Raw genomic sequence first — 56,215 nt, 5'->3', positions numbered from 1 at the left:
TATGCACTGTCCACCTCACTGTCACTAAAGTAAGTCGTGGTTACTTGCGCATAAAATGTCTTGAAAAGTGACCAATGTCGAGTTTTCAACAAACATTAAACTTTTGTGGTCTGTTTAACATAATGTACACATTGTAAAGTTGAGCGAAAAAGACCAAAGGAAAAGTCATGATAAAGCGAGTTGGATCAACTGAAATTAAACCTTTACACAGGTTGACCTGTCATTGTGGATCTGTAGAGCTAGAACTTTCTCTGCCTAATGGCATTGAAAAACCAAGACGGTGTGACTGTTCGATGTGCTGCCGTCGTGGCGCCATTGCAGCTTCAGTCCCTGTGAAGGGAATTCGAATCGTTAGAGGTGAAGAGAAACTCAAGCTTTATCAATTCAATACACATACGGCAAAGCACTACTTCTGTCGTGAGTGTGGTATTTATACCCACCATCAACGTCGCTCAGACCCTACTGAGTTTGGCTATAATGTTGGTTGTCTTGATGGTGTTAATCCCTACGAATTAGGCGAGATTGAAGTGATGGATGGCGTGAACCATCCATCAGATCGATAAACGGGGTCAGTTAAATAGACTGCCGTTCATCCATAAATGCGCGGCAATGCTGGCAGCGTAGCCTAAAGCGATGACTGGCGCCCACTTTAAGTGGCCAAAGAAAGTGTATTGGCCACGAGCCGCCCCCATCAACGCGACGCCTGCCGCTGATCCTATTGAAAGTAAACTACCGCCCACACCTGCGGTGAGCGTAACCAGCAGCCAGTTACCGATAGACATATCAGGTTGCATGGTTAACACCGCAAACATCACTGGGATGTTATCCACGATGGCAGAAAGTACACCGACCATGACGTTAGCCCATATTGGGTTCCATTCGGTATACATCACATGAGAAACCAGCTCTAAATAACCGAGTAAGCTTAACCCTCCCACGCACATCACCACTCCGTAGAAGAAGAGTAAGGTATCCCACTCCGCCCGTGAGACACGGTGGAAAACATCAAATGGCACCACAGAGCCAATTCGTTTCAGGGCTTGTTCATCTCCATTGGCGATGGCGATGGCGGTTTTTTTTGCCAAGGACTGTTTGAGCGTTTTACGCAAGAAGTAACCAAAAAACTGTAAGTAGGCTAAGCCCATCATCATTCCGATCACGGGTGGGAAGTGGAGTACCGCATGGAAGGAGACGGCAGTGGCAATAGTCAGAATGAATAACAGCACAATACGCCGAGCCCCACGCTTGAGTTCCACATGTTCATGTTTGGTATTTGGTCTGGTATTCGGCACAAACAGTGACATCAAAAAGGCAGGAACCAAATAGTTGACCAGAGAGGGGATAAACAGAGGAATAAATTCAGCAAAGCTGACATGGCCTGCCTGCCAGACCATTAAGGTCGTGATATCACCAAAAGGGCTGAATGCACCACCGGCGTTGGCTGCGATGACGATATTGATGCAAGCCAGATTGACGAATTTCGGGTTGTCGCCAGACACTTTCATCACAACAGCACACATTAACAGTGCGGTTGTTAAGTTATCCGCGATAGGTGAAATAACAAACGCAAGGAAACCGGTCAGCCAAAACAATTTTTTAAAGCTAAAACCTTTTCCCACCATCCATGCTTGTAAGGCGTCAAAGAGTCTTCGCTCTTCCATTGCGTTGATATAAGTCATCGCCACTAACAGGAACAGCAGTAACTCTGCGTACTCAAGCAAATTGTGCTCTAACGCAGCCTTAGCCACATCCTGTTGGTTGTGTTGTGTGAAGGTGTATCCAATTAGAATCCAAATTAACCCCGCGGCGAGCAGCACTGGTTTGGACTTTCTCATCTTGAGATACTCTTCGAGCATAACCAGAGCATAAGCAATAGAGAACAGAACCAAAGCGGTATAGCCAACGGTAGAATTGACTAAGTTGAGATCATTGGTGACCGCTGCCAAGCTGTTGCTTGAGAATAACAAACAGCAGAAAGCCACAATTGGGTAAATTGGCATAGACATTTCTCCCTTTCTTGTTGGAGAAATAGTAGCCATAAATGAAGGAGTTAGTTGTGAGAAAGCTCGAATTAACGGTAGGATCAGGCAATTATGCCACTATTTTCTTAGTGACACGATACCCGCTACGCAACATAGAATGGCCGCGGCATACAAGCCGTAAGTTAGCCAATGGCTTATTTCTAAAAAAGGAGTAATTCCTTGAGATGCCCACATACAGCCTCCGTTAAATGAGCAGTGTTTTATTAATTGGGTCAATCTAAAGGAAATGCTCGATGTTTTTTGTGAGTATCGACAAAATTATTGAGGAACATCGAGCCAAATTTTAACCAGTGAGAGATCTCTCTCATTTTTTATTCGCTTGCCCTAACGAAGGTGTCAGAGCAAACTATGGTTCGCATTTTATTGATTTATCTAAGTAATAGTTTTCTTAGCGGTGAAGCATCAATCCCTTTAACTAAGAGTAATGTGGCGACGATGGTGGTTGAGTAAACAAACGCATCTTTAGCCAAGTTTTGTAATTCGAGCATACCCGCCACATTCATCATCACAATTACCACCAATAGGTGACTAACGTAGATTCCTAAGATGCTTGGTGACCATTTTAGCACCCATGGCCTATTACCAAAATTAGGGTTAGCAAGTAGCCACATGAAAATACCAAGTGACCAAATAACGGTCCCAAATAAGAAATCATGGCTATTAAATACAACGTTATACTGCATCAACCAATAGGCTTCTGCAAAGTGAAGCCCCAAACCAATCGCCATCAGGAGCAAGGCATTACTGTTAGACCATTGCCATTGTTTCTCTCTGGCCAGATAACCAAGCACAACCAGTAATGTGCTAAAGAAAGGGCCATTACGTGTGAAAAAGGGAGCTGGCAGTTCAGTTAATGTAGAGTAACTTCCTGCGAAAACTCCATACACGTAAAATAATAAAGCGATAGGAAGTAGGAGGCGTGACTGCCCAGCTTTGACCAGAAAAACGATAAGTGTCACGGCTATCAGGAGTGCCGGCAGGAACCACAAATGAACCAAGCCTCCTTCTAGCAATGAATTAATCGGGGATTGCATCAGATAATCCCAGTAACCTTGTCGCTCTGCTAAGTAACCCACTTCAGAGACAGTCTGCCATCGGAACGGTACGACTAGGCAAATCACACTCCACACCACCCAGATCCTGATTAACGGTTTGGCATAGCTCTTCAGTGTTTCAATTGGATTGGTACTGAGTTTTGGCTGAATCAAATAGCCAGAAATAAGGAAAAACAAAGGAACCGCAAAACGTGACATCTGGTTAATGATGTAACCGACCCAAGGCACCTCGCCCCATTGCCAGTATGTGAGAGCCATCTGACAGTGAAGACCAATTATCGCTAACATGGCGATGATTCGGGCAAATTCTAAACTGGCGATCTTCTTTTTGGTTGTCATAAATTACTTACCTGAACATAAAACTATTCAGCGAAAGTACCAGTTCTCAAATAATGGTGTATGTGAAGAAATCAACCCATGCTCTCTTGGTTATCGGTAATGTTTTAAATTCAGACGTAGTTCAAGCTTCTTATTTATATACCTATCACGGAACTCAATATACCGATCGTTGCATTTGTTCTTGCCGGTAAATGGTTAGACCAGAACACTAAGCCTTGCATAAAAGAACGACCGTGCTAAAAATACTGTTATGAAAAAAGGAAAAGTAACCAAAGAGTTGATTCTGCAGCGCGCTTTCGAGATTGCCAGTGAGCAGGGTTTAGAGAGCCTGACGATTGGTGAGCTAGCAAAACAGTGTGGGATGTCGAAAAGTGGCCTGTTCGCCCATTTTAACTCCAAGCTGAATTTACAGCTTTCTGTATTAGAGTATGCGAATCAAGTATTCACCTCTCGGGTCATATCGCCAGTGCGAGAGCTGGGGGACGACCATATCGAGAGAAAGATCCGTGGGTTATTAGATTCCTGGATGACCTGGAATCATGCTTTTCAGGGTAGTTGTATGTTTCTTGATGCGTGGAACGATACGGCAGAGGAAGATTGTCCTTTGCAAGCCGCATTGAGAAAGTCCATTAATACGTGGTTGGACTACTTAGAAATACAAATTGCCAAGGGTAAAGAAAATCGAGAGTTTTCAGGCGAATTAGACACCAAACAGGCAACCTTTGATTTGTACGGGCAGTATCTGAGCGCGCATGTGTTTTATTCGATTAAAGGCGAGGCAGAGAGTCAGAGACTGTTCTGGCAAGGGATAGATAACTTGTTTGCTCGTTGGAAGGCGTAAGTATCCCGTTTCCAGTCTGTTAAAACACAAACACAATCAAAATTTTAGATAGAGCGACAGAGTTCGCTCTTTCTTCTCAGTACAAAAAGCACGACCGTTCTATTTTGTGCTGCTAGTTAAAGGAAAGATCATGAGCGACAAAATTTACTTTAATACATCGCAGCGCTTTAGCGTTAAACGTAGCTTGGTTAATATCAGTACCCGCCTGCATCACACTCTGGCACCGTCACACGCCAAAAGTACCGCAAGAAAGCTCCTTTTGACGCCGGTGCGTACTAAACCAAAAAATGCCGAGCCTAAAGGTCTGATCAAAGATGAGATCCAAGGCTTTGATGGTGTGATTAAAACCTATTCCTTCGGCTCTGGTCCTATTTGGATTCTGACTCACGGTTGGTCAGGCACAGCGAGCCAGTTTTTTCCTTTAATGGAACATATTGCCGCTCAAGGCTTTACTGCTTTGGCTTATGATCATCCAGCGCACGGTGAGAGTGAAGGTCAGTACGGCCATATCCCTGGCTTTATTCGTGGCCTGGAAGATGTGTTGGATTCTGTTGGCGAGATTGCGGGTTTGATAGGGCACAGTATGGGTACGGCCTCTGCACTTGAATGCCGACACAGCAAACTGGAAAACAAACCCCTATTACTTATCGCGCCAGTTCTTAACTACGTGGAAAACCTGTTTAGCAGTATTGCGCGCTCGGGATATTCCATGAAACTGTTCAATGCAGTGGTATCCGAAGTGGAAGCGCAGTTTGATTACCCGTTACAGTCAATTGACCCACTAAAACGCCTTTCTGAGCGTGAGTCAGTGACGATTATTGTTCACGATGAGCAAGACAAGTTCACTAAACACAGTATCTCAGCAAAAGCGGCGGAGGACATCGCCAATGTTGAGTTGGTCACCACGCAAGGTCAAGGCCATGGCCGAGTCATGAAGTGCGAGCAAGTGTTCCAAAGTTTTGACCGCTTAATCGAATCTAAAGCGTAGCGATTTTATAAAAATAAAGGACAAGGAAGCGAGTGCTGCCCTTGTCCTTTAAACATCATGATTATGCTTTAGCTTTGTAGAAAGTAGCCTGGCTAGTGCGGCTTAGTTGCAGTTCGCTGTGCCTACTTGTTTCCAAACACCCCATTCACCTGTCGTTGTTGGGTCCTCGCCGCGAGTCCACCACTTCGCCTCCCAGGTACTGCCAGCATGAGTCACCTGATCACCCCCTGTGTAAACCGCATCTGAATCCCAAGCGTTATCACATGTGCCCGTATTCGGATCTGTGGTGTATTGTGCAACGACTATGGTTGTACTTGCTGTCGCGGATGCTTCACCGTCACTTACACTCACCGTGAAGTTTAGGCTGGTATCCTCGGAGTACTCAGCAGCAGTAAAGGTCACTTTCGCACCTTCAACGGTCGCGTTTAAACCTTGTGGTAGCGTCCAGCTAAACGTGAGTGTGTCGTTGTCTGCGTCGCTAGATCCCGATGCGTCTATAACCACAACCTCACCTGCATTCGCTGTTGCTGGAGCGGTGATTTGTGCAACTGGCACTGTGTTTTGAGGTGGTTCGATAACGCCTGCTGGCTTCACGGTGACCACAACAAGAGCAGAAGCGGTTGCACCTTCGTTATCTGTTACTGTGAGTTTGAACGTCAGTTGTTCTTCTGCGGTTACTTCAGCCACATCAAAGCTTGCGTTCGCACTATTTGCTCCAGTCAGGGTTACTGCTGTACCAGATACTTGTTCCCAAACGTAGCTGGCGATCGTACCGTCAGAATCGCTGGACTGGCTGCCATATAGCATCACGGTTGCTGGCCCCGTAACGGATTGATCTGCGCCAGCAGTTGCTGTTGGAGCACGGTTTGGTAGTTCAATAACCGCACCGGACATTCCTTCGTGCATGGCATTTAAGATATCGCCGTTATCCGCATCAATCTCCCAGGAGAATAGGCCGGCAAGCCCAAGCGTTTTAGCGTAGTTACCTTTTGCTAATACTGAACGATGATCATCAAAAGTAATCAGCTCGCCCGTTGAGCGGTTCCATACCCACGGCGCTTCTGCGAGATCATCGTAACCGTATTCAAAGCCGTTAATACCAGTGCTACTTTCACCTAGCATGAATGACTTAATGCCTTTGTAATCGATAACGCCAGCTTCCCAAACGCCTTGTGTGGTGCTGCCTTTCAGCTTGCCTGTTGCTGTACCTGTCATTGGGTCATTTGGATCGGTCAAGGTGTCTGGAGTGACGCCTTCCCAGCCACGACCATACATGGCAGTACCCAGTACCAGTTTGTTGGCAGGGACGCCTTGGGCGAGAAGAAGCTGAATACCATTGTCTGCAGTATAGGCTGGCCCTTTGAACGGTTCGCCGTTTTCATCTACACCGCTGCCATCACACTGACCTGGTCGCATGAACGAACCACAGTAAAGCGCAGTTTGATGACCCGGAACGTTGTTCCAACCGCCGTAGAAGTCATAGGTCATGGCGAAAATGTAATCCATGTATTGGGCCGCGTCTGCGTAGTCAACGTCTTCGATCTTGTCGTAACCCACTCCAATGGCTGAAGTGAGTTCGTATGTTCGGCCTGTCTCTGCCTCTAACTCATCCAGCATTGCACGTAGTTCACGCATTAAAGCAACATATGCCGGACCATCGTTGACGGGGTCGCCTCGGTCTGTCGCTGCACCGCCGCCGCCAGGGAATTCCCAGTCAATATCGACGCCATCGTAAAACTTCCATGTGTTGAGGAATTTTTTAACCGACGCCACAAAGGTATCGCGATTGGCTTTATCGACGAAATCAAAGAACGGATCAGACAGAGTCCAGCCACCAATCGATGGGATGATTTTCAGCTCAGGGTTACGTTGTTTCAAGGCCATCAGCATTGCGTAGTTGCCCTTGATCGGAGTGCTGTATTCATGACTGGCTTGTGGGAAGCTCTTTTGGTACGCTGCCCATGGGTCATGAATAACGACTTCATAATCAGGTACGCCGTTACAGGCGGTTTGCAACGCGTTAAAGCTATTCCCGCCAACGGATTTAACGGATTCATTAGGGCCACAAATTGGGATGAAGCCGTAAAGGATGTGGGTTAGGTTGTCTGCCGGAATATTGTCTACGGTGTAGTTACGGCCATAAATGCCCCACTCAACAAAGTAAGTCCCCATCACCACGCTAGGGTCTGTGCTGTAAGATTTGTTGTTTGGATCCACATTCATCGTAAGCGGTTTTAAGTGCGAGCCATCAGTGTCAGCGATGGTAATTTCAGCCGGGGCACTTCTCGCACAACCTGTTTCATCACACGCTTCGATCTCCATTTGATACAAACCGCCTTGACCATATTCGAAGTTGGCGGTGGTTTGGCTACTGGTAATGGCGCCAGTGGCAACTTGGGTACCATCAAAGTAGATGTTGTATGTGTCGCCCGTCGAGCCGCTCCACTGGTTGAATGTCACCGCAATCTTTGCTTGGTCATGGTAGGTCACCATATTGTGGTAACCGGATGTGGTTTCCATGGCCAGTTCAATTTTAGAAAACTGAAGGTTGTTGGAACCGTACAGATCAATACTTGGTGCAGTTGGAGCAGCGACAGTCGCTCCGGATAATGCCAAAGCAACGCCTGCGGCACATAGGTTAAATCGAATCATAACTTCTCTCTATCCTTAGATTCATGTTCTATCACAAACACAATCTGCTCTTACGCCAAAGTCCGGCACCACTTGCAAAAGCATCACGTTTAGCATTTCAGAGAGTTTTTTTTCGTCAAAAAAAATCAAAGCGTTTTTCGAGTCACTTGAGAGAAGTTAAATAAAACTCGTACGCTGTTGCACGTGAAATACAATCTTGAGTCAAGAATCTAAAAATACTCTGCAGAAGCAGTATTTATCGTTTACGCACTTAAAGATATATCAAAATGAAGCATAATTATTTGCCTGAATATCTTGGGAATAATTACATCTAAGGGCGTTAAGAGTGTGAGGACTCAGGTGCCACATTACCAATTTTTCATGCCTAAATAGTCACCAGTTCTGATGTGCTATGCATGGTATGCAGACCTGATTATGAATCTATTTGTCACTAATGTTTAATTAGAAGGCTTTATGGGCTTGAGTCGTGGAGAAAAACAGGGTAAAAAAGGTCAGATTTTTAATGAGGGAACGATAATGAGTATCAAGGAAAACAGCTATTTTGCAGGCGGTGTGAAGTCACTAGGTTTTAGTCAACACGAGCAAGAAGTGAGTGTCGGAGTGATGCTTCCAGGAGAGTACACGTTTGGTACGCAAGCTCCAGAGCGAATGACCGTAGTAAAAGGTGCCCTTATTGTTAAACGTGTAGGTGAAGCTGACTGGACAACATACAGCAGCGGTGAGTCATTCGACGTAGAAGGCAACTCATCGTTTGAGCTACAAGTTAAAGACGCGACAGCTTACTTGTGTGAATATCTATAACACACCGTATTGAGCAGTGAATTGAAGCCACCTTCGGGTGGTTTTTTTGTGTGTATACTTATTATGTACTCATCCACTCAAGGAGGACGTGATGTCAGTACAACGCAAACACACCGATTCTCCTCCGCGTTATGCGGATAGCGACTTTACTACAGAGCAAAGGCATCGCTTTACTGCGGTGGCGAATGCGGCGCAACAGCGGCGAGATGTACCCGAACGAGTACGAGAGAAAGAAGTAATAGAGGCATTGAGCAAACAAGCCTTTAAGCCTATCGATACTCCACAACAAAAAACACCTAGCCGAGCACGCCAGGTTATTATCTTGCTGGTTATTCTACTCGTTGGTTTATGGGCGATGTACAGGTTCGCTTATTAGAATTATTTAAGCACTCTCTTACCGATTTAATAAACCTTTCCGATTTCTGGTTGATGCAGCTGTTGGTTGTTCAATTTTTCTACCCGCGTGCAGTGTTCATAATACGCATACTGATTTTTTCCGGTGTGTTTTGCTACATACATGGCTTTGTCTGCACATCGAAGCAGCTCAGACAATTCGTTCGCATCTTGTTTATAAATCGCTACGCCTACACTCATGGTGATTTCATTAATGAGGTCGTAATCTAGGGAGCGGTTTGAGAATACATTGACGATGCGTTTTAACACCTCATCCAAACTTTCTTCGTTAGGCACGTCGTGCAGTAACAGGACAAATTCATCTCCAGCAAATCGAGCAATGGAATAATCACTTTCAGGGTTGGCATGGTTTGTCATGCGGATACTGTCTTTCAAGCGAGAGGCAAATGTCTTTAGTACGTGATCACCAACATCATGGCCGTAGTTGTCATTGATGTGTTTAAAATTGTCGAGATCAAGAAAGATGAGAGCAGTCAGACTGTTTTCACATGAACTATCAATGTCATGCAGTTTGTGACGCGCCCAAGTTTCAAAGCTCCAACGGTTAGCCAGGCCGGTAAGTTGGTCAAAATAGGCCAGCTCTTCGATGCCTTCTCGATAGAGGGTTTGGATGTAACTCAGTATCTTGGCGTAGTAATAAGAGAACGTGTGGCAAACGAAGGCAATCGCCATCAGGGTCAACATAAATCGGCGCTCTATCATGGCGCTCGCCTCGGGCAGCCTATCCAAAAAAGTAATGCCGAAAAAGATAAAGAGTATGTAGGTGCAGCTAAAGAGAAGGCCGACTTTGAATTCGTTGATAAGAATGAGTGTGGCGACAATGGGGTACAGCCATAAAAGTTTTCCTGAAGGCGCATCATTAAAAAGCAGCAGCAGTAAACCTTCTAACATCAGTACCGAGCTTAAAAGCAGATCGGCATACTGGTGATGCTTTTGTACTTTTATCATGTAGCAAATCGCAAAGCAGGCAAGCGCAGATAAAGAATGAAGCAAACACAGTCCCCACTGCTCTTCCAGTGTTTGAACGAGGGCACCATACACAAGACATGTGGCTGCGATACTGGAGCAAATAAAAACAATTTTCTTTTTTCTTGTTGCGCGGATATCCGCCATTTCTTCTAAACGTGCCCCAGCCAATGTCGACATCTTGTCTCCCTACTTAATTGTTTTTACTTCTATTCTAGTTGTTAAGTGAGCAACAGATAGAATAAAAGTTGAGTTATCTGTGATGTAAATCATTTTAAACTTAACGATGATTCATTGAGTTAATGGAAAATTTTCGAGATGGCAGGATAGGTAGCAGTGGCCATACGCTTTTCAGTGATTGTTTCTTATATGCATGGAGAGCCTTAGTTTCATACCGTCAATCAATGCCCAAGTGATAAGAGAAATATTACGCTACTCGACGAAATTTAGTTGTTGTTGTGTGCTGAATGCGAATAGAATTCACGCAAGAACGCATTTTCTGGGTCAATTCAAGGCCTAATTATTATTTTTATAAACTGCTTCACGGTTTTCTGTGAAGCAGTTTTTCATTGTGTGAAGGTTTACCAACTATGCCTAACCGCCAAAACATCAACCAGCGCATGTCTATCGTGACACTCGCTTGGCCGATACTCGTAGAAATTTTGCTAAGGACGGCTTTAGGAACCAGTGATGTATTCATGCTGAGTGGTTACTCAGACAAAGCAGTATCAGCGGTAGGAGTGATCACTCAATTAACGTTTTTTCTCATTGTGGTCTCAACATTTGTCAGCAGCGGAACCGGGATTTTAATTGCCCAGTACAACGGCGCTGATCGGGATAAAGACTCCATTGATGTCGGTGTCGCAAGTGTTATCCTGTCGGTAATTATAGGGATATTTCTCAGCGTGATAGCTGTGATTGGAGCAATATTCTTCTTACCCTACTATGGCCTTGAAGCTCAGGTTGAGCAGTATGCTCGGGAATATTTGCTTATTAGTGGTGTGATGACGTTCAACGTGACCATTGGCATTGTATTGACCACTATTCTGCGCAGTCATGGCTACTCTCGCTCTCCGATGGTTGTAAACCTCATAAGTGGTGTATTCAATGTATTAGGTAACTACATCGCCCTGTACCAACCATTTGGTTTGCCTGTTTATGGGGTTGAAGGCGTCGCGGTTGCTACTGTGGTGAGTCAAGTGATTGGTACTCTGATGTTGGTGTTTATTTTGAGCCGAACAAACATCGAGCTTCCAATGAAGACCATGAAGCAAGTGCCTGCCGATATTTACAAAAAAATCCTAAAAATTGGTGGGATGAATGCGGGTGAGGTGTTGTCTTACAATATTGCTCAAATCTGTATCGTTTACTTTGTGGTACAGATGGGGACAGCATCGTTGGCGGCGTTTACTTATGCTCAGAATATTGCCCGTTTTTCTTTTGCCTTTGCGTTAGCAATTGGGCAGGCGGCACAGATTCAAACTGGCTATTACATTGGTAAAGGTTGGGTGACCAGCATCCTTAAGCGTATTCAAATTTATTTCTTGGTTGGTTTTGTTGCCTCTACTGTTGCGACGACCGTGATCTACGTATTTCGAGAAGAAATCCTCCGAGTATTCACTGATCAGCCCGAAATCCTTGCTCTGGCTGGCTCATTGATTCTGGGTTCTATCTTGTTGGAAGCTGGGCGTGTCTTTAACTTGATCTTTATTGCTGGTTTAAAAGGTGCGGGCGACATTAAATTCCCGGTACAAATGGGTATCGTAAGTATGTGGGGTTTAGGCGTACTGTTCTCTTACCTTTTTGGCATTCATCTGGGCTATGGCGTAATGGGAGCCTGGATGGCGATCGCTCTGGATGAATGGGTTCGTGGCATTATTATGGCGAGACGTTGGCGTTCACAGGTGTGGACCAAATTTAAAGTCAGTTAAATCAATCATAGCCAGCATGGACGAGGAAACACATGCTTCGTCTCTATTTAAAAAAGGCACTGAGTTCAGTGCCTTTTTAGTATCTTCAGATTAACCGTGCCGGGTTTAAAACTCACAATCGGCATGAAAGCTCATGCGTTCTTTGCTGTATGGATGATCCAGTTCCAGCATTTCTGCATGCAGATGTAAGCGATTTGCCTTCTCGCCATACAGGCCATCACCGACCATTGGCATATTTAAGCCTAAGTGATGAGCACTGTGGACACGCAGTTGGTGAGTACGGCCAGTTTTAGGGTACATATACACCTTGCTACGGCCATTTTTAACTTCAATCAACTGCCAGTGTGTCTCCGCTGGCTTACCGTGCTCAAAGCAAACCAATTGACGTGGACGGTCTTCTGGATCGCCACGCATGGGTAATGATATATCACCCGCGGCATCTCTAAGTTCACCTTCCAGCAGAGCCATGTAGCGTTTTTGTACGCCACGAGCCATGAACTGCTTCTGTAAGCTCTTATTCGCGCGTTTAGTCAGCGCAAATACCAAAATACCCGACGTCGCCATGTCTAAGCGATGGATGACAAAAGGTCCTTCAACGTCAGGGAACATCGTCTGTAGCCTTGTGTACGCCGAGTCTTTGATGGTTTTTCCCGGTACAGAAAGCAAACCTGATGGCTTGTTGACTACCACCATGGCTTCATCCTGATAGAGAATTTCCAGCTCTTTGTCTTCTGCCCAGTTTTCAGCCAGCGGGTTGGGATCGACGTTCATCCCATACAGCATATGGCCAAGAATAGGCTGACATTTACTGTTGCATGACGGGTAGAACTTTTTGTGCTGACGCACTTCGGATTTTGGTGATTCTCCCCACCAGAACTCGGCAAGCGCCAGCGGTTTAAAGCCATGTTTAAACGCGTATTGAAGCAGTTTCGGAGCCGCACATTCACCTGCGCCTGCTGGTGGCACCGGATTCGTGGTGGTTGCGAAAATATCCACTAAATCGCGTTCTTGTCCCAAACCGTTAAGAAATCGGTATTGCCTGTGTAGTTTGTGCTGCAACGCGTTAGACAGTGTTTTTCGATGCTCTTTAAGTTCTGAAAGTTCATGTTTTAAAGTGGCTAAACGCTGCTCTTTCACTGCCAGTTTTTCATCCCACGCCATCTTGAGGTATTTGAGCGCATTTTTATCGGCCACACTTTGCTTACCCAAGTCGTCTAACAACGTCTTTAGTTCATCGGGACCTAGCGTTTGCTCACCCTGTTTACGCTGCAGTTTTCGATTCGCACGGCCTTCAATCATGATTTGGCGTTGCGCCTGTTCTTCTTGCTGGTATGAAGCGCGATCAGCTTCGATCTCTGCTTTGAGCTCAATTAATTCGGGGTTATCTGCACACTGCTTGTATTCGGCATTGATTGCATTGATGGCGTCGGTTTCAGCGCGGAAAAAACCTTCATCAGTCAGCATGTCATACACTGGTGGTACAAATCCAGGCAGCAAGTTTTGATCGGCGATCTTGCCGGAGAAAGCACTGAGATACCCTAGCTCACTTTGTTGATTTTGTACCAAAAGCACGCCGAACATTTTCCCTCGCCCCACCTGCTCATCCTCTAACCCAAAGTCATGCTCAAAGTCATTTTGCGTGAGTAAGTGCTGTTGCAGTTGTTCAGCGGCTAATACGCATAGAGGATGCGGTGTGTAATAGAACGGAAACGTAAACTGCTCTGGTAACTCATAACCAGAAAGATCGGCAGTAATACGAGTAAAACAATGTTCAGGCGAGTGCATGGTGTGTATCCGCGAGCATAAAAATCGAGCGAGGATTGTACCTGTTTGATTCAGGATTGCTATATTAACAACGGTACTTGAGATTCACTCACGATCCTGTACCTTAAACGTAATCGCAGTTTTCCTACCCTAATTAGAGTGTTAGTTCATGTCACAAGCTAGTATTAAATTCATCGCCTCCGATATGGACGGCACGTTACTCGATCAGTACGGTCGTTTGGACCCAGAGTTCTTCGATCTGTTTTTACGGCTAGAAGAAAAAGGCATCTTGTTTTCGGCTGCCTCTGGGCGTCAATATTATAGCTTGCGTGATACTTTCGCTCCGATTCAGGATCGCATCCTGTACGTGGCAGAAAATGGCACTTTGGTGATACACAAAGACAAAGAGCTTTATAGCTGCACGATTCCGAAACCTGAAGTGGCAGAGATAGTCAAAGCCGCGCGTTGTATAGACGGGGCACACATAGTGCTGTGTGGGAAACGTTCGGCTTATATTGAAATTCAAGATCAAAAGACGCTGGAAGAGTTTCAAAAGTACTACCATCGCTGTGAAAACGTGGATGATTTGCTGGAAGTTGACGATGAGTTCATTAAAGTTGCGATTTGCCATTTTGAAGGCTCAGAGGAGCTGGTGTTCCCGACGATGAACAGCCAGTTTGGTGATTCACACAAAGTGGTGGTCAGTGCAAAAATCTGGCTAGATGTGATGAATGCAAAAGCCTCCAAAGGTGCGGCAATTCAGTATCTTCAACAAACCATGAATTTTACGCCCGCCGAGACCATGACATTTGGTGATTACCTGAATGATTTGGAGATGCTGCAAGTGAGTGAACACTCCTATGCGGTGGCCAATGCCCATGAAGAGATTAAGAAAGTTGCTCGTTTTTCTGCGCCAAGCAATCAGGAATCTGGTGTACTCACTGTACTGAAAGAGAAGTTACTGTTCGATTAGGATTGGATTTATACTCTGCAAAATTCAAAAACCCCGCACGTTAAAGAGCGGGGCTTTTATTTATTATGTGACAGGTAGTGTTAGGTCCTATCCCTGGAATTTCATTTTATACATACGTTTATCGGCAATATTCATAAGAAAGTCTATATTGTCGCTATCGATCGGGTACCGCGCGATACCAATACTGGTAGATAGCTGATACGCGTTTTCTGCTTTTAGTACCGGGTCATTAAAAACGGCATTGATATGACGCTTGATTTGGTTTTCGCTGATGGTTTTGTCCTGAACGACGATGGCAAACTCATCCCCCCCCATTCGGTACGTCGTAAAATTATCGATCTCCATCGACTTTAGCCGGTTAGCGATAGCTCGTAAAACTTTGTCGCCAGCTTGGTGCCCGTGAGTATCATTAATTTTTTTAAACCCGTTTAAGTCCAGGATACAAAGATAAAACGTGTTTTTTTGTTGCATGTTTTTTCTAAGCGTCACAAACAGCGCACTTCTGTTGCCAAGCTTTGTCAGCGGATCGCTGAGTGCTAGTTTTCGGTGGAAACTGGATTCGCGGTAAAAGAAATAAATCAGGGACAGCGTCGACAATACAAAAGTCGCAAACAGCATATATTGCGCTTGTACTAGTCGCTGTGTTTCACCTTTTTGTGCTTCATATACTTTGCTAGTGAGTCGGAAGTTTTGATTCACAAAATCCACCAAGTCTAAGTACAGCGTCTGGGTTGAGCGATAAAACTGGGCTGCCGCCTGACGATCGCCGGTTCTCGCCTCGACAAGAAAAGGCTCTAGATCTTTGAATTGTTCGAAGAGTTCTAAAAAATACTGCTGGATATTGTTGCGAGAAAAGAATGTGTACGCATCATCGCTGTTGATGAGTAAGTCAAAGCGGCTCCAGGCGAGCTCATACTGTAGCTCTGCGCCATTTATATCCTGAATGTTTTCATCGAGCCGACGTGCTTCCCCAACCAGTTCCGACAGCTCTTTGGACAGCTGAAACAAAAACCACGTGGCTTGTTTTTGCTCATTAGTAAAGTTTTGCGCTAATGCACGCGTTTGTTGAAGCAGAATGATATTCGCGAGTAATAAAGAGGTAGCAAAGACTAACAGCAGCCCTTTGCTGAGTGTTGTGTATCGCCACTTTTGGGGCTTGAGGGGGTAGGTATCTGATAATTTCATTATTTCTTTATCAATTTAATTTCATTCACCTGCCAGACCATTTGGGCATGATATGCGGAGCGATTTAGTTCTGGGTAGAGGTTTAGTGGATATACAACCCAATATGGGCCTTTGTCCCTGATTTTTATGAAATGTTTATCTTTTTGATAGGCTAAGATCGGCTCATATCTAACGATATCTGGTCGTGTCACGATCGCGTGGTAATTGTTTAAACCACTGATATCGATTTGCGCTGGAATATCGCCATATACGTAAGTGAGTAAGTCACTCAGCTTAACACCAGTAAACTCAGACTCTCCTTTACTCCAAGGTAACTCGGTGGTGTAAGTGGTTTCTGGTAACGATTGGATGTCTTCTAATTTTAACCTAACACTCGGCTTTTTGCGGGCTGTTGCTAAATAAAACGGTGTTTGCATAAATGACGGGGGCAAAACACAGTAAACTTAATATGAGTATCTTTTTCATTCTATTCATTTTGATTTTTTATTCTTTTACTGAGCGAGAATCGTTGCTACTAGAAAAGCTTTTATTCTGATTACGATGATCTGCGCAAAATAGACAAAATTTACAATAGATCGTGTTTGAAAAATAACCGTACGTCAACTTGAGGTCAAGACTATTAAGCAACTTCTTATATAAAAGGTTAGATGGTGTGCTCTTAATGACTGATCGTACGATTTAAAAACATTTTTAAACAATCAATATAAGTATTAATTAATAAAAGTAAGAATGAGTATGAGATTTTTATTTTATTGTTATTTTTTATAATAGTTGTGATCAGTGAATAGATATTCAAAAACAATAAAGCCACCTTGGTAGGGTGGCTTTATTGTTGCATTGTATTTAATCGTTTACTCGAATAGATACTTCGCATGGAAACTTAGATGGTCGTCAATAAAACTCGATATGAAGTAGTAACTGTGGTCATATCCAGGTTGCATTCGAAGCGTTAATTCTGAGTCATGCTTGTTTGCTGCCGCGACAAGAAGCTCTGGTTTGAGCTGCTCACTCAGGAATCCATCAGCGTCACCCTGATCCACCAGCATCGCTAAAGGAGCTTTACCTTGCTTCAGAAGCTCACTCGCATCATATTGTTTCCAGTTTTCGATATCGGTACCTAAATAAGCGGTAAACGCTTTTTGGCCCCAAGGACACTGAATAGGGTTACTGATAGGACTAAATGCTGAAATTGAGCGATACTGCTCCGCATTTTTTAAGCCAATAGTCAGTGCACCATGCCCGCCCATGCTGTGGCCAGAAATAGACTTCACATCAGAAACCGGGAAATTGTTTTCAATGATTGCTGGGAGTTCTTTCGTGATGTAGTCATACATGAAGTAGTGCTGTGACCAAGGTGCCTGAGTAGCATTAAGATAAAAACCAGCACCCTGACCGAGGTCGTAATTTTCATCATCTGCTACACCTTCGCCACGAGGGCTGGTGTCTGGGGCAACAATGGCGATGCCAAGCTCGGCGGCCATACGAAATGCGCCAGCTTTCTGCATGAAGTTTTCATCGCTACAAGTGAGTCCCGATAGCCAGTAAAGTACTGGTACTGGGTGGGACTTTGTCGCGTTTGGCGGCAGGAAAATAGCGAATCGCATTTGGCAATTCAGTGAACTAGATTCGTGAGTATATTGTTTGTGCCAGCCACCAAAAACTTTGGCCTGACTTACGTTTTCTATCATCATGAATAAACTCTTAAGAAGCAGAAATTAGATTCAACGGCAGGACACCGTTAATACAATAAGGCTCTCCCTGGGGAGAGCCTGTAGAGACATTATTTGTCCATGTGAATCACGCTACGGATACTCTTACCTTCGTGCATCAGGTCGAATGCCTCGTTTACGTCTTCAAGTCCCATTGTGTGAGTAATGAATTCTTGTAGACCGAATTCACCTGCCATGTATTTTTCTACAATTTCTGGAAGCTCAGAGCGGCCTTTAACGCCACCGAACGCACTGCCTCGCCATACGCGACCAGTTACTAGTTGGAATGGACGGGTAGATATCTCTTGACCTGCACCTGCTACACCGATGATGACTGATTCGCCCCAGCCTTTGTGGCAGCACTCAAGCGCCTGACGCATCACGTTGACGTTACCGATACATTCAAACGAGAAATCAACGCCGCCGTCAGTCATGTCAACAATGACTTCCTGAATTGGCTTGTCGAATTTCTGAGGGTTAATCACATCGGTTGCGCCAAGCTGTTGCGCAAGATCGAATTTACTTTCATTGATATCGATACCGATGATACGGCCAGCACCAGCCATACGTGCACCGATGATTGCCGAAAGACCGATACCGCCTAGGCCGAAGATGGCTACCGTGTCGCCTTCCTGAACTTTTGCTGTGTTCAGTACCGCACCCATACCTGTTGTTACACCACAGCCAAGCAGACACACTTCATCTAGAGGGGCTTCTTTGTTTACTTTCGCCAGTGAAATCTCTGGTAGTACAGTGTACTCAGAGAACGTTGAACAACCCATGTAATGGAAAATGGTTTCACCATTGATTGAGAAGCGGCTTGTGCCATCTGGCATCAGGCCTTTACCTTGCGTCTCACGCACAGCCTGACAAAGGTTAGTTTTGCCTGACTTACAGAACTTACACTCGCCACATTCTGCTGTGTATAGAGGAATAACGTGATCACCAACTTCAACACTCGTCACGCCTTCACCAACCATTTCAACGATACCGCCACCCTCGTGACCAAGAATCGCTGGGAAGATGCCTTCTGGATCGTCACCAGATAGCGTGAATGCGTCAGTGTGACATACACCTGTTGCTACGATACGGACTAAAACTTCACCTTTTTTAGGCAGTTGTACATCCACTTCTTCCATTTTTAATGGCTCGCCTGCCGCCCATGCGACAGCCGCTTTAGATTTGATCGATGTTTGACCTGGTTTGATTTCAAGTGCCATTGGATTTCCCTTATCTAATCAATAGGTAGGCGTAGTAGTTAAGCCTAGCTGAGCTTTCGTTTTTCGCCTGATGTTTTGTTGTATTCATTTTATCTATTTCATTAAAAATGATAATCCGTCGTTTATGAAAATGATTTTTACATATAAGTAATAATACAAGTGTTGAACCGGATAGCAGACAAAAGGTTTTTTGGATGACGACAGGCATGCTCTGGGGCAAACAAAAAAGCGCTTATCATGTTTATGATTCAGCGCCTTTTCCTTTAGTGGTTAGTCTTTGTAACGTGGATCGATTCGGTCCAGTTTGCGCAGTAACGCTGGCCATACGATGGAACCATCCACGCCTTGTGTTTTCACCGCTTCAGTTATCGAGCTGACAATCTTTGGTTCAATATGAATGAGCTCATTGCCACCCGATTGTGCGGCTAATTGGATTTGGCAGGTGGTTTCCAGGGCATACATAGACAAAAATGCATCTGCGACGGTTTTGCCTACCGTTAATAGCCCATGGTTACGTAGCACAAGAAAATTTGCCTCTCCTAGATCTTGCTGCAAACGTGGCTGTTCATCTTCCCTTACTGCGACGCCTTCGTAGTCGTGGTAAGCCAATGACGACAGCACATAAGTCGACTGCTGACTGATTGGCAAGATGCCGTCTTTCTGCGCGCTGACCGCGACACCTGCTCGAGTATGTGTATGAATGATACAGCCGACATCATGACGTGCCTCATGAATGCAACTGTGGATGATAAATCCAGCGTGATTGACGGAGTGAGGTGTGTCTTGCAGCTTATTACCGTCTTGATCGATTTTGATAAGGTCAGAGGCGGTAATTTCATCAAACATCATCCCGTAAGGGTTGATCAGAAAATGATGCTCAGGGCCTGGAATCCTGACACTTATATGGGTAAAGATTAAATCATCCCAGCCAAACTCTGCTACCAGCCTGTAGCATGCGGCTAATTCCACACGTAACTGCCATTCTTGTTCGCTAACTTGATTTCTCATTGATGAGTTCATCATCGCCTCTCGCTATTCTGCGGTTATTTTGTCTTGAGCTTGTTTGTAAATCGAGCGGACGGGACGCTCAAATACCTTGCGGATCATCGGTTCAAAGAATTCTAGCGGCAGAGTATCTAATTCAGGGTCGAACGCTGGAGCATCGTATTTACGCACAAACTCCTGGGTGCGTTGATAACAAGGATGGTCGATGTAAGCTTTGTGCATTTCTCTGTCCATATTCAAGTGATGGAAGAAGTAATATCCTTGGAAAATACCATGATGTTTGATCATCCAGTGATTCTCTTCACTGACGAAAGGCTCTAGGATAGTGGCGGCTATGTCTGGGTGGTTGTACGAACCCAAGGTATCGCCAATATCATGCAGTAGCGCGCACACGACGTACTCGTCATCCTGACCATCGCGATGTGCCAGCGTTGCACACTGTAGGCTGTGCGTAAGCCTGTCTACCTGGAAGCCACCAAAATCACCATCAAGCAATAAAAGGTGTTTGATAATTCGGTCTGGTAATTCTGCTGCATAATCAATAAATTGTTCTGCGATGATCTTCCAGTCTTGCGCAGTTCCGTGTTCCATATGAGTAAAACCAGCTAATGGGGTATTGTGCTTGTTCATTCTTCTGCCCTACTTGTGGATTCAGACTTGATATAAGCACAGTTTTTGTTGGTTTAATGTTAATGCGTTTACATTTGTTTAACGTTTGGGTTGAGGTGTGAAACGAAAGGGTTGTTTCTCCCGGTCAGCGTTTGTGTGACAATGTTGCTGTTAACTGGTTTGACAGGAAATGAGAAATGGCGAATTGGGAAGGTGTCACTGAGTTTGTCGCAGTCGCAGAGACAAACAGTTTCACCGGCGCTGCAAATAAACTTAAAACATCGGTTGCACAGATCAGTCGTCGAGTTTCCGCGCTAGAGCAACGTTTAGCGGTGAAATTACTTCATCGTACCACACGTAAAGTTTCTCTTTCTGAGGCCGGTCAGCTTTATTACCAGCAGTGTAAGCACCTGTTAGAAGGACTAGAGTTAGCCGAGCTTGCCGTGACTCAAATGCAGGCGGAGCCCAAAGGCATATTGCGGGTGACGGCTCCGGTTACCTATGGAGAAATGAACCTTGCGCCACTGTTGCACCAGTTCTTAGAGAGGCATCCTCAGGTGACTCTCGACTTGGTTCTGACCAACCAGCGACTCGACTTGATAGAGAAAGGGGTGGATGTGGCAATACGTCTGGGACGACTACAAGACTCAAGTATGATCGCGAAGCGCCTTTCTTCACGCCAAATGTATGTCTGTGCGAGCCCTAATTATCTGGAACGATTTGGCGAACCCCATACACTATCAGAGTTAGGGCGTCATCAATGTTTGGTGGGCTCTGTCGATTACTGGCATTTCAAAGAGCAGAACCGAGAGAAGTCGTTGCGCGTTTCTGGGCGGATCAAATGCAACAGTGGTTTCGCTTTAGTGGATGCGGCAAAGCGTGGGCTTGGTTTAGTGCAGTTACCTGATTATTACGTTCAAGAGGCGTTAGATTGCGGTGAGCTGGTCGAAGTGCTCAGTGATTACCGGGACGATCGTGAAGGTATTTGGGCGCTGTATCCGCCAAGTCATAAATTATCGCCTAAAGTCAGATTACTCATCGACTTTTTAGCGAAAGAGCTGGCGTGATCAGCGCATCTGCTGCTGAAGCGTTACGTAAGGTAAATCGCGAAATTTAATCGACCTCTCAACAATTTCAAAGTAGGCAACAAAGCAGCCTACTAGCTGCTTTCCAGATTAAGCGGGGTAGTTATGAAAACCCAATTGCTCTGAAATATTTTTGCCTGCTTGATGCAATAAGCCAACATACTCTTCCATTCGTTCTTCTTCAAAGCGAATAACCGGGAATGAAATCGAAAGACCCGCAATGATTTGGCCAAAGCGATTATAAACCGGCGCTGCGATACAGCGAAGGCCTGGTTCTTGCTCTTCGTTATCTTCTGCAAAATGTTGAGCGCGGACTTTTGCCAATTCTTCTAGCACTTGTTCCGTGTTTTCTAGCGTTTTTTCAGTGTGTTTAACAAATTCCACATCACTTAACACATCACGGATGAAGCTTTCATCGCACTCAGAAAGTAACACTTTACCAATAGCTGTACTGTAAAGAGGGTTACGGCGGCCAATACGCGATTGCATGCGAAGGTTGTAGCCAGAATCGATTTTGTGGATGTAAATGATGGCATTATCATCCAGCGCACCTAGGTGCAATGCTTCATTCGTTTGCTGTGAAATATGGCGCATTTCTCGATCGGCCAGTTCAATCAGATCAACGTACTCGAGCGATTTTGATCCTAACTCAAATAGTTTAAGCGTTAGTGAGTATTTATCGTCTTCACCTTCTTGCGATACATAACCTAACGACTTCATGGTTTGTAAAAAACGGTATGTCGTTGCTTTCGACATCATTAGTCGTTGGGAAAGATCGGATACACCGATGGACTTTTGCTCTCCTAGTGCTTGAAGAATATGAAACACTTTCAGAACCGATGAAACTGCTTCAGGTTGGTTTGAGGTTTTCATTGTTATCCCTGTGAATTTTTTGTTTGCTTCATTATATCTTATAAAATCTGTAGCACTAGTATTTATAAAATACCTTTTCAAAAATTTGGAATTAAATTGGGGTTATGTGCAGAAAAATTGGATCGTAATCTATTTTTTGAAACGTCTTTTCAAAAAAAATTGAAAATAATTTCTTTTTTGTTCAATATATGAGTGTAGAAAGTGACATGGCCAGTCGCCAAATCACGAATTATCTAAATATTGAGGAAAAAACATGATTCTTGATTCATTTAACCTTGAAGGCAAAGTTGCCATTGTTACTGGTTGTGACACTGGTCTTGGCCAAGGTATGGCGCTTGGTTTAGCAAAAGCCGGTTGTGATATCGTGGGCGTAAACATCACTAAACCGACAGAAACCATTGAGAAGATTGCCGCTGAAGGCCGTAAATTTATTGATATCCGCGCTAACTTAATGACGCTGGATGACATCCCATCAATCATTGACCGCACAGTAACAGAGTTAGGTCGTATCGATATTCTGGTCAACAATGCGGGCATCATTCGCCGCGATGATGCGATTGAATTTTCTGAGCAAGATTGGGATGACGTAATGAACATCAACATCAAATCGGTGTTCTTTATGTCTCAAGCCGTGGCAAAGCAGTTCATCGCTCAAGGTGAAGGTGGCAAGATCATCAACGTCGCATCTATGCTGTCTTTCCAAGGCGGTATCCGCGTTCCTTCATACACTGCCTCTAAGAGCGGCGTTATGGGTGTTACGCGCCTAATGGCGAACGAATGGGCAAGTCACGACATTAACGTGAACGCAATTGCACCAGGTTACATGGCAACAAACAACACCGCTGCTTTACGTGCTGACGAAGAGCGTAACGCTGCCATCCTTGAACGTATCCCTGCTGAACGCTGGGGTTTGCCTGAAGATTTAGCCGGCCCTTGTGTATTTTTGGCATCAAAAGCGGCTGATTACATTAACGGTTACACGCTCGCCGTTGACGGTGGCTGGTTAGCACGCTAATCGATTTGTGAGAAGTTGATTGTGGATACCGCAACATTAGCGCAAGTAGTAGGGTTTATCAGTTTTGGATTGGGATTCTCCGTCTTTTACCAGAAAAATGATAAACGCCTAAAAATCTTGATGCTGATATTTAATCTCAATCATCTTCTCCATTTTTTATTGCTTGGTTCAATGGCCTCAGCGCTTGGGGCGTTCCTGTCGACAATCAGAACGACCACAGCAATATTTGTTTCGTCGAAGCGAATCGCTGCTGCATTTATTGTTATCAGTTTAGTGAGTGGTTATTGGGCTGCTGAGCAGTGGCGTGACATTTTGCCTATTTTGGGAACGATTATCGGGACCTACTCTGTATTCTGCTTGTCGGGAATTCAGATGCGCGTGGGCTTTTTGCTTGGTGCTTGTTGTTGGCTGACCAACAATATTCTGGTGGGTTCTATTGGAGGGACACTGCTGGAAATGACCGTGATCGTTATGAATTCAATGACAATTTACCGTTTATATCGCCAGCGAACGGAGCCAATGCTCTCGCCTTGTGTAAAAACGCTACACACTGATCAAAATCAGCTTGAAAGGTCATAGATTCTAAGAATTTTGTTTAAGAAACTTTTTGAATGCGGTTTGTTCCGCAGGAGTAACAGATGAAAATTGCACTAATGATGGAGAACAGCCAAGCCGCGAAAAACGCAATGGTGGCTGGTGAACTAAATACTGTCGCGGGTGGCCTTGGTCACGATGTATTCAACGTCGGTATGACGGGTGAAAACGATCATCACCTAACGTACGTCCACTTAGGTATCATGGCGAGCATCCTGCTGAACTCAAAAGCAGTAGACTTTGTGGTAACGGGTTGTGGTACTGGCCAGGGCGCACTGATGTCAAGCAACCTACATCCAGGTGTAGTTTGTGGTTACTGCCTGGAGCCATCTGATGCATTCCTGTTCAACCAAATCAACAACGGTAACGCTATTTCTCTAGCCTTTGCGAAAGGTTTTGGTTGGGCTGGTGAACTGAACGTGCGTTACATCTTCGAAAAAGCGTTCACGGGAAATCGCGGTGAAGGTTACCCTATCGAGCGAGCAGCGCCTCAGCAAGCTAACGCTGCGATTTTGAACGACGTAAAAGCCGCAGTCTCAAAAGATGTGGTTGAAGGCTTACGTGCCATCGATCAAGCGCTAGTGAAAACTGCTGTTGGTAGCGCGCAATTCCAAGAGTGTTTCTTCGCACATTGCCAAGTGCCTGAAATCGCAGAATACGTGAAGTCTCTACTGGACTAATTACTTAATTTATCGGGAATTAAGTACAAGCCAGCCATTGTGCTGGCTTATTTTTTGTACCACTAAGGAGGCTCCCATGAACCCAATCAGTCGCGTCGCTATCATCGGTGAATGTATGGTGGAGCTTAGGAAACATCATGGCGTGCTACAGCAAGGTTTTGGTGGTGATACCCTCAATACCGCTGTTTACCTGTCTCGTTTAACCCAACAACATGGTGTTGAAACATCCTATGTGACTGGGCTGGGACTCGATCCGTTTAGCCGCGAAATGTTGACAGCTTGGCAGGACGAAGACATCAACACCGACATGGTCTACTTCTCTGAAGATAAATTGCCGGGCATTTATGCGATTGAAACCGCGGACGATGGTGAACGAAGTTTCTTTTACTGGCGTGAAGACGCAGCAGCAAAATATTGGCTACGCGAGCAAAACTTTGAATCTTTGGTAACAGATCTTTGCCAACATCAAATGATTTATCTGAGCGGTATCAGTTTAGCTATTATCGCGGAAGAACATCGTCAAACGTTTATCGACCTGCTGGCTGCCTGTCGTAACAAGGGCGTTACCATAGCGTTTGATAATAATTTCCGGCCAAAACTTTGGCCAAGCTTAGAGTTGGCTCGTCGTTTCTACTCGAAAATTCTCAGTGTTACGGACATGGCATTTTTAACTTTCGATGATGAAGTCATGCTTTGGGGTGACAAAGAGGAATCCGAAGCAATTCATCGTAGCAAAAGCTGTGGTGTGAAAGAGATCATTGTTAAGCGTGGTGCGGACGATTGTTTTGTTGTGACACAAGACCAACAGCACGTCGTTGCGGCATTGAAAGTGGACGCAGTGGTTGATACGACGGCGGCTGGTGACTCTTTCAGTGCGGGTTACCTTGCAAAACGCATTCTAGGTGGAGACGTTGCTGAGTCTGCGCTGGCTGGGCACAAAGTGGCTGGTTCTGTTATCCAACATCGCGGTGCAATCATTCCAAGCGAATCGATGCCGATTATTTAAGGAACGATGAAATGAAAGATCTAAATCAACAACTTTCTGAAATTAAAGTAGTCCCTGTTATTGCAATTAAAGATGCAAGCAAGGCAGTAAAATTGGCTCAGGTATTGGTTGAAAACGGCCTGCCTTGTGCTGAAGTCACTTTTCGTACTGAAGATGCGGCACTTGCGATCAAAAATATGCGCGACGCGTATCCAGAGATGTTAATTGGCGCGGGCACCGTTTTAACCAGTGCTCAGGTCGATGAGGCGATTGACGCTGGTGTCGATTTTATTGTTAGCCCAGGCTTTAATCCAACCACCGTTAAATATTGTCAGCAGCGTAATATCGCTATCGTACCTGGTGTAAATAATCCAAGTTTGGTTGAACAAGCGATGGAAATGGGTCTTCGTACCCTTAAGTTTTTCCCAGCGGAGCCCTCTGGTGGCACGGCGATGCTTAAAGCACTGTCTGCCGTTTACCCGGTTAAATTTATGCCAACAGGTGGCGTGAGCCCGAGCAACGTCAAAGATTACCTGGCGATTTCGTCTGTCTTAGCGTGTGGCGGTACCTGGATGGTGCCTGGCGATTTGATTGACAACGAGCAATGGGACGAACTGGCGTTGTTGATTCGTGAAGTTGCAACAATTATTGGATGATTTATACCCTGCTAAGCCTGAAAACTATCGTTGATAGTCAAAAAGCTATTAGGCATTTGCCGACGCCCGGCTACACCGGGCGTATTTTTTATTGTGAATTGCTATTGATTGGATTCGGCGTCTTCACGCTTAATCACTTTATGCCCATCTTCTGAAACGCCTTGTTTCCAGTAGCTACTGATGTAGATATTTTCACGCTCGATTTCTTTTTCATTGCGGAAGTACTGGCGTAATGCGCGCATAGAATCAAACTCACAGGCACACCAAACCGCGGCATTCCCTTCCAGCCATTCTAATTCGCGAACCGCTTCAGCCAGATTTTGCCCTTCAGTCAGCCAAATCAGTTCCATACCAACTGGCGCGTGCAGTGGTTGAATGTCTGCGGCAGAGAGAACACTAATAACCGCATAGCCTTTTGCCTCTTCAGGCAAGGTTCGGATTTTGGCGGACAGGGCAGGGAGGGCAGTCATATCGGCAGCCATGAAAAACCAGTCCGCGTCGGTGTTTAGGTTAGAAATACTACCCGGACCAACGATGTTGATGGTGTCCCCTTTTTGCGCAGCCATTGCCCAACGAGCGGCAAATCCACATTGCAGATCATGAGTAACATGACGAACAAAATCGACTTCAATGCTGCATGTCTCTGGATGGTAACGACGAATGGTATAAGTACGCATTAATGGGCGACTATCTTCAGGCATCGCTTGCAAATCGGTACCACCCGTTGCATTAAATAGCAGCTTAATATAGCTACCTTCACAGTCTGCTGGAAATTGACCGAGAGCGTCTCCCTGCAAAGTGAGGCGCTGCATGTTTGGGGTGATCGTTTCGGTGTGTGTAACGACAAGTTCTTTCGGTTCAGGTTTCTTTTTCATCTTTACTATTCTCGATAATTATTCTCTTTCTCATTTAAGAATATCAATATCTCTCTTGAGAGAGTAGTGTCTTTAAACAAATTTACACTGTGAATTGATACGGAAACCTAAGCGGGGAAATTGGCGTCTTCGATGATTATCCCTCAAACATTAAAAAACCTCCGTAGAGGTTTTGATTGGCATTCAGTTATATCATAGGAATCGTGGATAAAAGAAGTAACGTCGCCATGCCGTAATTAAACCCTTTGACACGTTTAGATGTGGTTAACCAGCGCTGAAGCTGTATCCCTGCGGCCGTCCAGAAGGTGACAGATGGCAGGTTGGCCAAGCAGAAAATGCCCGCAATAAACGTCAGTTCTAACCACGCAGCGCCCGAGCTGTATACGGTGACCGCAGTGAGCGCCATTGACCAGCCTTTTGGATTCACCCACTGAAATGCCGCAGCTCCGAAAAATGACATTGGCTTAAAATCATTTTTTGTTTCTGCTTTACCACTGGTGGCGATTTTATAAGTCAGATAGAGCAAGTAGCTTAAGCTGAGTACTTTTAAAACTGTATGGGCAACCGGGTAAGCGTGGAACAGGCTCATTAAGCCGATACCAACCAGAATTAGCATGGCACCAAAGCCAAGAGTAATACCGAGCATGTGTGGAATCGTGCGTTTAAATCCGACATTCGCACCTGATGTCATCAGCATGATGTTGTTCGGACCCGGAGTAAAAGTCGATACAAAAGCAAACAACGCCAGCGCGCCTAATTGATGGTATTCCATAGTTTTTTCCCTTACAGCAAAACTGTCCTGAGTGGACGTCATCTTTCAAACAACTATAAGTAGAAACGTCATCAATATTGTGCTTTTATTGAGCTTGAATGGATTAATTTAGCAATAAAAGATCACTATGGATAAATTTGACGAAAGAATATTGCAAGAGCTTAAGTTAGACGGAAGAATCTCCAATGTTGAGCTGTCTGAGAGAGTGGGGCTGTCACCTTCTGCGACGTTGCGTCGTGTGCAGGAATTAGAGCGACAAGGTGTGATCAAAGGCTATCGTGCGGTGTTGGATAGCGAGCAACTTGGTGTGGGTTTTATCGCCTATGTCTCGATTGGTTTATCCTCTCATTCGAAAAAAGCACAACTCGATTTTGAGGATCACCTCCGTTTTGTCAAAGAGGTCGTAGAGTGCCATAACATCACAGGTGCGAACGAATATTTGTTGAGGGTTGAAACTCGAGATCTGGCTGCTTATAAGGCGTTTCACGCGAATGTATTAGGCGAGTGTGAACACGTTCAGGGGATTACAACCATGGTGGTGATGGACACGCCTAAAGATGAACGGTGATCATTAAAACTTATCTAACAGGTTAATTGTCATTGTCGCGGCACTTGTGACGCCCACGTGAAGTGATTAGTAAAACACGGCTAACCAAATTGTTTCCTGATTTGGGTCTGTCCAACTGACTTTGTGTTTAGTGTGCGCCGGGATATTCACGTACTCGCCGGCCTCAAGACGTTTTACCGAACCGTTTTCAAAGGTGAGTTCTCCAGCCCCCTTTAAAACCAATACCCACTCATTTTCTTCTTGATCGTACCAACCTTCTTCAGGTGATGTTTGCCCGTGAGACACAATACGTTCAATCCGCAGGTTGTCGTTACACAACAGGTCTTCAAATGCTTCTTCACTGAGATCATGAGGTAAATGTTTAAAAAGGTTCATCTTATTCCCTAAGATCTAAAGGTGTCACATTCATTAGATGATAAACGATTTGCTGTTGTTTAGCCTGCTTTTAGCGTGAGCTTCTAGGCATGCAAGATCTTCTCACACGCACATTTTGCATTACAAGATTGTATATCATTTGCATAATTTGTTGATCAATTTGGCGTTTTCTCATACAGATTCGCTATATTTTTTACAAATTGATTTCCGTCAAATTAGTAAGGTTTTTATGTGCTAGATTGCGCGCAGTTAACAAATATAAAAAACCTGAGTTCGTTAACACTCTGACTTCCTTTGGATATTTAAGTGTTCATGAACATGTGATTGGGTAAAAAACGAAGCCCTATAAAAGGAAATTAAAATGAAAAAAACAATCTGCAGTTTGGCAGTGGTTGCTGCGCTCGTGTCACCAAGTGTTTTCGCTCATAAACAAGGTGACTTCGTTCTTCGTGTTGGTGCGGCGTCTGTTGTGCCTAATGATAGCAGTGACAAGATTCCGGTTCCGGGTACTTCAGAAGAGCTGGAGGTGGATTCCAACACTCAGCTTGGTCTGACGTTTGGCTATATGTTTACCGACAACATCAGTTTTGAAGTGCTAGCAGCAACGCCGTTTAGCCATGATATTTCCACAGATTTAGGCAATCTTGGCGATATCGCTGATACCAAACACCTGCCACCAACGTTTATGGTTCAGTACTACTTTGGCGAGCCACAAAGTAAGTTTCGTCCATACGTTGGTGCGGGTCTGAACTACACCATTTTCTTTGATGAAGGCTTTAACGGCAAAGGTAAAAGTGCTGGTCTGTCGGACCTGGAACTGGACGATTCATTTGGCTTAGCCGCCAACGTAGGTGTTGACTACATGATCAACGATCAATGGTTCCTAAACGCATCTGCGTGGTATGCAAACATTGAAACAGAAGCAACCTATAAAGCTGGTGGTGTGAAATATAAGACCGACGTAGAAATCAACCCTTGGGTATTTATGATCAGCGGTGGTTACAAGTTTTAAACAATAACCAGTAGTTTTCAGGTCTTATGACCGCTAGCAATATTTACTATGCAAAATAGCATATAACAGTTTTGGCATGACTTTAGGGGCGGTATTCGGGCACTGCCCCTTTTTTTTGCTTCCACTTTCAAATCAGAATGATTTAATCAAAAGTGACTTCGGTGAAGTGTGGGTTTGCCTTCAGGGCACGCATCGTGAGCAGTTGTTCGGTCGGAAAAGCAATATGTTCGCCGTCGACATCAAGAAATAAACACTCTTGTCGCTGCATATCAAAACCGGTATCGAATGCTTTCCCTTGATGGCTTTCACCATTTTTTAGCGTGATTTCAACAGGTAGCGCAAACATACAGGCTATTTCAATAAAATCATATTGATTGCAGGTCACCATCGCTGTTCTCCTTCTACACCAAGCCCATTTGTTTAAAGTATACCTTCTACAACCGGTTTGGCTTGAGATTCCACACCAGAAGGCTCTCTTGCCACTGAAACCTAATCTTCATTTTACGCCCCTGCCTGGTCATGAAACAGACACATAATCGCGTTTAACTAAAAGCACCGCCGAGCAAACGTAAAGAAATATGTCTGAAACGACCTTAAAGAGCTCCAGTATGAGTCGAGGGCTTGGTTTAAGCCCACAGAAAACGCCACGAACCTATCACGCACAACTCGCGCATCGTATACAGCACTCTCCTCAGTTCGAAAATGGCCGGGTCAAAAATGCCATGCCGAATGTGCCAAGTCATCAGTCATTCTGGCAGGTTTGCTGGAGCTACCTAGGAGGCCGAGCGCCACTCTGTCCCAATGGACATTTACCTTACTCGCCCATTGAGCAAGACCAGTTTTTACATCGCAGTGATTCAATGCGCGTGACCTGGCTGGGGCATTCAACCATGCTGGTGGAAGTGGATGGGGTTCGCATTCTGACCGATCCGGTTTTTGACTATGCTTCGCCATTGATCGCGAAAGCGTGGTTTGAGCGTAATATCCCCAACACACATGCCCGAGAGAGTTTACCTATCCCCGATATTATCGTGATCTCGCATGATCACTATGATCACCTCGAGGCCTCAAGCATTCGTTTTTACGCTGATAAATCCGTGACGTTTTACGTTCCGCTGGGCGTCGGCAAGCACTTGCTCAAGTGGGGCGTGTGTGCTGATGATATTGTCGAATTCGACTGGTGGGAGAGCATACAGTACGCAAATGTTGAGCTTATTTGTACGCCTGCGAACCATAATTCGGGACGAACGTACTTAGATAAAAACACCACATTGTGGGCGTCATGGGTAATGAAAGGGCGGAGCGAGACGCTGTACTTTAGTGGTGACAGTGCTTATGACCAGCATTTTGCCGAAATCGCGCAGCGTTGCGGACCAATCGACGTTGCCTGTTTGGAAGTTGCGGCAGATGTGAAGGACAATCAAGGCTATCCAGTCGAAAACTGGGGCCATATGCAAGCGCGCCATACGGTTCAGGCATTTAAGGATCTGCAGGCTAAAAAGCTCTTGCCTGTCCACTGGGCGACCTATGAGTTGTTCACCCATAAATGGGATGAGCCGATTGAAGATTTGATTAGCCATTGCCAAAGCGAGAGCATAACTTTACTTACCCCTATGCCAGGAGAGAGTTTTCACGTTCAGAATGAAGTGAGAAACTGTACTTGGTGGCAGAAAGAAGTGAGTGAAGAGCCTGTGCGAGGAGTCGAGGTGTGAAGTCTTTTGGCCTTTAGAATTAAATCGTTGCTTTAGGTTATTGGTAGGTGGCTAGAGCTTGTTGCCAAACCCTTAGCATTTCATCGTCAAACAGGTAAAAGCGCATTTGCAATAAGTGATATTCAGGACGCTGACAAATAGTTAATGCGACTTCGGCTGCTTCATGCGGAGGATAGCCATACGCTCCACATGAGATGGCGGGTAGCGCGACTGTTTTGCAGTCGTTTTCTAATGCTAGATCCAGAGCGCTTTTATAGGCCGACTCTAATACCGCTCGAGGGTCGTGAAATTTATCGTAGATCGGCCCCGCCGCATGGATGACGTAGCGTGCGCTTAACTTACCAGCCGAAGTAATCCGTGCGTAGCCAAAAGGGCAGCGAATGCCGTCGATATCTTTCACTGTTAAGCACGCATCGTACAAATCGCGGCCAGCGGCACGGTGAATCGCACCATCGACACCACCTCCACCGAGCATTCTAGGATTAGCGGCATTAACGATAGCATCGACTTGCGCTGTGGTTATGTCGCCCTTAATCAGTGAGATAGTGTTCATCCGGTAGCCCTATAGAATTTATATTGAAATTGCTGAAACTCACTCGTTGACCACTTGAGGTTTTAGCTCGACAACGTTTCCCTCAGGATCATTAATATACAGCGAACGCCCAAAACCTTGCGCACCATAACGTTTGGAAAAGTCCTCAGTTTGAATATCGTGCATATGCAGATATTGGATGAGATCAGCTTCTTCAAACGGTGCGAGCTGCAAACAAAAATGATCGATATTTCTGCCGTTTTGTACTGGAGGTTTTCCACCCAGCTTACCTAACTCACTGTCTACCGTGACGATATCAATTAATGCAGTTCCGGCTCTGAGCTGAGTTAATCCCATTTCAGCGAGTTCCCTTTCGATTGGGCAACCTAGTATGTCTCGATAAAAGTGCAACATGGCATTGCGATTGGTCGTTCTCAAAACAATATGATCGAGTGCTTTTATTTCGATGGGGTTCTGACTAGGCATGTATTCCTCCTCTCTTTTGCTATTGAGAATAGCATATGGTTGAAGAGTGCTCGGACATCCGTGAGAGAGGCCAGTAGTGCTTAAACTAAGAATAGGAACATATGGCTGAAAAATGAGTTTGTATTACTAACCTGCCAATGCACAAACGGCCTGCTGAACGCTACTGAAATGGATTTTAATGATGCATCTCTGCGCCTGACTGAACTCATGAGACTGGATGAGCGTGGTGACCTCTTCGACAGACAGTGTTTTGTTATTCGCATTCAGTGTTATGTGATTGGCATTATCATGCTGCAAGCCGAAGGTTTGACCTTGTGAATCAATCACGTAGTCTTCTTGTCCCCAAATGAGCGCTTGGCACTCCGTTTGGAAATCCGAGTACGAGTGCAGATAGATGAGCTCGTCGTCACCTTCCAGTTTCAATAAGCATGGCCATAATACGGTGTTTAGCGTCATTCTATTGCCTTGTTGTGTGCTGGCCTTAAAAGCCAGAGTTCGGTGTTTTCAAAAACTCAATTTCTTCTGGCGTGCTTTCTCTTCCCAGTATCGCATTACGATGTGGGTAGCGTCCAAATCGGTCGATAATGGCTTTGTGTTTTAGCTCAGAATCGTAGTTGTTTTCAAGTCCCGGTGCGCGAAACAGTTTTTCCGCTTCCACATGGATGACACGAGATTCACTGTGCATAAACGGCATGTACAAAAAGCTACGCTGATCGTGATTCAGCGCTTTATGCAAACCGAGTCGAATCGCCTCTTGTGCTAACGAAAGCGCGAGTGGATCTTGTGCGAACGCTTTTGGAGTATTGCGGTACACATTACGCGAAAACTGGTCGAGTACAATGATTTCGGCTAAGCGACCTTTTGCACTGTCGCGCCAACTAAACAGTTCGCAGTGAGCCGCTTGCTCTAGCACTGAGGAAAACCGAGATTCAATGAGCTTATCCAGTTCAGGATTACTTTCGAACCAATTTTGTGGGGTCAGTTCTTCAAACCAAAACTTAATGATCGACAGGTACATAGCGCGTCCTTTTGTTACCGAGAATCCGTAGTTGAGAGCCAGAGATATTGATTCTGGCTCTTGGTTTTATTATCGACCGTAAGTTTCTACGATGTAACGTTCAAAATCGTCACACATTTGCTCATCGGAGAGGGTGTTGCTCGCCAGTTCTTTACTGCCGTCGACGACTTTAATTGCCGCATTAAGCGAAGCTACCGGTGCTCTCTCACGTGTTTCAAGCGCTTTGATTTTTTGCTGTTGAATTTCCCACGCTTGCGCTGGTGACAAGTTACACACATCCGCCAGGTACTTGGCGTTAAAGCCCTCGCCTGTCAGGCTGACAATGGTTTCATTGTGCGACAAGTTATTGCCTGCATGCCAGTAATGCTTTGCTAACAGAGGCCCAATTTCTGGGTTATCGGTCAGGTAACCAAATTTATCCAGAAAGTAAGCTCGCGTCTGATAAACCGCCATGTGCGCGAGTAAATAACCTTGATAAGCACAAGCTGATTCATCAGAAAGCAGGTGCGGAATGGCCAATAGCGGGCGAGGGCTGCATTCCAACCCAAGGATCTGCTTCTCGCAGTCACGTGCAAGCTTGGTGATGCGCTCTGGCGTCAGCTCTTCATCGCTAAGCTGATACAGTGCGCGTTCAAAATATGGCACAACTAAGATACTGCGTTCTTCGTAGGCTTTGAATGGCTGACGGCTGTTGATCATCGCTTGAATGATCTCATCAGGAACAGGGTTACCTTCATTATCCAGAGCGTACTGTTTTAGCCAGTCTGCATCGGTCAGCAGGCTGTCACAGAACATGGATTGCGTTTCTGCGTAAGCCATAGAGGTCGGGGCAAATTCCTGCGAAAAACAAGGCGCGTTCATTTTTACGTTGGCAAAGTGCGCTGCATGGCCGCCCTCATGAAATAGCGTATTGATGCCATCGTAGCCGCTGCCAACCTGGTCTGGTTTGGCGTTACTGGTGAAGTTAACCTGTGCCGCCACCCATTCGCCTTGGTTGTAAAAAGAAGGGATAGGTCCATGGCAGAAGCCGTTCGGGTATTTGCCTTTACGGTCTAGTAAATCCAGCGCCAGTGTTGCCCCTGAGTAATCAATATTTAAACGACCGAAAGATTCTACCCAGCGTCTCAGCGATTTTGAGAATGGCACGTATGGGTCAAGGTCACGCATCACATCACCCGCGAACGAGTAAACAAAGTTGTGGCCAGTAAGCGCATTCTGGCCTTTCTCTTTCGCCAGGTTTTCTAAGCTCTTCAGGTGAGCCTCTCGGGTGCGCTGTTCAAAATCTTCCAGAATGTCGAATAGCTGCTCTGAGGTCATTTTTTCCGTTTTTTGTACTGAGTAATCAAAGAAGGTCGCATAACCCAGTGAGCGAGCGAATTGATTACGTAGCTTGATCAGCTCAATAAAGCCATTTTCCAGCAACCACTGCTCAAGATTCAGCAATGCTTGATGCGCGGATTGACGCACTTCTTCGTGATTATTGGTTCGAATGGTTGAGCTCAATACCGGAAGCGAGCCTTCGGTTTGTTTACCATTTTCGTCGATAAACGTTTGTACGTGGTTCTGTTTTTTCTCAAATAGCTCGGCTTCAAAGGCAATCAATTTATTTTTCAATGCTTGCGCTTTGTCACCTTCGATCGCATGAGATTCAAACATCGCCAACCAGCCTGAAAGGCCAGTAATGGTTTGCTGTTTTTCTTGCGGGTCAGAAATTGAGTCGGCGGCTTCAAGCTGTTGTTTGATTGCCGTAATTTGTTCCGCATTGCTTAAAAAGCTTGTCCATGCTGTTTGTGCTTGCGTCGAGCCATCATGATCGTCGCTGATCCCCATGTAAGTTTCCCAAAAGAAATCTTCTTTGGTGCGATGAATCGCGAGGTAGCGTTGATTGAGGTCGTTGAGGTAATCCGTTGCGGTCATTTTGATCCTTAAAATGGTTGCGTTATGTAGACGGTTGATTATTACATGCTTAGCAGCAAGAAAGGAGTAGACGCATTATTAACTGCCTTTGCAGATCGTAAACGTGGCTTTACTATTCGTATACATTTTAGTGGGTTAGCGAACGATTTGTGTTTCAACTAGCCCATAAATCAGGCGTGTTTGATTAAAGTGTAAGCGAACATGAACTCAGTCGCGTCTTTGATCACGTCGTTCAGCATCAAAGCCATACAGACATCCTATTTGCGTATATAGTTTATGCATTCATGTTCAGCAACGATAAAAAGAAAAATGGCAACGAAAATAAAAACAATAGCAACGTTACTGACACTAGGTTTGTCTTTGACTGGGTGTTCATCGGACACGTCACCTCAAAAGGATACGGTGAATAGTATTCAGGATAAATGTGCGCTGATTCTGAGTAGCCAAGTGTCGGAGGAACAACGTTGGCAGGTCTACAATGACTTATTGCAAGAGTATGCCACGCATGCGGTAAACAATCAGGCTGATGGCGACCGATTCAATACTTTTATTCAGGCGGTGCAATTGGATGAAACTAGGCAGTTAATGACGGAGTTGATTGAAGTGACCGACTGGGGATGTGCCAATGGCAACTATCTCGAAGAGATGACAATGTTTATTGCAGAAGTGACAAAATAAACCGAGCGTCTGGCGCTCGGTTTTGAGTCTGTTCTCCCGCTGGGGTATGAACCACTTGGTCAACAGTGGTGGGATTACTCTTCAGGGTATTCACCCATGCCTTGAGTTTTGCCTTCTGCTTTCCAATGTTCGCCCGGATCAAACGCTTCATCGCATAAGTCAACGGTGTAGCCCATTTCGGTAATTTCTTTCAATGTGAGGTTGTCGGCAATTTTCGCAACTTCGCCGGCTTTGTTATGTAATTCCATGATGTTCCTCCGCTAGCTTCAGCTATTAGCCAAGTGACTTCAACGTGCTGATCCAAGTACATCGAAGTACCTTTGGTTTAAGTATATATGCCAGAGCGTGATAGTGACGTATAAAACCCTACTTTTTATACATCTAATAAGGCGGTGGTATGAGCGACTCGTCTAATTCGTATTAACGTCATGGTGATATTGGGTAGTTTGTGATTAATTGGGGTGTTCATTGTTTTAGAAGGAAAAGTTATGGTGATTCTGGACCATGTGCTCGCGCAGCAGATCGTCGACAGAACCATGTCTATTATTGGCCACAATGTGAATGTAATGAATTCAGCAGGCATCATTATAGGCAGTGGTGACACTAAGCGAATTGGGCAGGTACATGACGGGGCTCTATTGGCGATCAGTCATGGTGAATCTCTAGAACTAACGGAACAACAATGTTCCACTTTGCAAGGCGTTAAACCGGGTATCAATATGCTGCTCAAGCTTCATGGCGAAGTGGTGGGCACGGTTGGTGTTACTGGTGAGCCAGATAAAATTCGCGATTTTGCCAATCTGGTAAAAATGACGGCTGAGCTTACTATTGAACAAGCGGCACTGGTGGAGAAGTTTCAATGGCATAGGCGCCACCGAGAGGAGTTTATTCTATCTTGGATTAAGGGCAGTTTAACCGATGAAGAGCTTAAAGATTGGGCGATGCGCCTGTCGATTGATATTACTCAGCCCAGGGTTGCAACGGTCATTGAAGTTTCTACCTCATCAGCATCAAAAAGTATGAAGAGTGTGAGAAATATTGTTGAGCTCTTGGAGTATCCAGAAAGAGATAACCTGGTCGCCATTGTCTCTGTCAACGAAATTGTTGTTCTAAAACCTTGTCAAAGTATCAAACAGTGGAACAGCCAAATAGAAAGTGAGCGGATTGATAAACTGATGTCGCGCTTAAGTGACCACGACTCACATACCTTTCATATTGCGCTTGGTCAGGTATTCAGCGAGCCAAAAGATGTGGCGTTATCGTATCAAAGTGCCAAGCAAGTATTAGCCGTGGGTAAACAGTTCTACCCTGAACAACGCAAATTCTTATTTGAGGAGTTACGTTTGCCGGTATTGTTAGCCCCTTTGGCAGATATTTGGCAGGGTGAACAAATTATTGAGAGTGTGAAACTATTGAAGAGCAAAGATAAGTCGGGACAGTTGCGTAAAACACTGGACGTTTTATTCGAATGTAACGGCAACGTAAAAGAGTGTTCTAATGCCATGTTTATTCATAGAAATACGCTTAGATATCGTTTGGATAAGATCACCGAAATTACAGGCTTATCCACTACTAACTTTGTGGATTTAGCCGAGCTTTATATTGCGACTAGACTCTCAAAAATAACGTAAAATTGTGCATTGGCCCAAAAACTGTCGATTTTTAATCTGATCATTTGTCACTCCGCCTAAAGGAATCTTATCGCAAACGATTGATAATTCTAATGTCCCTACATATTGAGTGAGCGAGTCGATTGACTCTGCTCGATACAATAAAAATAAATGGAGTTATCATGAACCTTATAATAATCCTACTCGTGGTGATCGCGTTTATCGTGCTCGCCACCACCAAATTTAAGTTACACCCCTTCTTAGCCTTGATCATCGCCGCGTTCTTAGCCGCGTTTGCTTATGGTTTACCTGCTGATAGCATCGCTAAGACCATCGCTTCTGGTTTTGGCGGTATTCTTGGTTACATTGGTTTGGTTATTGTGTTGGGTACCATCATCGGTGTTATCCTGGAGAAAAGTGGCGCAGCGATAACCATGGCAGATACGGTCATTAAGGTGTTGGGGGAGCGGTTTCCGACCCTAACCATGAGTATTATCGGCTACATCGTTTCTGTTCCTGTATTTTGTGATTCTGGCTTTGTTATTCTTAACTCATTGAAAGAGTCGCTCGCTAAGCGCCTTAAAACGTCAAGTGTGGCGATGAGTGTGGCTCTAGCGACTGGCTTATACGCGACGCATACTTTTGTTCCGCCAACACCGGGTCCGATTGCAGCAGCGGGTAACCTTGGTCTGGAATCAAACCTTGGCTTGGTTATTGGCGTAGGTATCTTTGTGGCGGCTGCCGCAGCGTTGGCGGGTATGTTATGGGCAAACCGTTTCCAACATGTTGAGCCTGACGGCCTTGAAGCCGAAGAGGAAATTCAACACGATTGGCAAGCTCTGAAAGCCTCTTACGGCAAATTGCCTACAGCAAGCCAAGCATTTGCGCCTATCTTCGTTCCAATCTTACTGATCTGTTTTGGCTCTATTGCTAAGTTTCCAAGCCTGCCGTTAGGTGAGGGCGTGTTGTTTGATGTGCTGACCTTCCTAGGTCAACCTTTGACTGCTTTGGTGATCGGCCTATTCCTTTCTGTTCGCCTGTTAAAATCAGATAACAAGATTGAAGAATTTGGTGAGCGCATTAGCCAAGGCATTACAGCTGCGGCACCAATTCTATTGATCACGGGTGCTGGTGGTGCTTTTGGTGCAGTACTTAAAGCAACGCCGCTTGGTGATTATCTTGGAACTACGCTATCAGCATTGGGGGTTGGTATCTTTATGCCATTTATCGTGGCTGCGGCACTCAAGTCAGCTCAAGGTTCGTCAACGGTTGCGCTTGTTACGACCTCTGCGCTTGTTGCCCCATTGCTAACCCAGTTAGGATTGGATTCAGAAATGGGACGTGTGCTCACGGTGATGGCGATCGGTGCTGGTGCGATGACGGTTTCACATGCGAATGATAGCTTCTTCTGGGTTGTTTCCCAATTTAGTAGAATGTCAGTAGGTTTGGCTTATCGTGCACAAACCATGGCAACGTTAATCCAAGGGGTTACCGCGATGGCATTGGTATACATTTTGAGTCTCGTTCTGTTATAAGTCTCAGGAAATAGATATGAAAGTAGTAATTGCACCTGATTCATTTAAAGAAAGCCTAACCGCCAAGCAAGTCAGCGACGCGATTAAGGCGGGTCTTGCTCGTGTTTGGCATGATGCTGAGTTTGTTACGGTTCCGGTCGCTGATGGCGGGGAAGGAACCGTTCAATCTCTGATCGATGCAACTCAAGGTAAGCAAGTATTCACTACCGTTATAGGTCCCTTTGGAAAAGAGGTTCGGGCGTTTTACGGTATTCTTGGTGATGGCGAAACAGCCGTGATTGAGATGGCAGAAGCCAGTGGTTTACATCTTGTCCCAAGTGACGCACGAGATCCTAAACTGACTAGCAGTTTTGGTACGGGTCAGTTGATTAAACATGCATTAGAACGCGGGATGCAACGTTTAATCATTGGCTTGGGCGGGAGTGCAACCAATGACGGTGGTGTCGGTATGTTGGCGGCGTTAGGAGTTAAATTTCTTGATGAATCCGGGAATGCAATTACCACAAACGGCGGTGGTTTAATCAATCTCGCTTCCATTGATGTTTCCGATCTCGACGCGCGTTTAGCACAATGTGAGATACTCGTTGCCTGTGATGTGGATAATCCTCTTTGTGGCGAAAAAGGCGCGTCGGCAATATTTGGTCCACAAAAAGGGGCGACAGCTTCTGATGTCTCTGTACTTGATAATGCATTGCGTAAATTTGGCGAGCTGACAGAACAAGTTACAGGTAAGCATGTACTAACTCGAAAGGGGGCCGGCGCTGCAGGTGGCATGGGAGCCGCACTGCTAGGATACACATCTGCTCGCTTGCAACCGGGGATTGAGATTGTATTAGATACGGTCAAATTGGCTGATCATGTTGCCGATGCTGATATTGTCTTTACTGGTGAAGGAAGAATTGATCATCAAACGGCTCACGGGAAAACTCCGATGGGGGTCTCGAAAGTGGCGAAGCAATTTAACCTACCAGTAATAGCGTTGGCTGGCTGTGTAGGGGACAACTATCAAGCCGTTTATCAATGCGGTATTGATGCAGTCTTTCCTTGTGTTCCAAGAGCGATGAGCTTAGCTGACGCAATGAAAGAAGCGGAAAACAACGTGGCTAATTTAGCCGAGAACGTCGCGCGGCTATGGATGATGAAATAACCTAGATCTGTTCAAAGACATAACTATAAAACTCCACTTCGTGTGGAGTTTTTTCTTTATTATGGAGAACGGTGGAATCTAGCTTGCAACAAGCTGTGACAAACATCGAATTTGCTGTGCGATAGGTTGATCCGGCGCGGAGTCACCCGCAGCGTTAAACCAAATGGTATTTAATCCTGCTTCCATCGCTGGGTAGATGTCTTTGTGTGGTATATCCCCAACCATAGTTAATTTCCTTTCATTAACGCCCAGCTTTTTCGCCACAGCTCGGTAAAATTCGGCGCAGTTTTTTTCAATACCAACATTGGCAAAGCAGAAGTAACCGTTGATGTATCGGTCTAAGTTAACTCGCTGGAAAGCTCGTTGTACATCTTCCATTGTTGAATCCGACGCACTGGTCGCGATGTAAATCTGATGATTTTTGCCAAGCGTTGCCAACGTTTCTTTGGCCTGTGGGATTACCTCCACAGTGTCCCAGTCACACATTTTTCCTTGTGCATGAGGAAAATCGACCATTAAGGTATCTCCCCAATCGAATAGATAAATCATACTTTAATCTCCAATATTCCTCGTCGGCACTCTATTAACTCTCTTCCACGTCCTGTGCGTAAATCTTGTCTGCGAAACGAAGCTCTCACATTTGTATCGGCTTCGGCTCTCAGTTTCTCACTTTATTAATGATTTGTTCAAATGGTTGCATTGTGTTGGTTACTTATTTTAATAATAATTAATTTATTAAATGATTAGCGCTGAATATTAGTTAGTATAATCAAGTTCTCGATATTTAATTCTTAAGAAGAAAAATTCAGTTGCGTATGACGTGGATCATGTGTTGCCTACCCACAAAGTATTAATTTGCAACCTATAATTACAATTTGTGAGCAAGTGTTGCGAGTTATTACAATGAAAAAACGAACTATTATTTTACTGTTAGTGGTGGGTATAGGGGTTGGTTGGCTAACCTTAGGCGGAACGGCTGCGGTGATGCACTATACCTCATCTACGGAGTTTTGTGTCTCATGTCATACCATGGAAAAGCCTCTTAAAGAGTATCAAGGCTCTGTCCACTTCAGTAATGCAAAGGGCATTCGTGCAGAATGTGCTGACTGTCACATCCCTCATGAACCTATGGATTATGTGATCACAAAAATTCGTGCGTCGAAGGATATCTATCACGAGTTTATAACCGGTAAGATCGAGACGCCTGAAAAATACGAAGCACACCGTAAAGAAATGGCTGAAATGGTCTGGGAGCAGTTCCGCGAAAATGATTCTGCAACCTGCCGTTCGTGTCACGACTATGATGCGATGGAATCGTTTGAGCAATCACGTGACGCCGTGAAAATGCACGAGTACGGAATAGCAAACAATCAAACTTGTATTGATTGTCACAAAGGTGTGGCTCACTTCGCGCCAGAGACTGAACTCGATAGCAAAGCGTTTGAAACACTGATGAGCTTTACCACTCAAACGTCTCCGGGAGCGGAAGTGGTTTACCCGGTCACAGCCATCGATATTGGTGAGTTGGGTACCATTAACCCAACAACGAAATTGGAAGTTGTGAGCACAGAAGGTGATGCTCGCACCGTTAAACTCGATGCTTACCAAATGAAAGGTGCTGAGCAGGTGCTTTACATGGGTGAAGGTCAACGTGCGATTGTAGCCACACTGACAGAGCAAGGTGAGCAAGCACTTGAGGGGGGCGAGTTTGTTGCTGATGTATACGGCAACGAGTGGCGCTCCGTTTCTTTAACCGGCACGATCGATTCTCCGGTCGTGGATACACTTGATCCGGTATGGTCATACGCAGAAGAGTTGGACAATGTTTATTGCGCCACTTGTCATGCGAAGATTCCTTCAAATCACTTCACAGTGAATGCTTGGGGACCCGTCGCGAAGAGTATGGGGGATCGCACGGATATTACTGCCGAGAACCTAGAAATTCTAACCAAGTTCTTCCAGCACCACGCAAAAGATGTGGTTGGTCACTAAACATAAATATAAGGATAAGATTATGACTAACATGACCCGCCGCGGATTTCTAATGGGCACTGGTATGGCGGCCGGTGCGATGGCATTCACTTCATTTTCACCGTTGTCAGTCGCTTCCTCGGATGCGCGAGGCAAAGGCATCCTAACGGCTGGCCGTATGGGACCAATGCTGTGTGAAGTACAAGATGGTAAGTTGATTTCAACGACGAATGCACTGCCTCAAACGGTACCAAATAGCTTGCAAAGCACCGGGCCAGACCAAGTTCATACCAAGGCCCGGGTAAAATATCCAATGGTGCGCAAAGGGTACCTGGCAAACCCATCTTCCCCGCAAGGAATTCGAGGCAGCGATGAATTTGAACGCGTGTCCTGGGATGAGGCTTACAAGCTGATCCACGAGCAACACGCTCGTATTCGCAAAACCTATGGACCTGCTTCGGTTTTTGCTGGCTCTTATGGTTGGCGTTCGAGTGGCGTGTTACACAAAGCGCAAACTTTGCTGCAGCGCTACATGAGTATGGCGGGTGGTTACTCTGGTCACCTGGGAGATTACTCAACGGGTGCTGCACAGATCATCATGCCGCACGTTATGGGCTCTATTGAAGTGTATGAGCAACAGACTACTTACCCTGTCATTCTTGAACATAGTGATGTGGTGGTGCTGTGGGGATTGAACCCAATCAATACGTTAAAAATTGCCTGGACTTCGACTGACTGTGCTGGCCTTGAGTTCTTCCATCAATTGAAAAAATCGGGCAAAACGGTGATTGCGATTGACCCAATTCGTTCTGAAACCATTGAGTTCTTTGGTGATAATGCGGAATGGATAGCACCGCATCCAATGACTGACGTGGCGATGATGTTGGGTATCGCACATACATTGGTCAAACAGGGTAAACACGATAAAGCATTTTTGGAGAAATACACCACGGGCTATGATTTGTTTGAAGCTTACTTATTCGGCGAAGAAGACGGAGTTGAGAAGTCTGCCGAGTGGGCGTCAAACATCTGTGGCGTCCCTGTGAAACAGTTAGAGTTGCTGGCTGATATTTTCAGTAAAAACCGCACTATGCTAATGTCCGGTTGGGGCATGCAGCGTCAACAATATGGTGAGCAACGCCACTGGATGCTGGCAACATTAGCATCCATGTTGGGACAGATCGGTCTTCCAGGTGGTGGTTTCGGGCTCTCGTACCACTATTCAAATGGTGGTAACCCTGCCCGTGATGCCGGTGTACTTCCGGCTATTTCTGCGTCACTGGGCGGTGGTTCCTCCGCTGGTAATGATTGGGCGGTATCAGGAGCAGTGCAAAGTTTCCCGGTGGCACGAATTGTTGAAGCGCTAGAAAACCCAGGAAAATCATATCAGCATAATGGTCATGAACTGACGTTTCCTGATATCAAAATGATTTGGTGGGCTGGTGGTGCAAACTTTACTCACCACCAAGATACCAACCGCCTGATCAGAGCGTGGCAAAAACCGGAGCTGATCGTGATTTCTGAACCTTACTGGACGGCTGCTGCGAAACACGCGGATATCGTGCTGCCAATTACTACGTCGTTCGAACGTAATGATATGACGATGACGGGTGACTACAGTAACCAGCACTTGGTTCCGATGAAACAGGTGGTGGAGCCACAAGGTGAAGCACGCAACGACTTCGACGTATTTGCGGATTTGGCTGAAATGCTCGCTCCGGGAGGCCGAGATGTTTACACCGAAGGCAAAACGGAGATGGAGTGGCTGTACGGATTCTACAAAGTAGCGCAACAAGGTGGTCGTGGTTCTCGTGTGGCGATGCCGAACTTCAGTAAATTCTGGGAAGATAACCAACTGATCGAGATGAAGTGGAACGAGAAAAACGCTCAGTTTGTCCGTTATGCGGATTTTCGTGAAGATCCTGTGTTGAATCCATTAGGTACGCCGAGTGGCAAAATTGAAATCTACTCGAAAACCATCGAAGGTTATCAGCTAGACGATTGTTTGCCGCATCCTGCTTGGTTCGAACCAACAGAATATACCGGTAATGCGCACGAAGACGAGTTGCAGTTAATGACAGCGCACGCTGCACACCGTCTTCATAGCCAGTTTAACTATGCGCAAATCCGCGAAGAATACGCCATCGCAAATCGTGAACCAATTTGGATTCACCCAGATGATGCCAAGCTGCGCGGGATAAAAACCGGCGATCTGGTTAGAGCCTTTAATGGCCGAGGCCAGGTATTAGTCGGCGCAGAAGTGACGGATCGTATTAAGCAAGGTTCGGTATGTATTCACGAAGGAGGCTGGCCTGATTTAGATCCGAATACTGGAATGTGTAAAAACGGCGGCTGTAATGTGCTTACGTTGGATATTCCGACCTCCAGACTCGGCAATGGTTGCGCGGCAAACTCGGCACTGGTCCGTATCGAAAAATACGTCGGCCCCGAGTTAGAACTGACCGCGTTTGAACCACCTAAAAATGGCTAGAAAAAGCAGCGCTTGAAAGTAAGAAGCCAGCAAATTTTGCTGGCTTCTTTTTCTCTAAAGTTCGTTTGTATGAGCGCGACGCTAACTGCCAGGCTCTTAGAGTATCGATTGACGGTAAATTAATCCATAAGGCTAAGTAAGTACTCGCAAGCCAGTTTAGGGTCGTCGGCATGACAGATAGCCGATACCAGAGCCAAACCGTGTACACCAGTTGCGCTTAGTGCTGGGATAGTGGATTCGTTAATGCCACCAATCGCGACGATCGGCAGAGTTGTGGTATTGAGTGCCATTTTCAAACCATCTATGCCCCAGTGTTTCTGGGTATTGGTTTTGGTCGGTGTCGCATAGATAGCACTTAAGCCTATGTAATCTATCGGTAGCGTGTCGACTTCTGCGAGCTGCTGCTCATCTTCGATGGATAAACCAAGAATCTTATCTGGACCAATCAGTTCGCGTGCGGTATGAGCAGGCATGTCCGATTGACCGAGGTGCACGCCGTCAGCATCGACTGCAAGTGCAACATCAACTCGGTCATTGATTATCAAAGGTACGTTAGTATTTTTGAGAATATCTTTTACCGCTTGAGCCCGTTCGATGAAAGCACGTACGTCACCATGTTTCTCACGAACTTGCACCATGGTCACGCCACCTTCCACTGCTTTACTGACCACATGCTTGAGCGTGGCAAGATCTTGTTGGTCATCGGTGACCAAATACAAACGATAGGCGTTCATTTTGTTTCCTTTGTGCCTCCAACTCTTCGTTACGAGCCGGAGGCATCGATGTTAAGTTGCTCTGTTATTAGTCTTTAATGACGGTAAGCTTGAGTCGTTTTGCCAGTGTTTGTTCATCAAGCTGATACAACTCGTCAAGCAAGGTTAATTGTAAGCTGCCCGGACCGCGCGCTTGTTCGGCGGCGATTTCACCCGCCACACCAAGTACGGCAGCGGCGGCCAAACCGGTTTCATCGCCTACAGCGGCAAACGCACCAGTGAGTGCGGAAAGCGTACAACCCATTCCCGTTACGTATGGCATCATCTCATGGCCATTGCCGAGTGTTACGGTCTGCGATTTCGTCACGATGTAATCCGTCTCGCCAGAAATCACCACGTTTGCGCCATACTCTGCAACGAGGAACTGTGCCGCGCCTAAAGCAGCGTCGCTGCTATCCAGAGAATCGACACCTTTGCTCTGAGCCTGCTCGCCAGCTAGGGCAATGATTTCTGACGCGTTACCACGAATGATAAGTTTGTCTGCAAGACGCGCTATCTGACGAGATGTTTCTGTTCGCAGTGTGCTTGCGCCGCAGCCTACAGGATCGAGGACGACAACTTTACCATTGGCATTGGCTTGCTCTACCGCAAAGATCATACGAGGTGTCCACTCGCTGTCGAGCGTGCCAATGTTGATCACCAGCGCGCCAGCAAATGACATCATTTCTGCCATCTCTTGTTTGGAGTGCGCCATGATTGGAGAGGCGCCAATTGCCAGCAGAGCGTTTGCCGTGTTGTTCATTACAACGTAGTTAGTGATGTTCACAACCAACGGCTTTTGTTGACGTACCGCAGCTAATGCTTGAGTGATATTTTCAATTAACATGGGCGCCTCCAATTAATCTTGCTGAGCATTTAAGCCTTGTTGCCAGAAAGCGACTTCCATACGCGTTGCCGTTTTGAATACCTGAATCAGGTTCTGGCCGCGCTGGCTGTTGATATCGATTTCAGCCAATAGCTCGTTAAAGTGCGCTGCGCCCTCCGCAACACCTGACTGGAACTCTTCACCGCCATAGAGGGTGATCCAGCTAGCGTACGGGTTACCTTCAATGATGGTGTTTTCATCTTCCATCAACATTTTGCCAATAACCGCGTAGCCGATAGAGCAAGGCGCTAATGCCGCATACAGGTCAACCAAATCACCCGTCATACCCGCATCTAACACATAGCGTGTGTAGGCAACGGTGCCGGAATCTTCCGGTTCGTTTTCCAGATCGGATTCAGTTAAACCCCATTGACCACAGTAAGTCACATGATGAGCGATTTCTGAATCCAACAACGCATGAACACTCGGTAGTGCGCGGCGCATGTCATACAAAGTACGTGCTTTATAAATCGCTAATGCGTAAGCGCGCGCGTATTGCTTGAGAAATAAAAAGTCCTGTTTCAAATAATGCAGAAAACAAGGTTGAGCAAGCGTACCTTGCGCTAATTGCTGAACGAATAGGTGCTCGGTGTATTCCTGCCAGTCTTGACGGCAAGCGTCGATCAAATCTTGGTATTTCATAATGGGATAACCTCAGAATTAGTCAAAGCTAGGCACGTAATCTTTCGCTTTTGGTAGCGTTTCGATGATTTTTTGTGAGTACATGAACTCGGCGTAATCGTCGTAGCGTTTTAGATCAACTGCGGATGGGCGAAGCGCGAAACGAGTCAAAGTGTCATTCCAGGCGCGTTGGTTCAGTTCGTTGTTCAGCGTGTCTGGTGAGTAAGCAACAAACTCTTTCCAAGATGCTTTTGGATGGTTCACGATGTAAGTAGTGGCTTGCTCAAGCGCTTTGTTGAAGGCCTTGATGGCCTCTTTGTCGTAGGTATTTGCATTCGCGACAAACACAAGTTCGTCATATGCTGGTACGCCGTGTTCTTCCGGGAAGAAGGCTTTGGCTTGGTAGCCTTCTAACGCAAGCTGGTTAGTTTCGAAGTTACGTAGTCCACCCCAAATCGCATCCACTTTGCCTGATGCCAAAGATGAAGAAAGCGCCCAGCCAACGTTGATGATTTGTACGTCAGAAAACTTCACATTTTCTTGCGCCAACATTGTGCCAATAGTCGCTTCTTCATTACCAGCGATAGCAATACCGATCTTCTTACCTTTTAGATCGGCAAGGCTGTCGTTTTTACCGTTGTCCAGCACCATCATGGTATTCAGTGGGGTCGCGATAAGCGTTGCTGAGCGGATAAGTGGCAGACCTGCTGCAACATCAATCGTCAGGCTAGGCTGGTATGAAATTGCCATATCCACTTTGCCAGCGGCGACCAGTTTAGGTGGTGTGCTTGGGTCGGCAGGTTCTTGAATGTTTACTTGCAAGCCTTGCTCTTTAAAGTAACCACGCTCTTGCGCAATAACGATAGGGCCGTGGTTCGGGTTCACGAACCAATCCAACATCAACGTCATTTCTTTTTCAGCTGCTAGTGCATTCGTTGAGAGCATCGCAGTTAGCATTGCCGCTGTGCTCATTAGTTTGTTTTTAGTCATGGGGAATCTTCCTTTTGGTGATCTATTTGTTTTGTCTATTTGCTTTCCCAGGGGATGGCTATTTTTAGTAACTTGTCAGTAATGAAGTACAGTGCGATGGACAGCACGGCGAGGATAAACAGTGCTGCAAACATCTCGTCGATGATCATGCGTGCGTTGGCTTGCAGCATCAGATATCCCAAGCCTTCACTTGAACCGACCCATTCACCGACAACTGCGCCGATAGGGGCGATAACCACCGCGACACGAATGCCTGAAGCCAATGTTGGCAGTGCCGCGGGCAATTGAATGTGACGCAGCAGTTGCCATTTAGAAGCGCCCATCGTTTTCGCCAAATCCAGGTATCCGGTTGGGGTATTGCGTAAACCGTCGTAACAACACGTCGTAACAGGGAAAAAGATGATGATCGCTGCCATCACGACTTTTGATGCGATGCCGTAGCCAAGCCAAAGCATCAGAACAGGTGCAATGGCAAATACCGGAATCGCTTGGCTAGCAATCAGAATCGGTAGCAGCCAGCGTTTTAGTGGTTCGAACAGCAACATTTGCAGCGCAAACAGCAAACCCATCGACAAGCCGAGTCCAAGACCAAGCAGGATTTCCTGTGCGGTGACCCAGGTGTGTGCGAGCAACACGTCATAGCGGGAGATCAATCTATTCAGCACATCAACAGGCGCAGGCAAAATGAAGCTGGGCATATTGAACGCCACGACAATCAGTTGCCACAGGCCTAAAATGACCGCAGTGCTGATCACCAAGCGCAGAGCTGGATGGGTCACTCGCTCTTTCTTGCTGATACGTTCTGAGACGGAGTTGTATTGAGTCATATCACTCATAATCTTTCTCCAGCTGATCCAAGATCGCTTGTTGTAAAGCTGCGCATTCGCCATCTAGAATACGAGGGGGCTGTGATTGGGGCACCTGAAGATACTTAGCCTTCGCGGGTGTGCCTTGCAGTACATACAACTGGTTGGCAAGACGAACGACTTCTTGCGGATCGTGAGTAATCAGCACCACCGTTTTGCCTTTGAGCAGCGTGGCCGATAAGGTTTGCAGCTTATGACGAGTAACGGCATCGAGTGCAGAGAAAGGCTCGTCCATCAAGACCACAGGTTTGTCCTGCATCAGTGTACGAGCAAGAGCAACACGTTGGCGCATACCTCCGGAAAGTTGCGCTGGCTTAGCGTAGGCGTAGTCAGCTAATCCAACTTGTTCGAGCAATTGAATCGCTCGCTGCTTCTCATCGGTTGAATTTGAGTTAGCGTGAGAAAAGCGGGAACTCAAACAAACGTTATCCAGCACGTTGAGCCACGGCAGTAACAAATCCTGTTGAGCCATGTAAGCGATACGCTCATGTAAGGCTATTCCGTCAGTGGTCGTCAGTTCACCTTGCCATTTCACCTGTTCATCAAGTAAACCGGCGAGGTAGCGCAAAATGGTGGTTTTACCGCAGCCGCTTCGTCCCAGTAGAACCGTCCACTTACCTGCAGGAATGGTCATGTTCACCCCTGCTAGCGTTGGTGCCTGGCTGTCGTTGTATTGCAAACAGGCATCACTAAACTGAATACCAATCGCTTTAGCGCACATACGTGTGGCCTGCAAAGAAGTGGTGAACCGGGCCGTGACCTTTACCGACTTCCAGCTCATCGGCATGGGCGATAGCTTGAGAGATATACTGCTTAGCCAGGTGCACGGCTTTGCTCAGTTTATGGCCTTGCCCAAGATAAGAGGCTATCGCAGAAGAAAGAGTACACCCCGTACCGTGTGTATTTTTAGTTGGGAAGCGCTTCGCGCTTATAAGTTCAGAAGCGTCTTGCGTGATCAGCAAGTCGTTACTGTTTTCATCTTTCTCTAGGTGACCGCCTTTCAACAAGACCGCTTTTGCGCCGAGTGCACGGAGATCCGCAATCATCTCATTCATTTCTGCTTCGGATTGCGGTGCAGCTTTTCCGGTTAACGCTGCGCCTTCAGGAAGATTAGGGGTGATAATGTCCGCGAGAGGGATGAGTTCTTCTTTTAATGTGCTAATCGCGGAGTGCTCCAGGAGTAAATCACCGCTGGTAGCGACCATGACTGGATCAATCACAAGATGTTTGGGTTGGTACTGCCTAATCTTGCTCGCCACCACCTTGATGATGTTGGAATCCGCGAGCATACCGACTTTAACCGCGACGATATTGAGGTCGGTAAATACCGCATCGAGTTGGCTTTCTACGTGTTCAAGGGGAATAGGAAAAATGGCGGAAACGCCTTGAGTATTTTGTGAGGTAATGGCGGTAATCACGGAGCATGCAAAACTGCCTGTTGCGGACATAGCTTTAATGTCTGCCTGAATACCGGCGCCGCCACCGCTGTCTGAGCCCGCGATCGTTAAAACGATTGGCGTGGTTGAAGATGGCGTCTTGTTGGAATAAGGCTGTGATTGCCGTGTCATGGTCGCTCCTATTACAAGACGTATAGGAACTGACTTTGACCCTTGTGTGCAGAGCGGCTATCGGACCCGCTATTGCTCGCCAGAGGAAGTTAGGCGAAAGGCAAAGTGCTCATAGTTCCCTACGTCAGTGCTAACTGAATCAGGTTCAACGGGTCTCGAATTTCGATCTCAGCCGACGCATATTGCGTGGCCCCCCGACTATTTCACTAGGATGATAGCAGGACACTTACTCAAGGGATACTTTTTTGAGTGTTCAATTATGTGTCGTGAGTGATAGAGTAAGATGAGTCTGTTTTATAGCACGTAATTTACCAGTGTAACTCTCTGGCTAATGTGCAAAAGCTGGAATATTAAATAAACAATCGTGGTCTCACTTAGCAAGGATTAGCACAAAAAAAGGTTAATAAACTGTTAAAATTTGTCACGTTGCCAATTTAACTTTACTGAATTAACAGTAAGTTATTTAACCTGAGCCAGGATTATTCTTAGACCAGGTTAATGAGGAAGGCTAAGACGATCATCGAGCAAGGAGACTTCATGCTTAATTCTGTAACAGCGAAGTCAGTGATCGATCATGCTCTTTTTTTAGGGGCTGATTTCGCTGAGCTATTCGTTGAACATCATCAAACTAACACCGTCCAGATAGCGTCTGGTGAGGTGGATAAGGTCAATTCAGGTATCGATTTTGGTATCGGTATTCGCCTCTTTTTTGGCCATAAAGTCCTTTATGGTTACACCAACAACACAGACGAAGCGGAACTTAAACGCGTAACTTCGTTGCTGGCCGCGAAAGATAAACGTGAACAAATCGCATCAGCGGGTTCGCTTAATTTAAATCGCTACCCAGTACAGCACGGTTGTCGTTTGCCACTGAGCCAAGACGCAAACCTGGATTCTAAAATCGCATTCCTTTTGCAAGTTGACCAAGCAGCTCGAGCTGAAAGTGAATACATTAGTCAGTTTATCGGTAGCGTGTTACAGCGCGAGCAGCAGGTAACGATCTTCAACTCAGAAGGTCTACATGTTGACGATACGCGTCACTATATTCGAGTCGCAGGTAACACCGTTGCGCAAAAAGGCAATGAACAATCTTCCGGAATGGAAGGTCCTGGTGCTCTGGCGGGCTGGGAATTCAGTGAACAACTGGACGCTAAAGAGCTAGGCCAAACGATCGCACAACAGGCTTTGGTTAAGCTTGGCGCGGATGCATGCCCATCAGGCGAAATGCCAGTGGTGATCGGCAATGGTTTTGGTGGGGTTATTTTCCACGAAGCATGTGGTCACTTGCTAGAGACGACATCGGTTGCGAAGAAAGCATCCGTATTCCATGACAAGATGGGCGAAATGATTGCCCATACTGCTGTGAGCGCGGTTGATGATGGCACCATGACTAATGAGTGGGGCTCAATTCATGTTGATGATGAAGGGTTGCCTACTCAGCGTACTCAACTTATCAAAGACGGCCAATTGACCAGCTTTATGGTCGACAAAATGGGCGGAATGAAAACCGGTTATGAGCCAACGGGTTCTGGACGTCGCCAAAACTACAAGTTCGCTCCGACTTCGCGTATGCGTAACACTTTTATTGAAGAAGGTGAGCATTCTCTGGACGACATGCTGGCGGGGGTTGAACGCGGTATTTACGCTAAGAAAATGGGTGGTGGATCTGTTCAACCGGGCACTGGTGAGTTCAACTTCGCAGTACGTGAAGCTTATCTGATTGAAAACGGTAAAATCACCAAACCACTTAAAGCGGCAACGCTTATCAGCACAGGCCCTAAAGTTCTGAAAGAAATCAGCATGGTGGGCAAGGACATGGCGCTTGCTCCGGGAATGTGTGGGTCAGTAAGTGGTGCGGTACCAACAACCGTCGGTCAGCCTTCGCTGAAAGTAGACAATATTCTGGTAGGAGGTGGTAACTAATGAGCCAAGAACAACAACTTCTTAACGCCGTTGACTACGTTCTGTCAGAAGCTAAACGCCAAGGCGCAGAAGCGGATGTGATTGTTAACCGCAACAGCAGCTTCTCTCTGAAAGCGAACCAAGGGCAGTTAGATGAGTACAAGGTAAGCTCAAGTCAGGTGTTAGGCGTCCGTGTGGTGAAAGATGCCAGTGTTGCAACAAGCTACTCTGAGTCTTTAGAGCAACCAAGCCTGGACTTGATGCTGACGAACGCATTGCAGAGTGCGCGTTTCTCTAAACAAGACGAACATCAAACGATCAGTTGCATAAATAGCCAGATCACCACCGATGTTGCAGAAATTGCACAACAAGATACCACGTCAGTTGATGACAAAATCGAGCTTTCTTTGGCACTGGAACAAGGTGTGGTCAGCCTGCCTCATGCTTCAAGCTCTCCTTACAATGGCTATAGCGATGGTGAAACTCAGCTGATCATTGCTAATACGCAAGGTACTCTGTGTAAGCACTTTGAACGATCTTTTAACTGTTACGCTTACACGCTTTTTGAGAAAGACGGTAAGCAGTCAATGGCGGGTAAGATGTCAGTCGGGCGTCGTTTCGATGAATTGAGCTCGGCTTACTGTATTGAAGAGGGATACAACCTAGCTCGCGACTTGCTTGATGGTGGCCCGGTTAAGACTGGTAACTATCCAGCGATCTTCCATATCGATGCACTCAGCAGTTTATTCGGTGCGTTCGGCAGTGCTTTTTCTGGTGTAAGTGCAGTGAAAGGCATAACACCATTGGGTAGCAAGCTCGGTCAAAGCGTTGCAAGTGAATTGATTACCTTTACTGACACCGCATACATGGCTAATGGTATGGCGATTTGTGGTTTCGATAGTGAAGGCTTTGCAACTCAGGACAACGTGTTGATTGCAAATGGTCAGCTTAATACCTTATTGCACAACAGCCACACAGCAAGCTATTTAGGTACTGTATCAACCGCAAGTGCTGCTCGTGGTGCAAAGTCGAGCTTAGATGTTGCGGCTAACCACAAAGTTATTACTACGGGCGACAGTAGCGTTTCGGAAGTGAAAGCGGGTGAGTACCTTGAGCTTGTGGAGCTACAAGGCGTTCATTCTGGCGCTGATGCCGTTAGTGGTGATTTTTCGTTTGGTGCAAGCGGCTTCTTATGTCGAGATGGTCAACGCGTTCAACCTGTTCGCGGTATTACAGTGGCGGGTAATTTCTATAAGATGCTACAAGAAGTGGAAGCAGTCGGAGATACGCAACTGCAGAATGATAGCCGAACTTTCTTTGCACCAGATGTGCGCTTTGCACGTTTGAGCATCGGCGGCAAATAAGCCCACCGTCTGCAACCTAGAAACAAAAAGAGGACTCGATTGAGTCCTCTTTCATTATTTAACTATCCGTCAGCGAAACTTATTAGTCAGTGAAGATCTAGAATTCGCGAATGTCCAATTCATTGTGGATCAGTACTACACACTGAGAAGCAAACAACATTTTAGGGCCAAGGCTTATCTTTTCCGTGCCCAGGCGTTTCAAACTGTTGAATGATTTCTTCGGCATTGGAATGTGGTCAGTCAACAAGAAGCAAGGGTTTGAGCCTAGTTCTGCATCGCGAACGAATTCGCCTTTCTTGTCCAACATATATAGCTGATGGTCTTCGGCCAATTCCTGAACTAAACGCTCGAAACTAACGGTACGAACCGTAATGCCTGGTTCAACGTCACGCAGCTGTTCTTTACCCATACCTACAGATGCATCCAAAGCGCGCGCCACGGCTGCAATCAAAGTCGACTCGTGGAATCCACCAATATTAGTAATATCATTCGATCGAATCGTAATTGTGCGAGAGTAATCTTTGGTGCTCTCAAGGACCAAGTACACAACTACGTCTTCACGATGTGACTGCGCAACAAACATCGTGTTCATCATAGTGTGAGCAAGGATTTCAGTGTGTGCTTCCTGACCGACACCTTCGAGTAGTGCTTTGCTGGTGGTCGGTGCAGCACGAGCTCGTAAAACAAAAGAGCGCATGAATTTAGCCTCTAAATATAGGAAGAGTGAATGCGCGGAGTATATACCCAGACGACGCTTTGATGCGAGAATTATGAACTTACTTACAAAGCTTCGATTGTGGTGCTAATTCTCGTCGCTACAATAGGGATAACCCATGAGGAGTGGTATATGGAAATTAAAAAAATAAACAAAGAAGTCTATAAAAAGAAAGTAAACTTGGTGATTGGCGGCTTTGTTGCCATACTTGCTGTGTCATCACTGGCGTTCAGCACGCTACTAATCAGCCTTTTTGGTAATACCAATATTCAACCGGAACAATCTACAGGTAACTTTCATTGGAATTTGATTGGTGTACTTCTGTCTCTCGCGACGTCCCTCTCTTTGCTAAACCAATTTAAAACTCACCCTTACATGCGAGAAGTACTGTACGTTTGGAAGCTTAAGCAAATACACAACAAGATTTACCGTAAGCTAAAAAATATCAAAGCTGCTGCAAGTACGGATGATTTGAAAGCGCTGACCATTCTCAAGTTCTACTACACCACGCAAAGACAAGTATTCGAGTTAGACAACAACACACTCACCATCAGCAGTGTAAATAAAGAATTAGAAGCGATTGAAGACATCGAGGTGAGTAAATCACTATCACTTGATATTACAAGTTTTGCAGAGGCGTGGCTGGACACATATTGATAGCCTGTTAGCTACCTGGCATTAACAATTGAGTGCTAAAAATGAGCGCTTGAGTGAGATTTCATCACTCGGCGCTTTTTTTTGATTTTTTTTCTTTAAAAAGGGTTGCCAAGAAAAATCATCTCCCTATAATGCGCCTCCGTTGTCAGGGCAATGCGGAAACGCAAATGCAGTTGGCAACGAGGCGAATAAAAAGCTTCTAAAAATTAATTTAAAAAGTGTTTGACACCAAGAATTAGTTCATTAGAATACGCCTCCTCTTTGAGAGAAAAACTTCTCATAAAGCAAGCTCTTTAACAATATAGACCTATCAATCTGTGTGGGCACTCGTTGATGATAATCCAAATTAGATACCTCGGTATCAAATTAGATTTCAATGAACTGAGTGACCAATACAAATAACTTCGGTTATTTGGCACAGTCAATTCAGTAGTGAATAGAATCTAGACCCTAGGGTCCTAGGTCCTAGGAACTACAAATCAGTATTCATTGAGTCTCCCCTATTTATTTAGGGAATCAAAACTTTAAATTGAAGAGTTTGATCATGGCTCAGATTGAACGCTGGCGGCAGGCCTAACACATGCAAGTCGAGCGGAAACGAGTTATCTGAACCTTCGGGGAACGATAACGGCGTCGAGCGGCGGACGGGTGAGTAATGCCTAGGAAATTGCCCTGATGTGGGGGATAACCATTGGAAACGATGGCTAATACCGCATGATGCCTACGGGCCAAAGAGGGGGACCTTCGGGCCTCTCGCGTCAGGATATGCCTAGGTGGGATTAGCTAGTTGGTGAGGTAAGGGCTCACCAAGGC

Annotated in this window: 54 protein-coding genes, 1 rRNA gene, 2 pseudogenes and 1 riboswitch; of the genes and pseudogenes, 26 read left to right on the top strand and 31 right to left on the bottom strand. The window is 45.8% G+C overall.

The genetic code is table 11. From position 1 onward, the window contains the following. Window positions 1–167: 167 nt before the first annotated feature. The gene (locus RXX31_RS11220) at window positions 168–563 is read left to right on the top strand and encodes a GFA family protein (RefSeq protein WP_317589416.1); all 396 of its coding nucleotides are present in this window, start codon (window positions 168–170) and stop codon (window positions 561–563) included. Window positions 564–569: 6 nt separating this feature from the next. On the opposite strand, the gene nhaD is transcribed toward RXX31_RS11220, so the two are convergent. Beyond that, window positions 570–2,000, bottom strand: coding sequence for a sodium:proton antiporter NhaD (nhaD, locus tag RXX31_RS11215; protein ID WP_317589414.1), 1,431 nt, complete (start codon window positions 1,998–2,000; stop codon window positions 570–572). A gap of 410 nt (window positions 2,001–2,410) precedes the next feature. After that, window positions 2,411–3,436, bottom strand: coding sequence for an acyltransferase (locus RXX31_RS11210; protein ID WP_317589412.1), 1,026 nt, complete (start codon window positions 3,434–3,436; stop codon window positions 2,411–2,413). 250 nt (window positions 3,437–3,686) lie between these two features. On the opposite strand from RXX31_RS11210, the gene RXX31_RS11205 reads away from it, so the two are divergent. Continuing rightward, window positions 3,687–4,277, top strand: coding sequence for a TetR/AcrR family transcriptional regulator (locus RXX31_RS11205; protein ID WP_317589410.1), 591 nt, complete (start codon window positions 3,687–3,689; stop codon window positions 4,275–4,277). A 130-nt stretch (window positions 4,278–4,407) separates the two neighbouring features. Beyond that, window positions 4,408–5,265: an alpha/beta hydrolase gene (locus RXX31_RS11200; RefSeq protein ID WP_317589409.1), complete on the top strand. Its 858-nt coding sequence runs from the start codon at window positions 4,408–4,410 to the stop codon at window positions 5,263–5,265. Window positions 5,266–5,367: 102 nt separating this feature from the next. Here the strand turns inward: RXX31_RS11200 and RXX31_RS11195 are convergent, their stop codons facing one another. Continuing rightward, a complete protein-coding gene (locus RXX31_RS11195) occupies window positions 5,368–7,917 on the bottom strand; it encodes a glycosyl hydrolase family 18 protein (protein WP_317589408.1) in 2,550 nt (849 codons plus the stop codon). Between the two features lie 516 nt (window positions 7,918–8,433). Here RXX31_RS11195 and RXX31_RS11190 point away from each other — a divergent pair. After that, window positions 8,434–8,718 (top strand): pyrimidine/purine nucleoside phosphorylase, encoded by a 285-nt coding sequence (locus RXX31_RS11190; protein WP_317589406.1) that lies wholly within the window; start codon window positions 8,434–8,436, stop codon window positions 8,716–8,718. 91 nt (window positions 8,719–8,809) lie between these two features. After that, window positions 8,810–9,094, top strand: coding sequence for a hypothetical protein (locus RXX31_RS11185; RefSeq protein ID WP_317589405.1), 285 nt, complete (start codon window positions 8,810–8,812; stop codon window positions 9,092–9,094). A 26-nt stretch (window positions 9,095–9,120) separates the two neighbouring features. Here the strand turns inward: RXX31_RS11185 and RXX31_RS11180 are convergent, their stop codons facing one another. Next, the gene (locus RXX31_RS11180; protein ID WP_317589404.1) at window positions 9,121–10,278 is read right to left on the bottom strand and encodes a GGDEF domain-containing protein; all 1,158 of its coding nucleotides are present in this window, start codon (window positions 10,276–10,278) and stop codon (window positions 9,121–9,123) included. 410 nt (window positions 10,279–10,688) lie between these two features. Between RXX31_RS11180 and RXX31_RS11175 the strand changes: the two genes are divergently transcribed. Further along, on the top strand, window positions 10,689–12,029 hold the full coding sequence (locus RXX31_RS11175; protein ID WP_317589403.1) for an MATE family efflux transporter: 1,341 nt from the start codon (window positions 10,689–10,691) through the stop codon (window positions 12,027–12,029). 105 nt (window positions 12,030–12,134) lie between these two features. On the opposite strand, the gene RXX31_RS11170 is transcribed toward RXX31_RS11175, so the two are convergent. Then, the gene (locus tag RXX31_RS11170) at window positions 12,135–13,814 is read right to left on the bottom strand and encodes an RluA family pseudouridine synthase (RefSeq protein WP_317589402.1); all 1,680 of its coding nucleotides are present in this window, start codon (window positions 13,812–13,814) and stop codon (window positions 12,135–12,137) included. A 148-nt stretch (window positions 13,815–13,962) separates the two neighbouring features. On the opposite strand from RXX31_RS11170, the gene RXX31_RS11165 reads away from it, so the two are divergent. Continuing rightward, complete coding sequence (locus RXX31_RS11165; RefSeq protein WP_317589400.1) at window positions 13,963–14,766, top strand: HAD family hydrolase; 804 nt, start codon at window positions 13,963–13,965, stop codon at window positions 14,764–14,766. 87 nt (window positions 14,767–14,853) lie between these two features. Here the strand turns inward: RXX31_RS11165 and RXX31_RS11160 are convergent, their stop codons facing one another. From RXX31_RS11160 to RXX31_RS11135, 6 genes and pseudogenes are all read right to left on the bottom strand, one after another. Continuing rightward, window positions 14,854–15,951 carry a GGDEF domain-containing protein gene (locus tag RXX31_RS11160; protein WP_317589399.1) on the bottom strand — a complete coding sequence of 366 codons (1,098 nt, stop codon included), beginning with the start codon at window positions 15,949–15,951 and terminating at the stop codon, window positions 14,854–14,856. Then, a pseudogene (locus RXX31_RS11155) lies at window positions 15,951–16,416 on the bottom strand (oxidoreductase). Before RXX31_RS11155 ends, RXX31_RS11160 begins: the two are co-directional and overlap by 1 nt. Before the next feature lie 386 nt (window positions 16,417–16,802). Further along, window positions 16,803–17,642: an S-formylglutathione hydrolase gene (fghA, locus tag RXX31_RS11150; protein ID WP_317589398.1), complete on the bottom strand. Its 840-nt coding sequence runs from the start codon at window positions 17,640–17,642 to the stop codon at window positions 16,803–16,805. A gap of 89 nt (window positions 17,643–17,731) precedes the next feature. Then, the gene (locus RXX31_RS11145) at window positions 17,732–18,880 is read right to left on the bottom strand and encodes an S-(hydroxymethyl)glutathione dehydrogenase/class III alcohol dehydrogenase (RefSeq protein WP_317589397.1); all 1,149 of its coding nucleotides are present in this window, start codon (window positions 18,878–18,880) and stop codon (window positions 17,732–17,734) included. Between the two features lie 270 nt (window positions 18,881–19,150). Continuing rightward, on the bottom strand, window positions 19,151–19,888 hold the full coding sequence (locus RXX31_RS11140; protein ID WP_317589396.1) for a class II aldolase/adducin family protein: 738 nt from the start codon (window positions 19,886–19,888) through the stop codon (window positions 19,151–19,153). A gap of 24 nt (window positions 19,889–19,912) precedes the next feature. Then, window positions 19,913–20,515 (bottom strand): HD domain-containing protein, encoded by a 603-nt coding sequence (locus tag RXX31_RS11135; protein WP_317589395.1) that lies wholly within the window; start codon window positions 20,513–20,515, stop codon window positions 19,913–19,915. A 176-nt stretch (window positions 20,516–20,691) separates the two neighbouring features. On the opposite strand from RXX31_RS11135, the gene RXX31_RS11130 reads away from it, so the two are divergent. After that, window positions 20,692–21,561, top strand: coding sequence for a LysR family transcriptional regulator (locus RXX31_RS11130; RefSeq protein ID WP_317589394.1), 870 nt, complete (start codon window positions 20,692–20,694; stop codon window positions 21,559–21,561). A gap of 108 nt (window positions 21,562–21,669) precedes the next feature. On the opposite strand, the gene kdgR is transcribed toward RXX31_RS11130, so the two are convergent. Further along, the gene (gene kdgR / locus RXX31_RS11125; RefSeq protein WP_317589392.1) at window positions 21,670–22,452 is read right to left on the bottom strand and encodes a DNA-binding transcriptional regulator KdgR; all 783 of its coding nucleotides are present in this window, start codon (window positions 22,450–22,452) and stop codon (window positions 21,670–21,672) included. Between the two features lie 253 nt (window positions 22,453–22,705). Between kdgR and kduD the strand changes: the two genes are divergently transcribed. The 5 genes from kduD to RXX31_RS11100 all read left to right on the top strand — a co-directional run bounded on the left by kduD (window position 22,706) and on the right by RXX31_RS11100 (window position 26,382). Next, window positions 22,706–23,467, top strand: coding sequence for a 2-dehydro-3-deoxy-D-gluconate 5-dehydrogenase KduD (kduD, locus tag RXX31_RS11120; protein WP_317589390.1), 762 nt, complete (start codon window positions 22,706–22,708; stop codon window positions 23,465–23,467). A gap of 18 nt (window positions 23,468–23,485) precedes the next feature. After that, window positions 23,486–24,046: a YgjV family protein gene (locus tag RXX31_RS11115; protein ID WP_411197979.1), complete on the top strand. Its 561-nt coding sequence runs from the start codon at window positions 23,486–23,488 to the stop codon at window positions 24,044–24,046. 59 nt (window positions 24,047–24,105) lie between these two features. Beyond that, entirely contained in the window at window positions 24,106–24,741 is a 636-nt protein-coding gene (locus RXX31_RS11110) for an RpiB/LacA/LacB family sugar-phosphate isomerase (protein WP_317589387.1), read from the top strand. Between the two features lie 76 nt (window positions 24,742–24,817). Beyond that, a complete protein-coding gene (locus RXX31_RS11105; protein ID WP_317589386.1) occupies window positions 24,818–25,747 on the top strand; it encodes a sugar kinase in 930 nt (309 codons plus the stop codon). An 11-nt stretch (window positions 25,748–25,758) separates the two neighbouring features. Beyond that, window positions 25,759–26,382, top strand: a complete 624-nt coding sequence (locus RXX31_RS11100) for a bifunctional 4-hydroxy-2-oxoglutarate aldolase/2-dehydro-3-deoxy-phosphogluconate aldolase (RefSeq protein ID WP_317589385.1) — start codon at window positions 25,759–25,761, stop codon at window positions 26,380–26,382. A gap of 101 nt (window positions 26,383–26,483) precedes the next feature. Here RXX31_RS11100 and RXX31_RS11095 read toward each other — a convergent pair whose 3' ends face one another. Together RXX31_RS11095 and RXX31_RS11090 are read right to left on the bottom strand one after the other, a co-directional pair. Next, a complete protein-coding gene (locus RXX31_RS11095; RefSeq protein ID WP_317589384.1) occupies window positions 26,484–27,257 on the bottom strand; it encodes a siderophore-interacting protein in 774 nt (257 codons plus the stop codon). Window positions 27,258–27,444: 187 nt separating this feature from the next. Further along, window positions 27,445–28,029, bottom strand: a complete 585-nt coding sequence (locus RXX31_RS11090; RefSeq protein ID WP_317589383.1) for a LysE family translocator — start codon at window positions 28,027–28,029, stop codon at window positions 27,445–27,447. 127 nt (window positions 28,030–28,156) lie between these two features. On the opposite strand from RXX31_RS11090, the gene RXX31_RS11085 reads away from it, so the two are divergent. Beyond that, complete coding sequence (locus RXX31_RS11085) at window positions 28,157–28,597, top strand: Lrp/AsnC family transcriptional regulator (protein ID WP_317589381.1); 441 nt, start codon at window positions 28,157–28,159, stop codon at window positions 28,595–28,597. 66 nt (window positions 28,598–28,663) lie between these two features. On the opposite strand, the gene RXX31_RS11080 is transcribed toward RXX31_RS11085, so the two are convergent. After that, entirely contained in the window at window positions 28,664–28,972 is a 309-nt protein-coding gene (locus RXX31_RS11080; RefSeq protein ID WP_317589380.1) for a cupin domain-containing protein, read from the bottom strand. Between the two features lie 361 nt (window positions 28,973–29,333). Between RXX31_RS11080 and ompW the strand changes: the two genes are divergently transcribed. Next, on the top strand, window positions 29,334–29,984 hold the full coding sequence (gene ompW, locus RXX31_RS11075) for an outer membrane protein OmpW (RefSeq protein WP_317589379.1): 651 nt from the start codon (window positions 29,334–29,336) through the stop codon (window positions 29,982–29,984). Window positions 29,985–30,126: 142 nt separating this feature from the next. On the opposite strand, the gene RXX31_RS11070 is transcribed toward ompW, so the two are convergent. Next, window positions 30,127–30,372: a Rho-binding antiterminator gene (locus tag RXX31_RS11070; RefSeq protein WP_317589377.1), complete on the bottom strand. Its 246-nt coding sequence runs from the start codon at window positions 30,370–30,372 to the stop codon at window positions 30,127–30,129. A 190-nt stretch (window positions 30,373–30,562) separates the two neighbouring features. Here RXX31_RS11070 and RXX31_RS11065 point away from each other — a divergent pair, with 190 nt between their 5' ends. Beyond that, window positions 30,563–31,696, top strand: a complete 1,134-nt coding sequence (locus tag RXX31_RS11065) for an MBL fold metallo-hydrolase (RefSeq protein WP_317589376.1) — start codon at window positions 30,563–30,565, stop codon at window positions 31,694–31,696. Between the two features lie 37 nt (window positions 31,697–31,733). Here RXX31_RS11065 and RXX31_RS11060 read toward each other — a convergent pair whose 3' ends face one another. The 5 genes from RXX31_RS11060 to RXX31_RS11040 form a co-directional block, all read right to left on the bottom strand. Beyond that, on the bottom strand, window positions 31,734–32,249 hold the full coding sequence (locus RXX31_RS11060; protein WP_317589375.1) for a macro domain-containing protein: 516 nt from the start codon (window positions 32,247–32,249) through the stop codon (window positions 31,734–31,736). A gap of 39 nt (window positions 32,250–32,288) precedes the next feature. Then, window positions 32,289–32,714 (bottom strand): VOC family protein, encoded by a 426-nt coding sequence (locus tag RXX31_RS11055; RefSeq protein ID WP_317589374.1) that lies wholly within the window; start codon window positions 32,712–32,714, stop codon window positions 32,289–32,291. A gap of 126 nt (window positions 32,715–32,840) precedes the next feature. Further along, the gene (locus tag RXX31_RS11050; protein WP_317589373.1) at window positions 32,841–33,170 is read right to left on the bottom strand and encodes a DUF4144 family protein; all 330 of its coding nucleotides are present in this window, start codon (window positions 33,168–33,170) and stop codon (window positions 32,841–32,843) included. A gap of 25 nt (window positions 33,171–33,195) precedes the next feature. Further along, complete coding sequence (locus tag RXX31_RS11045) at window positions 33,196–33,732, bottom strand: DUF924 family protein (protein WP_317589372.1); 537 nt, start codon at window positions 33,730–33,732, stop codon at window positions 33,196–33,198. Between the two features lie 69 nt (window positions 33,733–33,801). Next, window positions 33,802–35,649, bottom strand: coding sequence for a M3 family metallopeptidase (locus RXX31_RS11040; protein ID WP_317589371.1), 1,848 nt, complete (start codon window positions 35,647–35,649; stop codon window positions 33,802–33,804). A 309-nt stretch (window positions 35,650–35,958) separates the two neighbouring features. Here RXX31_RS11040 and RXX31_RS11035 point away from each other — a divergent pair, with 309 nt between their 5' ends. Continuing rightward, window positions 35,959–36,327 carry a hypothetical protein gene (locus RXX31_RS11035; RefSeq protein WP_317589369.1) on the top strand — a complete coding sequence of 123 codons (369 nt, stop codon included), beginning with the start codon at window positions 35,959–35,961 and terminating at the stop codon, window positions 36,325–36,327. 74 nt (window positions 36,328–36,401) lie between these two features. Here the strand turns inward: RXX31_RS11035 and RXX31_RS11030 are convergent, their stop codons facing one another. Continuing rightward, complete coding sequence (locus RXX31_RS11030; protein ID WP_014233493.1) at window positions 36,402–36,575, bottom strand: hypothetical protein; 174 nt, start codon at window positions 36,573–36,575, stop codon at window positions 36,402–36,404. A 240-nt stretch (window positions 36,576–36,815) separates the two neighbouring features. On the opposite strand from RXX31_RS11030, the gene RXX31_RS11025 reads away from it, so the two are divergent. From RXX31_RS11025 to RXX31_RS11015, 3 genes are all read left to right on the top strand, one after another. Beyond that, the gene (locus RXX31_RS11025) at window positions 36,816–37,958 is read left to right on the top strand and encodes a sugar diacid recognition domain-containing protein (RefSeq protein ID WP_317589367.1); all 1,143 of its coding nucleotides are present in this window, start codon (window positions 36,816–36,818) and stop codon (window positions 37,956–37,958) included. Window positions 37,959–38,119: 161 nt separating this feature from the next. Continuing rightward, the gene (locus RXX31_RS11020; protein ID WP_317589366.1) at window positions 38,120–39,472 is read left to right on the top strand and encodes a GntP family permease; all 1,353 of its coding nucleotides are present in this window, start codon (window positions 38,120–38,122) and stop codon (window positions 39,470–39,472) included. Window positions 39,473–39,488: 16 nt separating this feature from the next. Next, the gene (locus RXX31_RS11015) at window positions 39,489–40,619 is read left to right on the top strand and encodes a glycerate kinase (protein ID WP_317589365.1); all 1,131 of its coding nucleotides are present in this window, start codon (window positions 39,489–39,491) and stop codon (window positions 40,617–40,619) included. A 78-nt stretch (window positions 40,620–40,697) separates the two neighbouring features. Here the strand turns inward: RXX31_RS11015 and RXX31_RS11010 are convergent, their stop codons facing one another. Further along, a complete protein-coding gene (locus tag RXX31_RS11010; protein WP_317589364.1) occupies window positions 40,698–41,168 on the bottom strand; it encodes an HAD family hydrolase in 471 nt (156 codons plus the stop codon). Between the two features lie 348 nt (window positions 41,169–41,516). Between RXX31_RS11010 and RXX31_RS11005 the strand changes: the two genes are divergently transcribed. Together RXX31_RS11005 and RXX31_RS11000 are read left to right on the top strand one after the other, a co-directional pair. Next, on the top strand, window positions 41,517–42,611 hold the full coding sequence (locus RXX31_RS11005; protein WP_317589816.1) for a NapC/NirT family cytochrome c: 1,095 nt from the start codon (window positions 41,517–41,519) through the stop codon (window positions 42,609–42,611). Window positions 42,612–42,633: 22 nt separating this feature from the next. Then, window positions 42,634–45,081: a molybdopterin guanine dinucleotide-containing S/N-oxide reductase gene (locus RXX31_RS11000; RefSeq protein WP_317589362.1), complete on the top strand. Its 2,448-nt coding sequence runs from the start codon at window positions 42,634–42,636 to the stop codon at window positions 45,079–45,081. A gap of 119 nt (window positions 45,082–45,200) precedes the next feature. Here the strand turns inward: RXX31_RS11000 and thiE are convergent, their stop codons facing one another. From thiE to thiD, 7 genes and pseudogenes are all read right to left on the bottom strand, one after another. After that, a complete protein-coding gene (gene thiE / locus RXX31_RS10995; protein ID WP_317589360.1) occupies window positions 45,201–45,815 on the bottom strand; it encodes a thiamine phosphate synthase in 615 nt (204 codons plus the stop codon). Window positions 45,816–45,882: 67 nt separating this feature from the next. Next, complete coding sequence (gene thiM / locus RXX31_RS10990) at window positions 45,883–46,680, bottom strand: hydroxyethylthiazole kinase (RefSeq protein ID WP_317589358.1); 798 nt, start codon at window positions 46,678–46,680, stop codon at window positions 45,883–45,885. A 12-nt stretch (window positions 46,681–46,692) separates the two neighbouring features. Further along, entirely contained in the window at window positions 46,693–47,361 is a 669-nt protein-coding gene (gene tenA / locus RXX31_RS10985) for a thiaminase II (protein ID WP_317589357.1), read from the bottom strand. An 18-nt stretch (window positions 47,362–47,379) separates the two neighbouring features. After that, window positions 47,380–48,330 carry an ABC transporter substrate-binding protein gene (locus tag RXX31_RS10980; RefSeq protein ID WP_317589355.1) on the bottom strand — a complete coding sequence of 317 codons (951 nt, stop codon included), beginning with the start codon at window positions 48,328–48,330 and terminating at the stop codon, window positions 47,380–47,382. A 35-nt stretch (window positions 48,331–48,365) separates the two neighbouring features. Continuing rightward, window positions 48,366–49,100: pseudogene (locus RXX31_RS10975) on the bottom strand (ABC transporter permease); the annotation flags it as partial. Window positions 49,101–49,158: 58 nt separating this feature from the next. Continuing rightward, window positions 49,159–49,917, bottom strand: coding sequence for an ABC transporter ATP-binding protein (locus tag RXX31_RS10970; RefSeq protein WP_317589353.1), 759 nt, complete (start codon window positions 49,915–49,917; stop codon window positions 49,159–49,161). Beyond that, the gene (gene thiD / locus RXX31_RS10965; protein WP_317589351.1) at window positions 49,907–50,764 is read right to left on the bottom strand and encodes a bifunctional hydroxymethylpyrimidine kinase/phosphomethylpyrimidine kinase; all 858 of its coding nucleotides are present in this window, start codon (window positions 50,762–50,764) and stop codon (window positions 49,907–49,909) included. The genes RXX31_RS10970 and thiD overlap by 11 nt, the downstream gene beginning before the upstream one ends. Window positions 50,765–50,863: 99 nt before the next feature. Beyond that, window positions 50,864–50,971: riboswitch (TPP riboswitch) on the bottom strand. A 330-nt stretch (window positions 50,972–51,301) separates the two neighbouring features. Here thiD and RXX31_RS10960 point away from each other — a divergent pair. Together RXX31_RS10960 and RXX31_RS10955 are read left to right on the top strand one after the other, a co-directional pair. Beyond that, window positions 51,302–52,687: a TldD/PmbA family protein gene (locus RXX31_RS10960; RefSeq protein ID WP_317589350.1), complete on the top strand. Its 1,386-nt coding sequence runs from the start codon at window positions 51,302–51,304 to the stop codon at window positions 52,685–52,687. Further along, complete coding sequence (locus RXX31_RS10955; protein WP_317589348.1) at window positions 52,687–54,030, top strand: TldD/PmbA family protein; 1,344 nt, start codon at window positions 52,687–52,689, stop codon at window positions 54,028–54,030. The genes RXX31_RS10960 and RXX31_RS10955 overlap by 1 nt, the downstream gene beginning before the upstream one ends. A 97-nt stretch (window positions 54,031–54,127) precedes the next feature. Here RXX31_RS10955 and trmY read toward each other — a convergent pair whose 3' ends face one another. Further along, entirely contained in the window at window positions 54,128–54,727 is a 600-nt protein-coding gene (gene trmY, locus RXX31_RS10950) for a tRNA (pseudouridine(54)-N(1))-methyltransferase TrmY (protein ID WP_317589347.1), read from the bottom strand. Between the two features lie 150 nt (window positions 54,728–54,877). Between trmY and RXX31_RS10945 the strand changes: the two genes are divergently transcribed. Continuing rightward, the gene (locus RXX31_RS10945) at window positions 54,878–55,402 is read left to right on the top strand and encodes a DUF3087 domain-containing protein (RefSeq protein ID WP_317589346.1); all 525 of its coding nucleotides are present in this window, start codon (window positions 54,878–54,880) and stop codon (window positions 55,400–55,402) included. A 526-nt stretch (window positions 55,403–55,928) separates the two neighbouring features. After that, window positions 55,929–56,215: ribosomal RNA gene (locus tag RXX31_RS10940) — 16S ribosomal RNA — on the top strand; the annotation flags it as partial.

This window comes from Vibrio sp. EA2, assembly GCF_033042495.1.
Lineage (GTDB): Bacteria > Pseudomonadota > Gammaproteobacteria > Enterobacterales > Vibrionaceae > Vibrio.
This window is presented reverse-complemented; position numbering and strand designations above follow the sequence as displayed.

What these genes read in the sequence shown, in the direction of transcription:
- RXX31_RS11015 (WP_317589365.1), top strand. Translation starts at nt 39,489, where the DNA reads ATGAAAGTAGTAATTGCACCTGATTCATTTAAAGAAAGCCTAACCGCC.
- ompW (WP_317589379.1), top strand. Translation starts at nt 29,334, where the DNA reads ATGAAAAAAACAATCTGCAGTTTGGCAGTGGTTGCTGCGCTCGTGTCA.
- RXX31_RS11190 (WP_317589406.1), top strand. Translation starts at nt 8,434, where the DNA reads ATGAGTATCAAGGAAAACAGCTATTTTGCAGGCGGTGTGAAGTCACTA.
- RXX31_RS11080 (WP_317589380.1), bottom strand. Translation starts at nt 28,972, where the DNA reads ATGAACCTTTTTAAACATTTACCTCATGATCTCAGTGAAGAAGCATTT.
- kdgR (WP_317589392.1), bottom strand. Translation starts at nt 22,452, where the DNA reads ATGAAAACCTCAAACCAACCTGAAGCAGTTTCATCGGTTCTGAAAGTG.
- RXX31_RS11045 (WP_317589372.1), bottom strand. Translation starts at nt 33,732, where the DNA reads ATGTACCTGTCGATCATTAAGTTTTGGTTTGAAGAACTGACCCCACAA.
- RXX31_RS11030 (WP_014233493.1), bottom strand. Translation starts at nt 36,575, where the DNA reads ATGGAATTACATAACAAAGCCGGCGAAGTTGCGAAAATTGCCGACAAC.
- RXX31_RS11205 (WP_317589410.1), top strand. Translation starts at nt 3,687, where the DNA reads ATGAAAAAAGGAAAAGTAACCAAAGAGTTGATTCTGCAGCGCGCTTTC.
- RXX31_RS11180 (WP_317589404.1), bottom strand. Translation starts at nt 10,278, where the DNA reads ATGTCGACATTGGCTGGGGCACGTTTAGAAGAAATGGCGGATATCCGC.
- RXX31_RS11100 (WP_317589385.1), top strand. Translation starts at nt 25,759, where the DNA reads ATGAAAGATCTAAATCAACAACTTTCTGAAATTAAAGTAGTCCCTGTT.
- RXX31_RS11085 (WP_317589381.1), top strand. Translation starts at nt 28,157, where the DNA reads ATGGATAAATTTGACGAAAGAATATTGCAAGAGCTTAAGTTAGACGGA.
- RXX31_RS11200 (WP_317589409.1), top strand. Translation starts at nt 4,408, where the DNA reads ATGAGCGACAAAATTTACTTTAATACATCGCAGCGCTTTAGCGTTAAA.
- RXX31_RS11140 (WP_317589396.1), bottom strand. Translation starts at nt 19,888, where the DNA reads ATGAGAAATCAAGTTAGCGAACAAGAATGGCAGTTACGTGTGGAATTA.
- nhaD (WP_317589414.1), bottom strand. Translation starts at nt 2,000, where the DNA reads ATGCCAATTTACCCAATTGTGGCTTTCTGCTGTTTGTTATTCTCAAGC.
- RXX31_RS11020 (WP_317589366.1), top strand. Translation starts at nt 38,120, where the DNA reads ATGAACCTTATAATAATCCTACTCGTGGTGATCGCGTTTATCGTGCTC.
- thiM (WP_317589358.1), bottom strand. Translation starts at nt 46,680, where the DNA reads ATGTTAATTGAAAATATCACTCAAGCATTAGCTGCGGTACGTCAACAA.
- RXX31_RS11195 (WP_317589408.1), bottom strand. Translation starts at nt 7,917, where the DNA reads ATGATTCGATTTAACCTATGTGCCGCAGGCGTTGCTTTGGCATTATCC.
- RXX31_RS11000 (WP_317589362.1), top strand. Translation starts at nt 42,634, where the DNA reads ATGACTAACATGACCCGCCGCGGATTTCTAATGGGCACTGGTATGGCG.
- RXX31_RS11210 (WP_317589412.1), bottom strand. Translation starts at nt 3,436, where the DNA reads ATGACAACCAAAAAGAAGATCGCCAGTTTAGAATTTGCCCGAATCATC.
- RXX31_RS11170 (WP_317589402.1), bottom strand. Translation starts at nt 13,814, where the DNA reads ATGCACTCGCCTGAACATTGTTTTACTCGTATTACTGCCGATCTTTCT.
- RXX31_RS11090 (WP_317589383.1), bottom strand. Translation starts at nt 28,029, where the DNA reads ATGGAATACCATCAATTAGGCGCGCTGGCGTTGTTTGCTTTTGTATCG.
- RXX31_RS10945 (WP_317589346.1), top strand. Translation starts at nt 54,878, where the DNA reads ATGGAAATTAAAAAAATAAACAAAGAAGTCTATAAAAAGAAAGTAAAC.
- trmY (WP_317589347.1), bottom strand. Translation starts at nt 54,727, where the DNA reads ATGCGCTCTTTTGTTTTACGAGCTCGTGCTGCACCGACCACCAGCAAA.
- RXX31_RS11105 (WP_317589386.1), top strand. Translation starts at nt 24,818, where the DNA reads ATGAACCCAATCAGTCGCGTCGCTATCATCGGTGAATGTATGGTGGAG.
- RXX31_RS11040 (WP_317589371.1), bottom strand. Translation starts at nt 35,649, where the DNA reads ATGACCGCAACGGATTACCTCAACGACCTCAATCAACGCTACCTCGCG.
- RXX31_RS11010 (WP_317589364.1), bottom strand. Translation starts at nt 41,168, where the DNA reads ATGATTTATCTATTCGATTGGGGAGATACCTTAATGGTCGATTTTCCT.
- thiD (WP_317589351.1), bottom strand. Translation starts at nt 50,764, where the DNA reads ATGACACGGCAATCACAGCCTTATTCCAACAAGACGCCATCTTCAACC.
- RXX31_RS11055 (WP_317589374.1), bottom strand. Translation starts at nt 32,714, where the DNA reads ATGCCTAGTCAGAACCCCATCGAAATAAAAGCACTCGATCATATTGTT.
- RXX31_RS11185 (WP_317589405.1), top strand. Translation starts at nt 8,810, where the DNA reads ATGTCAGTACAACGCAAACACACCGATTCTCCTCCGCGTTATGCGGAT.
- RXX31_RS11025 (WP_317589367.1), top strand. Translation starts at nt 36,816, where the DNA reads ATGGTGATTCTGGACCATGTGCTCGCGCAGCAGATCGTCGACAGAACC.
- fghA (WP_317589398.1), bottom strand. Translation starts at nt 17,642, where the DNA reads ATGATGATAGAAAACGTAAGTCAGGCCAAAGTTTTTGGTGGCTGGCAC.
- RXX31_RS11220 (WP_317589416.1), top strand. Translation starts at nt 168, where the DNA reads ATGATAAAGCGAGTTGGATCAACTGAAATTAAACCTTTACACAGGTTG.
- RXX31_RS11160 (WP_317589399.1), bottom strand. Translation starts at nt 15,951, where the DNA reads ATGAAATTATCAGATACCTACCCCCTCAAGCCCCAAAAGTGGCGATAC.
- RXX31_RS11110 (WP_317589387.1), top strand. Translation starts at nt 24,106, where the DNA reads ATGAAAATTGCACTAATGATGGAGAACAGCCAAGCCGCGAAAAACGCA.
- RXX31_RS11095 (WP_317589384.1), bottom strand. Translation starts at nt 27,257, where the DNA reads ATGAAAAAGAAACCTGAACCGAAAGAACTTGTCGTTACACACACCGAA.
- RXX31_RS11035 (WP_317589369.1), top strand. Translation starts at nt 35,959, where the DNA reads ATGGCAACGAAAATAAAAACAATAGCAACGTTACTGACACTAGGTTTG.
- RXX31_RS11175 (WP_317589403.1), top strand. Translation starts at nt 10,689, where the DNA reads ATGCCTAACCGCCAAAACATCAACCAGCGCATGTCTATCGTGACACTC.
- RXX31_RS10970 (WP_317589353.1), bottom strand. Translation starts at nt 49,917, where the DNA reads ATGTGCGCTAAAGCGATTGGTATTCAGTTTAGTGATGCCTGTTTGCAA.
- RXX31_RS10980 (WP_317589355.1), bottom strand. Translation starts at nt 48,330, where the DNA reads ATGACTAAAAACAAACTAATGAGCACAGCGGCAATGCTAACTGCGATG.
- RXX31_RS11130 (WP_317589394.1), top strand. Translation starts at nt 20,692, where the DNA reads ATGGCGAATTGGGAAGGTGTCACTGAGTTTGTCGCAGTCGCAGAGACA.
- RXX31_RS11165 (WP_317589400.1), top strand. Translation starts at nt 13,963, where the DNA reads ATGTCACAAGCTAGTATTAAATTCATCGCCTCCGATATGGACGGCACG.
- RXX31_RS11060 (WP_317589375.1), bottom strand. Translation starts at nt 32,249, where the DNA reads ATGAACACTATCTCACTGATTAAGGGCGACATAACCACAGCGCAAGTC.
- thiE (WP_317589360.1), bottom strand. Translation starts at nt 45,815, where the DNA reads ATGAACGCCTATCGTTTGTATTTGGTCACCGATGACCAACAAGATCTT.
- RXX31_RS11065 (WP_317589376.1), top strand. Translation starts at nt 30,563, where the DNA reads ATGTCTGAAACGACCTTAAAGAGCTCCAGTATGAGTCGAGGGCTTGGT.
- RXX31_RS11135 (WP_317589395.1), bottom strand. Translation starts at nt 20,515, where the DNA reads ATGAACAAGCACAATACCCCATTAGCTGGTTTTACTCATATGGAACAC.
- RXX31_RS10960 (WP_317589350.1), top strand. Translation starts at nt 51,302, where the DNA reads ATGCTTAATTCTGTAACAGCGAAGTCAGTGATCGATCATGCTCTTTTT.
- RXX31_RS11145 (WP_317589397.1), bottom strand. Translation starts at nt 18,880, where the DNA reads ATGGCACTTGAAATCAAACCAGGTCAAACATCGATCAAATCTAAAGCG.
- RXX31_RS11070 (WP_317589377.1), bottom strand. Translation starts at nt 30,372, where the DNA reads ATGGTGACCTGCAATCAATATGATTTTATTGAAATAGCCTGTATGTTT.
- RXX31_RS10955 (WP_317589348.1), top strand. Translation starts at nt 52,687, where the DNA reads ATGAGCCAAGAACAACAACTTCTTAACGCCGTTGACTACGTTCTGTCA.
- tenA (WP_317589357.1), bottom strand. Translation starts at nt 47,361, where the DNA reads ATGAAATACCAAGATTTGATCGACGCTTGCCGTCAAGACTGGCAGGAA.
- kduD (WP_317589390.1), top strand. Translation starts at nt 22,706, where the DNA reads ATGATTCTTGATTCATTTAACCTTGAAGGCAAAGTTGCCATTGTTACT.
- RXX31_RS11050 (WP_317589373.1), bottom strand. Translation starts at nt 33,170, where the DNA reads ATGACGCTAAACACCGTATTATGGCCATGCTTATTGAAACTGGAAGGT.